44 protein-coding genes and 1 pseudogene are annotated in these 57,193 nt (G+C 73.1%); 13 read left to right on the forward strand and 32 right to left on the reverse strand.

Features of this window, described 5'->3' with window-relative positions:
* Nucleotides 1-131: 131 nt before the first annotated feature.
* The 5 genes from ACFVHO_RS09410 to ACFVHO_RS09430 form a co-directional block, all read right to left on the reverse strand.
* The gene (locus ACFVHO_RS09410) at nt 132-1,079 is read right to left on the reverse strand and encodes an ABC transporter substrate-binding protein (protein WP_385712116.1); all 948 of its coding nucleotides are present in this window, start codon (nt 1,077-1,079) and stop codon (nt 132-134) included.
* 20 nt (nt 1,080-1,099) lie between these two features.
* Nucleotides 1,100-3,067 (reverse strand): ABC transporter permease, encoded by a 1,968-nt coding sequence (locus ACFVHO_RS09415; protein WP_385711854.1) that lies wholly within the window; start codon nt 3,065-3,067, stop codon nt 1,100-1,102.
* On the reverse strand, nt 3,067-4,230 hold the full coding sequence (locus tag ACFVHO_RS09420) for a glycine betaine/L-proline ABC transporter ATP-binding protein (protein WP_385711856.1): 1,164 nt from the start codon (nt 4,228-4,230) through the stop codon (nt 3,067-3,069). Before ACFVHO_RS09420 ends, ACFVHO_RS09415 begins: the two co-directional genes overlap by 1 nt.
* Entirely contained in the window at nt 4,227-5,762 is a 1,536-nt protein-coding gene (locus ACFVHO_RS09425; RefSeq protein WP_385711857.1) for a GMC family oxidoreductase, read from the reverse strand. Before ACFVHO_RS09425 ends, ACFVHO_RS09420 begins: the two co-directional genes overlap by 4 nt.
* A gap of 64 nt (nt 5,763-5,826) precedes the next feature.
* Nucleotides 5,827-7,329: an aldehyde dehydrogenase family protein gene (locus tag ACFVHO_RS09430; protein WP_385711859.1), complete on the reverse strand. Its 1,503-nt coding sequence runs from the start codon at nt 7,327-7,329 to the stop codon at nt 5,827-5,829.
* Between the two features lie 194 nt (nt 7,330-7,523).
* Between ACFVHO_RS09430 and ACFVHO_RS09435 the strand changes: the two genes are divergently transcribed.
* Nucleotides 7,524-8,327: a hypothetical protein gene (locus ACFVHO_RS09435; protein ID WP_385711861.1), complete on the forward strand. Its 804-nt coding sequence runs from the start codon at nt 7,524-7,526 to the stop codon at nt 8,325-8,327.
* Between the two features lie 123 nt (nt 8,328-8,450).
* Here ACFVHO_RS09435 and ACFVHO_RS09440 read toward each other — a convergent pair whose 3' ends face one another.
* From ACFVHO_RS09440 to ACFVHO_RS09450, 3 genes are all read right to left on the reverse strand, one after another.
* Complete coding sequence (locus ACFVHO_RS09440) at nt 8,451-8,999, reverse strand: hypothetical protein (RefSeq protein WP_385711863.1); 549 nt, start codon at nt 8,997-8,999, stop codon at nt 8,451-8,453.
* 3 nt (nt 9,000-9,002) lie between these two features.
* A complete protein-coding gene (locus ACFVHO_RS09445; RefSeq protein WP_385711865.1) occupies nt 9,003-9,254 on the reverse strand; it encodes a helix-turn-helix transcriptional regulator in 252 nt (83 codons plus the stop codon).
* Nucleotides 9,255-9,334: 80 nt separating this feature from the next.
* Entirely contained in the window at nt 9,335-10,264 is a 930-nt protein-coding gene (locus ACFVHO_RS09450; RefSeq protein WP_385711867.1) for a LysR family transcriptional regulator, read from the reverse strand.
* A gap of 92 nt (nt 10,265-10,356) precedes the next feature.
* On the opposite strand from ACFVHO_RS09450, the gene ACFVHO_RS09455 reads away from it, so the two are divergent.
* Nucleotides 10,357-11,865 (forward strand): MFS transporter, encoded by a 1,509-nt coding sequence (locus ACFVHO_RS09455; protein ID WP_385711869.1) that lies wholly within the window; start codon nt 10,357-10,359, stop codon nt 11,863-11,865.
* Between the two features lie 51 nt (nt 11,866-11,916).
* Here ACFVHO_RS09455 and ACFVHO_RS09460 read toward each other — a convergent pair whose 3' ends face one another.
* The 5 genes from ACFVHO_RS09460 to ACFVHO_RS09480 all read right to left on the reverse strand — a co-directional run bounded on the left by ACFVHO_RS09460 (nt 11,917) and on the right by ACFVHO_RS09480 (nt 18,372).
* Nucleotides 11,917-12,714 (reverse strand): hypothetical protein, encoded by a 798-nt coding sequence (locus ACFVHO_RS09460; RefSeq protein ID WP_385711870.1) that lies wholly within the window; start codon nt 12,712-12,714, stop codon nt 11,917-11,919.
* A 50-nt stretch (nt 12,715-12,764) separates the two neighbouring features.
* Nucleotides 12,765-13,145, reverse strand: coding sequence for a hypothetical protein (locus ACFVHO_RS09465; RefSeq protein ID WP_385711872.1), 381 nt, complete (start codon nt 13,143-13,145; stop codon nt 12,765-12,767).
* A gap of 112 nt (nt 13,146-13,257) precedes the next feature.
* Nucleotides 13,258-15,366, reverse strand: a complete 2,109-nt coding sequence (locus ACFVHO_RS09470; RefSeq protein WP_385711873.1) for a hypothetical protein — start codon at nt 15,364-15,366, stop codon at nt 13,258-13,260.
* Between the two features lie 153 nt (nt 15,367-15,519).
* The gene (locus ACFVHO_RS09475) at nt 15,520-16,509 is read right to left on the reverse strand and encodes a malate dehydrogenase (RefSeq protein ID WP_385711875.1); all 990 of its coding nucleotides are present in this window, start codon (nt 16,507-16,509) and stop codon (nt 15,520-15,522) included.
* A 603-nt stretch (nt 16,510-17,112) separates the two neighbouring features.
* Nucleotides 17,113-18,372, reverse strand: a complete 1,260-nt coding sequence (locus ACFVHO_RS09480; RefSeq protein ID WP_385711877.1) for a DUF2690 domain-containing protein — start codon at nt 18,370-18,372, stop codon at nt 17,113-17,115.
* 413 nt (nt 18,373-18,785) lie between these two features.
* On the opposite strand from ACFVHO_RS09480, the gene ACFVHO_RS09485 reads away from it, so the two are divergent.
* Complete coding sequence (locus ACFVHO_RS09485) at nt 18,786-19,373, forward strand: peptidoglycan-binding protein (protein WP_385711879.1); 588 nt, start codon at nt 18,786-18,788, stop codon at nt 19,371-19,373.
* A 348-nt stretch (nt 19,374-19,721) separates the two neighbouring features.
* On the opposite strand, the pseudogene ACFVHO_RS09490 reads toward ACFVHO_RS09485, so the two are convergent.
* Nucleotides 19,722-20,051, reverse strand: a pseudogene (locus ACFVHO_RS09490) (helix-turn-helix domain-containing protein); the annotation flags it as partial.
* 453 nt (nt 20,052-20,504) lie between these two features.
* The gene (locus tag ACFVHO_RS09495) at nt 20,505-21,332 is read right to left on the reverse strand and encodes a helix-turn-helix domain-containing protein (RefSeq protein WP_385711881.1); all 828 of its coding nucleotides are present in this window, start codon (nt 21,330-21,332) and stop codon (nt 20,505-20,507) included.
* A 307-nt stretch (nt 21,333-21,639) separates the two neighbouring features.
* Between ACFVHO_RS09495 and ACFVHO_RS09500 the strand changes: the two genes are divergently transcribed.
* On the forward strand, nt 21,640-22,056 hold the full coding sequence (locus tag ACFVHO_RS09500; protein ID WP_385711883.1) for a hypothetical protein: 417 nt from the start codon (nt 21,640-21,642) through the stop codon (nt 22,054-22,056).
* Nucleotides 22,057-22,099: 43 nt separating this feature from the next.
* Here the strand turns inward: ACFVHO_RS09500 and ACFVHO_RS09505 are convergent, their stop codons facing one another.
* The 4 genes from ACFVHO_RS09505 to ACFVHO_RS09520 form a co-directional block, all read right to left on the reverse strand.
* Nucleotides 22,100-22,789 (reverse strand): response regulator, encoded by a 690-nt coding sequence (locus ACFVHO_RS09505; RefSeq protein WP_385711885.1) that lies wholly within the window; start codon nt 22,787-22,789, stop codon nt 22,100-22,102.
* Nucleotides 22,786-23,946 carry a sensor histidine kinase gene (locus ACFVHO_RS09510; protein ID WP_385711887.1) on the reverse strand — a complete coding sequence of 387 codons (1,161 nt, stop codon included), beginning with the start codon at nt 23,944-23,946 and terminating at the stop codon, nt 22,786-22,788. The genes ACFVHO_RS09505 and ACFVHO_RS09510 overlap by 4 nt, the downstream gene beginning before the upstream one ends.
* Nucleotides 23,947-24,397: 451 nt before the next feature.
* Nucleotides 24,398-25,000: a DUF3017 domain-containing protein gene (locus ACFVHO_RS09515; protein WP_385711889.1), complete on the reverse strand. Its 603-nt coding sequence runs from the start codon at nt 24,998-25,000 to the stop codon at nt 24,398-24,400.
* Between the two features lie 19 nt (nt 25,001-25,019).
* The gene (locus ACFVHO_RS09520) at nt 25,020-25,880 is read right to left on the reverse strand and encodes a bifunctional methylenetetrahydrofolate dehydrogenase/methenyltetrahydrofolate cyclohydrolase (RefSeq protein ID WP_030360718.1); all 861 of its coding nucleotides are present in this window, start codon (nt 25,878-25,880) and stop codon (nt 25,020-25,022) included.
* Nucleotides 25,881-26,126: 246 nt separating this feature from the next.
* Here ACFVHO_RS09520 and ACFVHO_RS09525 point away from each other — a divergent pair, with 246 nt between their 5' ends.
* The 3 genes from ACFVHO_RS09525 to ACFVHO_RS09535 all read left to right on the forward strand — a co-directional run bounded on the left by ACFVHO_RS09525 (nt 26,127) and on the right by ACFVHO_RS09535 (nt 29,046).
* Nucleotides 26,127-26,750 carry an RDD family protein gene (locus ACFVHO_RS09525; RefSeq protein ID WP_385711891.1) on the forward strand — a complete coding sequence of 208 codons (624 nt, stop codon included), beginning with the start codon at nt 26,127-26,129 and terminating at the stop codon, nt 26,748-26,750.
* A gap of 161 nt (nt 26,751-26,911) precedes the next feature.
* On the forward strand, nt 26,912-27,649 hold the full coding sequence (locus tag ACFVHO_RS09530) for an FHA domain-containing protein (protein WP_385711892.1): 738 nt from the start codon (nt 26,912-26,914) through the stop codon (nt 27,647-27,649).
* The gene (locus tag ACFVHO_RS09535) at nt 27,646-29,046 is read left to right on the forward strand and encodes a protein kinase (protein WP_385711894.1); all 1,401 of its coding nucleotides are present in this window, start codon (nt 27,646-27,648) and stop codon (nt 29,044-29,046) included. Before ACFVHO_RS09530 ends, ACFVHO_RS09535 begins: the two co-directional genes overlap by 4 nt.
* A gap of 24 nt (nt 29,047-29,070) precedes the next feature.
* On the opposite strand, the gene ACFVHO_RS09540 is transcribed toward ACFVHO_RS09535, so the two are convergent.
* From ACFVHO_RS09540 to purN, 3 genes are all read right to left on the reverse strand, one after another.
* A complete protein-coding gene (locus ACFVHO_RS09540) occupies nt 29,071-29,442 on the reverse strand; it encodes a hypothetical protein (protein WP_385711895.1) in 372 nt (123 codons plus the stop codon).
* 126 nt (nt 29,443-29,568) lie between these two features.
* A complete protein-coding gene (gene purH / locus ACFVHO_RS09545; protein ID WP_385711897.1) occupies nt 29,569-31,149 on the reverse strand; it encodes a bifunctional phosphoribosylaminoimidazolecarboxamide formyltransferase/IMP cyclohydrolase in 1,581 nt (526 codons plus the stop codon).
* Entirely contained in the window at nt 31,146-31,766 is a 621-nt protein-coding gene (purN, locus tag ACFVHO_RS09550; RefSeq protein ID WP_385711899.1) for a phosphoribosylglycinamide formyltransferase, read from the reverse strand. Before purN ends, purH begins: the two co-directional genes overlap by 4 nt.
* A 290-nt stretch (nt 31,767-32,056) precedes the next feature.
* On the opposite strand from purN, the gene ACFVHO_RS09555 reads away from it, so the two are divergent.
* A complete protein-coding gene (locus ACFVHO_RS09555; protein ID WP_385711901.1) occupies nt 32,057-33,061 on the forward strand; it encodes a hypothetical protein in 1,005 nt (334 codons plus the stop codon).
* 288 nt (nt 33,062-33,349) lie between these two features.
* Here the strand turns inward: ACFVHO_RS09555 and ACFVHO_RS09560 are convergent, their stop codons facing one another.
* Nucleotides 33,350-35,095: a DUF6350 family protein gene (locus tag ACFVHO_RS09560; RefSeq protein WP_385712118.1), complete on the reverse strand. Its 1,746-nt coding sequence runs from the start codon at nt 35,093-35,095 to the stop codon at nt 33,350-33,352.
* Nucleotides 35,096-35,211: 116 nt separating this feature from the next.
* On the opposite strand from ACFVHO_RS09560, the gene ACFVHO_RS09565 reads away from it, so the two are divergent.
* Nucleotides 35,212-36,498: a sigma factor-like helix-turn-helix DNA-binding protein gene (locus ACFVHO_RS09565; protein WP_385711903.1), complete on the forward strand. Its 1,287-nt coding sequence runs from the start codon at nt 35,212-35,214 to the stop codon at nt 36,496-36,498.
* 133 nt (nt 36,499-36,631) lie between these two features.
* Here ACFVHO_RS09565 and sucD read toward each other — a convergent pair whose 3' ends face one another.
* The 7 genes from sucD to ACFVHO_RS09600 all read right to left on the reverse strand — a co-directional run bounded on the left by sucD (nt 36,632) and on the right by ACFVHO_RS09600 (nt 47,132).
* A complete protein-coding gene (gene sucD / locus ACFVHO_RS09570; protein WP_385711904.1) occupies nt 36,632-37,516 on the reverse strand; it encodes a succinate--CoA ligase subunit alpha in 885 nt (294 codons plus the stop codon).
* Nucleotides 37,517-37,538: 22 nt separating this feature from the next.
* On the reverse strand, nt 37,539-38,720 hold the full coding sequence (sucC, locus tag ACFVHO_RS09575) for an ADP-forming succinate--CoA ligase subunit beta (RefSeq protein ID WP_385711905.1): 1,182 nt from the start codon (nt 38,718-38,720) through the stop codon (nt 37,539-37,541).
* A gap of 484 nt (nt 38,721-39,204) precedes the next feature.
* Nucleotides 39,205-40,497 (reverse strand): hypothetical protein, encoded by a 1,293-nt coding sequence (locus ACFVHO_RS09580; protein ID WP_385711907.1) that lies wholly within the window; start codon nt 40,495-40,497, stop codon nt 39,205-39,207.
* A 107-nt stretch (nt 40,498-40,604) separates the two neighbouring features.
* Nucleotides 40,605-41,792, reverse strand: coding sequence for a hypothetical protein (locus tag ACFVHO_RS09585; protein WP_385711909.1), 1,188 nt, complete (start codon nt 41,790-41,792; stop codon nt 40,605-40,607).
* Nucleotides 41,793-41,935: 143 nt separating this feature from the next.
* Nucleotides 41,936-43,165, reverse strand: a complete 1,230-nt coding sequence (locus tag ACFVHO_RS09590) for a VWA domain-containing protein (protein WP_385711910.1) — start codon at nt 43,163-43,165, stop codon at nt 41,936-41,938.
* Between the two features lie 14 nt (nt 43,166-43,179).
* Entirely contained in the window at nt 43,180-45,966 is a 2,787-nt protein-coding gene (locus tag ACFVHO_RS09595) for a DUF5682 family protein (RefSeq protein ID WP_385711912.1), read from the reverse strand.
* Nucleotides 45,963-47,132 carry an AAA family ATPase gene (locus ACFVHO_RS09600; RefSeq protein ID WP_385711914.1) on the reverse strand — a complete coding sequence of 390 codons (1,170 nt, stop codon included), beginning with the start codon at nt 47,130-47,132 and terminating at the stop codon, nt 45,963-45,965. The genes ACFVHO_RS09595 and ACFVHO_RS09600 overlap by 4 nt, the downstream gene beginning before the upstream one ends.
* Nucleotides 47,133-47,341: 209 nt before the next feature.
* On the opposite strand from ACFVHO_RS09600, the gene ACFVHO_RS09605 reads away from it, so the two are divergent.
* Nucleotides 47,342-48,724, forward strand: coding sequence for an SWIM zinc finger family protein (locus tag ACFVHO_RS09605; protein ID WP_385711915.1), 1,383 nt, complete (start codon nt 47,342-47,344; stop codon nt 48,722-48,724).
* Nucleotides 48,725-48,805: 81 nt separating this feature from the next.
* Nucleotides 48,806-50,488, forward strand: coding sequence for a DUF5691 domain-containing protein (locus ACFVHO_RS09610; RefSeq protein ID WP_385711916.1), 1,683 nt, complete (start codon nt 48,806-48,808; stop codon nt 50,486-50,488).
* Between the two features lie 273 nt (nt 50,489-50,761).
* Here the strand turns inward: ACFVHO_RS09610 and ACFVHO_RS09615 are convergent, their stop codons facing one another.
* Nucleotides 50,762-51,178: a cobalamin B12-binding domain-containing protein gene (locus tag ACFVHO_RS09615; RefSeq protein WP_289946803.1), complete on the reverse strand. Its 417-nt coding sequence runs from the start codon at nt 51,176-51,178 to the stop codon at nt 50,762-50,764.
* A 470-nt stretch (nt 51,179-51,648) separates the two neighbouring features.
* Between ACFVHO_RS09615 and ACFVHO_RS09620 the strand changes: the two genes are divergently transcribed.
* Nucleotides 51,649-52,500 (forward strand): esterase/lipase family protein, encoded by an 852-nt coding sequence (locus ACFVHO_RS09620; RefSeq protein ID WP_385711918.1) that lies wholly within the window; start codon nt 51,649-51,651, stop codon nt 52,498-52,500.
* 317 nt (nt 52,501-52,817) lie between these two features.
* Complete coding sequence (locus ACFVHO_RS09625; protein ID WP_385711920.1) at nt 52,818-54,500, forward strand: M23 family metallopeptidase; 1,683 nt, start codon at nt 52,818-52,820, stop codon at nt 54,498-54,500.
* Nucleotides 54,501-54,595: 95 nt separating this feature from the next.
* Here ACFVHO_RS09625 and ACFVHO_RS09630 read toward each other — a convergent pair whose 3' ends face one another.
* Nucleotides 54,596-57,169, reverse strand: a complete 2,574-nt coding sequence (locus ACFVHO_RS09630) for an ATP-dependent DNA helicase (protein WP_385711922.1) — start codon at nt 57,167-57,169, stop codon at nt 54,596-54,598.
* Nucleotides 57,170-57,193: the final 24 nt, after the last annotated feature.

The following is a 57,193-nucleotide window of genomic DNA, read 5'->3' on the forward strand; positions in this document are numbered from 1 at the left end:
GGCTAGATGGTTGCCGGGGCGGGCTGGGAATGTGCCGGTAAGTTTCAGCCCCTCCGGCGTTTGAGGAGCGGGGTCTGGGGCGGAGCCCCAGTTTCGGTGAAGGGGCGGGACTGGGGCGCCCTCCGCGAGGGCTACTTCGGGAGCCACCCCCGCCACTTCGACTCGTTCGAGTCGATCCACTTCTTGGCCGCGTCCTCGGGGGACATCTTCTGGTCGGCGATCATGAGGGAGACCTCGTTCTGGTCGGCCTCGGACCACTTGAAGTTCTTCAGGAACTGCGCCGCCTTGCCACCGTTCTTGGCGAAGTCGGCGTTGAAGTACTTCTGGAGCGGCGTGTGCGGATAGGCGCACTTGATCTTGGCGGGGTCGGCGTCGCAGCCCTCCTTGTAGGCGGGCAGCTTCACCTCCGTCATGGGGACCTTCTTGAAGAGCCACTGGGGCTTGTACCAGTAGGTCAGGAAGGGCTTCTGCTGCTTGGCGAACTGCTCGATCTGGGTGATCTGGGCCGCCTCGGAGCCCGCGAAGACGACCTTGTAGTCGAGGTCGAGGTTCTCGACGAGGGCCTTGTCGTTGGTGACGTAGGACGGGGAGCCGTCCATGAGCTGGCCCTTGCCGCCACTCTCCGGCGTCCGGAAGTCCTTCGCGTACTTGTTGAGGTTCTTCCAGTCCGTGACGTCGGGGTGCTTCTTGGCGAAGTACGTGGGGACGTACCAGCCGATGTGCCCGGTGACGCCGATGCCCCCGCCGGGGACGATCGTCTTCTTGTCCTTGATGTAGCGCTGTTCCTGGTCCGGGTGGCCCCAGTCCTCCATGATCGCGTCGACGCGGCCCTGGCTGAGGGCGTCCCAGGCGGGGATCTCGTCGATCTGGACCTTGTCGACGCGGTAGCCGAGCTCCTCCTTGAGCAGGTACTCGGCCACGGCGACGTCGGCCTGCGCGCCCACCCAGGACTGCACGGACAGCGTCACGGTCTTGGCGCCGGCCGCGTTCGCGTACGGCGACGCCTGCTTGCTCATGTCGGCCTTGCCGCAGCCGGAGAGGGCGACGAGGGCGCCGAGTCCCGCGAGGGCGGCGGTCATGCGCGTACGTACTCGCACGGTCAGGCTCCCTTCTTCGCGCGGCGTTCCGTCGGCTGCGTCACGCGGTCCAGCATCAGGCCGAGGCAGACGATGGCGACACCGCCCACCAGACCGGTCGCGAGGTCGCCGCGGGCGAGACCGGCGAGCACGTCGTAGCCGAGGCCGCCACCGCCGACCAGGCCGCCGATGACGACGACGGCGAGGACGAGGACGACGCCCTGGTTGAGGGCGAGCATCAGCGCGGGGCGGGCCAGCGGGAGCTGGACCTGGCGCAGCTGCTGCCAGCTGGTGGCGCCGAGGGACTGCGCGGACTCCATCGCGGCGGGGCTGACCTGGCGCAGGCCCTGCGTGGTGATGCGGATGACGGCGGGCAGCGCGTACACGACGGCCGCGGCGACGGCGGGGGCACGGCCCACGCCGAACAGGGCGACCACCGGGATCAGGTACACGAACTGCGGCATCGTCTGGAAGACGTCGAGGACGGGCCGGAGCAGCGCTTCGAGGCGGCGGCTGCGGGAGGCGGCGATGCCGATCGCGAAGCCCAGGACGACGGTCACCGCGACGCCCGCGAGGACCTGGGAGAGCGTGTCCAGGGAGGCGTTCCAGACGTCGAGGACGCCGATCGCCGCCATCGCGAGGACGGCGGTGAGCGCCGTCTGCCAGGTGCCGATCACCCAGGCGAGGGCCGCCACGATGAGGAGCACCGACCACCAGGGCAGCCCCTGGAGGCCGTCGCGGATCGGGTCGAGGACGTACGTGGTGAAGTGCGCGGCCCAGTCCGCCGTACCGCCGACGACGGGCACGCCCGTGTACAGGTGGTCGACCATCCAGTCCTTGGCGGTGTTCACGGGCTCGGCGATCTGCACGACCCAGCTCGTCGGCCACTCCAGGCGGTCCGCGAACCTGGCCGCGAGGGCGCAGGCCAGGGTCACGGCGGCGGCGATGGACCAGCCGCGCCAGCCGCGCAGCGGCGAGTTGTCGTCGGCGTGCGCGCCGAGGCGTTCGCCCGCCGCGCCGGTGACGCGGTCGAGGACGACGGCGAGCAGCACGATGGGGATGCCGGCGGCGAGGGCCTGGCCGACGTCGACCGTGGAGAGAGCCTGGTAGACGCGGTCACCGAGGCCGCCGGCGCCGATCACGGACGCGATGACGGCCATGGAGAGCGCCATCATGATCGTCTGGTTGAGGCCGAGGAGGAGTTCCTTTCGGGCCAGCGGCAGGCGCGCGGACAGCAGGCGCTGGCGGGCGGTCGCGCCGAGGGAGGCCACCGCCTCCATCACGCCGCCGTCGGCGCCGCGCAGCCCGAGGGCCGTCAGGCGGGCCATCGGAGGGGCCGAGTACACGACCGTCGCGAGGACGGCCGCGGGCACGCCGATGCCGAAGACGAGCACGACGGGCAGCAGGTAGGCGAAGGCCGGGAGCACCTGCATGGTGTCGAGGACCGGGCGCATCATGCGGAAGATCCGGTCGTTGAGACCGGCGGCGAGGCCGAGGAGCATGCCGAGGATCACCGACGCGAGCACGGCGACGACCATGAGCGCGAGCGTCTGCATCGTCGGCACCCACATGCCGAGCAGTCCGCAGACGGCGAACGCGGCGGTGGCCAGGGCGGCGAGCCGCAGGCCCGCCACGCGCCAGGCGATCGCGCCCGCGGCGACGGTGACGCCCGCCCAGCCCGCGGCGAGCAGCACCAGGTAGACGCCGCGCACGGACAGCACGATGGCGTTGGAGATGTGCCCGAAGAAGTAGGTGAACAGCCAGTGGCTGTCGCGGTTGTCGATGATCCAGTCGCTGGCCTTGGTGAGCGGCTCGGACACGTCGACGGTGAGCGCCTCGGGCCAGGCGCCGGAGGCCCACTTGGCGTTGAGGATCGGTACGGCGACGGCCGCGACGACGGCGAGCAGCAGGAGCTTGACGACGGCGCGGCGCCGCAGCAGGGCGCCGATCCCGGTATCTCGTACCGGAGTCGATGCGGTGGCGGTGGCCATCAGGAAGCCACCTCGCCGGTTACCTCTTTACGTATCGACGTGGCCGTCTTCGCGGACGGCCCGCCGCGCCCGGAGGCGCCCGCGGCGTCCTTGGGGGCGATGCCCGCGACGACGCCGAGCAACTGCTCGTGGTCCACGACGCCCAGGCACCGGCCGCCGTCCATCACGCGCGCCGGGAAACCGGAGCGCGCCACGGCCTCGATGGCCTCCGACACCGTCGCGTCCGGCGCGATGGCCGGGCCCTTGGTGTCCTCGTCGGCGTCGGAGTCGACGGGCCGCATCGCGCTGCGGCAGGTCATGACCTGCTCGCGCGGCACGTCCCGGACGAAGTCGCGGACGTATGCGTCGGCGGGCGAGCCGACGATCTCCTCGGGCGTGCCGAGCTGTACGACCCGGCCGTCACGCATCAGCGCGATGCGGTCGCCGAGCTTGAGGGCCTCGCTGAGGTCGTGGGTGATGAAGACCATCGTGCGGCCCTCCTCACGGTGCAGGCGGACGACCTCTTCCTGCATGTCGCGGCGGATCAGCGGGTCGAGGGCGCTGAACGGCTCGTCGAAGAGCAGGACCTCGGGGTCGGCGGCGAGGGCGCGGGCGAGGCCGACGCGCTGCTGCTGGCCGCCGGAGAGCTGGCCGGGCTTGCGCTGCTCCAGGCCTTCGAGGCCGACCTTCTCGATGACCTTCATGGCCTTCTCGCGGCGCTCGGCGCGCGCGACGCCCTGGATCTCCAGGCCGTAGGCGACGTTGTCGAGGACCGTGCGGTGCGGCAGCAGGCCGAAGTGCTGGAAGACCATGGACGCGCGGTGGCGGCGCAGTTCGCGCAGCCGGTTCTTGTCCATGGCGAGGACGTCCTCGCCGTCTATCTCGACCGACCCGGAAGTCGGCTCGATGAGCCGGGTCAGACAGCGCACGAGCGTGGACTTGCCGGAGCCCGACAGGCCCATGACGACGAAGACCTCGCCCTTCTTCACCTCGAAGGACACATCGCGCACGGCGGCGGTGCAGCCGGTGCGCTCGCGCAGCTCCGCGGGGTCGAGGCCGGTCAGCTCGTCGTTGCCCGGGATGGTGTCGGCCTTGGGGCCGAAGACCTTCCAGAGGTTGCGCACGGCGAAGACGGCGTCCGTGGCCGCGTCGGCGGCGGGGGTGACGGTCGCGGTGTCGCTCATCGGCCGTCACCTCCAAGGATCTCGGCACATTTCTCCCCGACCATGAGCACTCCGATCATCGGGTTCACGGCGGGCATCGTCGGGAAGACGGATGCGTCCGCGATACGGATTCCTTCGAGGCCCCGGATCTTCAACTCCGGGTCGACCACCGCGAGTTCATCACCGGAAGCACCCATTCGGCAGGTGCCCGCCGGGTGGTAGACGGTGTGCGCGGCCTTGCGCACGAGCTCGCCGATCTCCGCGTCGTCGGTGACCTCGGGGCCGGGGAACACCTCGCGCTTGAGCCACTTCTTGAACGGCTCGGCCTGCGCGACCTTCCGCGCCAGCTTGATGCCGTCGACGAGCGTCCGCCCGTCGTAGTCGCCCTCGTCCTCGAAGTACTTGAAGTCCAGGGCGGGCTTCACCTCGGGGTCCGCGGAGGTCAGGTAAAGACGGCCGCGGGCACGGGACTTGGGGATGTTCGGCGTCATGGAGACGCCGTGCTCGGGGCGTTCGTAGCCGAGCCGCTCCGGGTTGTCCGTGAACGGGATCTGGTAGAAGTGGAACATCAGGTCCGGGCCCTTGTGGGCCGGGTCCCGCTTCACGAAAAGACCGGCGTCCGAGTCCATCGCGGAGTTGCCGGGGATCGGCCCGTTGGTCTCCCAGACGATGACCGACTCCGGGTGGTCGATGAGGTTCTCGCCGACGCCCGGCAGGTCGTGCACGACCGGGATGCCGAGGGCCTCCAGGTCCTTCTTCGGCCCGATGCCCGACAGCATGAGCAGGCGGGGCGTGTCGACGGCCCCGGCGCAGACGAGGACCTCGCGGCGGGCGGTGAGCAGCTTCTCGGCGCCGTCCTTGGCGCGGATGTGGACGCCGCGCGCGGTCTTGCCGTCGAGCTCCAGCTTGGTGGCCCAGGTCTCCAGGAAGAGGTGGAGGTTCGGGCGGTCACCGGCCTCCATGTGGGGGTGGAGGTAGGCGACGGACGCGGAGGAGCGCTTGTTGTTCTCCGGGTGGTACGCCAGGTCGAAGAAGCCGACGCCCTCGTCGAAGGGCTTGTCGTTGAAGCCGACGACCTCCGGCACACCGAGCGCGGTCTTCGTCGCCTCGACCCAGTCGGTGGCGATCTGGTTCTGGTCCTTCTTGGCGACGCGTACGACGTTGTTGCGCAGCTTGCCGTAGTAGGGGTCCATCGCGGCGGCGTTCCAGCCGGTGGCCCCGGCCTCCTCCCACTCGTCCCAGTCGGACGGCAGCGGCTTGAAGGAGATCAGGGTGTTGTGCGAGGAGCAGCCGCCGAGGACCTTGGCGCGGCTGTGCAGGATGTGCGAGTTGCCGCGCGGCTGCTCGGTGGTGGTGTAGCCGTAGTCGAGTTCGCCGCCGAGGAGGCCGAGCCAGCGGCGCAGCGTCAGGACGTCGTCCCGGTCGATGTCGCTGGGGCCGCCCTCGATGACGGCGACGGTGACGTCCGGGTTCTCGGTGAGGCGCGAGGCGATCACGGACCCGGCGGTGCCGCCGCCGACGATGACGTAGTCGTACTCGTTCGTTTCAGCCATGGGGGAACTGCTCCTCTTCCTGCGAGGTCGTACAAGGTGCTTACGCGTAAGGAGGGGCGGGCGGCTAGCCCGCGAACCACCGGACCGGCTTCGGCGCGAGGTTCTCGTAGACGTGCTTGGCCTCGCGGTACTCGGCGAGTCCGGCCGGGCCCAGCTCGCGGCCGACGCCGCTCTTGCCGAATCCGCCCCACTCGGCCTGCGGCAGGTAGGGGTGGAAGTCGTTGATCCAGATGGTGCCGTGGCGCATCCGGCGGGCCATCCGGCGGGCGCGCCCGGAGTCGGTGGTCCACACGGCGCCCGCGAGGCCGTACTCGGTGTCGTTGGCGAGGGCGACGGCCTCGTCCTCGGTGCGGAAGGTCTCGACGGTCAGGACCGGGCCGAAGACCTCCTCGCGGACGACCTTCATCTCGCGGTGGCACTGGTCGAGCACCGTCGGCTCGTAGAAGTAGCCGGTCGCGGGCCGGGCGTCGGTGGGCTCGGGGCGCTTGCCGCCGGAGCGCAGGACGGCGCCCTCCGCGAGCGCCGAGGCGACGTACCCCTCGGTCTTCTCGCGCTGCTCCTTGGAGACCAGCGGACCGCACTCGACGCCGTCCTCGGTGCCGCGGCCGAGCTTGATCTTCTCGGCGCGGCGGGCCAGCTCGGCGACGAAGCGCTCGCGCACCGACTCCTCGATGATGAGGCGGCCACCGGCGGAGCAGACCTGCCCGCTGTGGATGAAGGCGGCGTTCAGGGCCTGGTCGACGGCCGTGTCGAAGCCCTCGTCGGTCGCGCAGGCGTCCGCGAAGACGACGTTGGGGTTCTTGCCGCCGAGCTCCAGGGCGACCTTCTTCACGCCGAGCGCCGCGGCCTGGGCGACCTTGGTGCCGGAGACGAGGCCGCCGGTGAAGGAGACCAGGTCGACGTCGGGGTGGTCGGCGAGGCGGGCGCCGACGGTGTGGCCGGGCCCCGTGACGATGTTGGCGACGCCCGCGGGCAGGCCCGCCTCGGCGAGCAGCTCGATCAGGGCGACCGTGGTGAGCGGCGTGATCTCGCTCGGCTTGATGACGAACGTGTTGCCGGCCGCGAGGGCGGGGGCGATCTTCCAGCTGGCCTGGAGCAGCGGATAGTTCCAGGGCGTGATCATCGAGCAGACGCCGATGGGCTCGTGCACGACGACGCTGTGGATGTCGTCGGACCCGGCGTCGACGACACGGCCCGCGCCCTCGCCGATCACCAGGTCGGCGAAGTAGCGGAAGGCGTCGGCGACGCAGTCGACGTCGACGCGGCCCTCTTCGAGGGTCTTGCCCGCGTCCCGGCTCTCCAGGAGGCCGATCTTCTCGCGGTCGCGCACGAGCAGGTCGGCGACGCGGCGAAGCAGCGCGGCCCGCTCGGCGACCGGCGTACCCGGCCAGGAGCCCTCGTCGAAGGCCGCGCGGGCGGCGGCGATGGCCGCGTCGGCGTCCTCGGCACCGCCCTCGGCGATGGTCGCGAACGGCTTGGCATCCGCGGGGTCGATGATCTCGCGGGTCGCGCCGGAGGCGGCGCCACGCCACTCTCCCGCCACGTGGATGGTCTGTTGTGCGGACACGTCCCTCTTGCCTTCCGTTCCTGGCAGTTTCTGCCGTTTGCCCCACCTGATCACTCGTGGTAGCCGGGAGCACCTGCCCGGACCCCGGAAAAGCATGCGCATTCGATGGCCGAAAGTGCGCTGTGTCACTGCGCGTGCGGGTACGCGGGGCGAAACGTACGCTCGAAGCACTTTCTGTCACCGGAGGTGACGCTATGAGCAAAATGCCTCGTACGCGACTGCGGACGGCAGGTGCGGCCTGCACCGCCGCGGTCCTGGCCCTCCTCGTCTCCGCGTGCTCCGACGACGACGGCGGCAGTGGCGACAAGGGCGACAGCACGGCGGACCTGAGCGCGCAGGAGATCTCCGACAAGGCGAAGCAGGAGCTGCTCGACGCCAAGTCCGTCCACCTCACCCTGACGGACAAGGGCCGCGACGTCGACAAGGACGACCCGGCCACGATGGACCTCCGGCTCGACCGCGACGGCAACTGCACGGGCACCCTCAGCTTCGGCGCGAACGGCGGCACGGCGGATCTTGTGAAGCAGGGCGACAAGGTCTGGATGAAGCCCGACGAGGCGTTCTGGAAGAGCCAGGTGCCCCGTGGGCAGGGCGCGGCGGCGGCCGAGCTGTTCAAGGACCGCTACATCCACGGCACGACGAAGGACCCCATGCTGAAGAGCCTGTCGGAGGTCTGCGACCTCAAGGATCTCCAGGAGAACGTGAGCGACGACGCGGGGTCCGACGACGACGCGAAGGACTTGAAGAAGGGCGCGGTCACGACGGTCGACGGCACCCGCGTCATCCCGCTGACCGGCAAGAACGACGACGGCAAGGACACCACGCTGTACGTCGCGGCCGAGGGCAAGCCGTATCTGGTCCGCGCCACGGAGAAGGGCGACGGAACCGACCAGACGACGACCCTCACGGACTACGACAAGCCGGTGCCGACGAAGACGCCGTCGGCGAAGGACTCGGTGGACGTGTCGAAGCTGGAGGAGGAACTGCAGGAGGTGTGAGGCGTGGGCCCGCGCGGGGGCGGGCCCGCGCGGGGCGAACTCACCCTGGGCGGACCCGCGCGGGGCGGGACGGCCGGGCCGGAGCGGGCCCGGTCCGGTCCGGCCCAGTCCGGTCCGGTCCGTTTACGCGAACTCGTCCGCGTCGGGCTCGTCCAGGTCGGGGTCGTCAAGACCCGGCTCGTCCCGCGCCGAGAGCCCGGCCACCCACAGCGGAAGCAGCCAGTGCAGCGCGAGGGCACAGACCGCCACCTGGAACACCAGCGCCTTCGCGCCCATGCCCGCGAACCCGGCGACCCCCGTCACCAGGACGGTCGCGAGCAGCACCCAGGCCATGATCTGGTGCGCCGTGGCCCGCACCCGGTCCCGCTCGGCACGCTGCCGCTCGTCGAGCACCCGGGGTCGCAGCTCGAGGAGCCCGCGGGTGGCGCTGTTGAGGATGCCGGTGGCCACGCACCACGGCAGCAGCAGACCGAGCATCGCCCACCCCGTCCAGCCGATGCCACCGACGACCGTGCCGAGCCAGGCCGCGACGAACGCCACCGTCAGGGCGACATGGGCGCCGACGACGGCGCGGCGGCGCGCGGCCGTGCTGTGCAGCGCCGCGCCCTCGTTCCGGTTCATCAGGTCGTACATCGACTGGTCGTACGCGCTCAACTTCTCCTTCTGCGCCATGACTTAACTGTCCTTCCCGTGCCCGTACACCTGATCCGTGAGCGGCTGGAACGGCTCCAGCGAGAACAGCGCCTCGACGGGCAGCCCGAAGTACCCGGCCACCTTCAGCGCCAGGTCGAGGCTCGGGTTGTACTGCCCGCGCTCGATGTAGCCGATGGTCTGGTAGTGCACGCCCACGGCTTCGGCGAGGCGCTGCCGGGACACCTTCCGCTCGGCACGCACCATCGCCAGCCTGTTGTGGACTTGCTCGCTCATGTATAAGAAGTACTACATTCCACAGCGGTTCAGCAACAGCCACCTCACGTCGGCGCTCACGTCGGCGTTCTCGTCGGCGCCTACCCCGGCGCCGAGACCAGCTCCCGGACGCACTCGCGCAGCCACGCGTGCGCCGGGTCCGCGTCGTGCCGGGGGTGCCACGCCATGCCGATCCTCAGCGGCGGCAGCTCCAGCGGGACGGGGAAGGTCACGAGGCCGAGGGGGTCCATCAGGGGGCGGGCCCAGGACATGCTCAGGCCGACCAGGTCGGTGCGCAGCAGGATGTAGAGGGCCGAGGGGTACGTGCCCACGTTGCCCACGACGCGGCGGCGCAGTCCGGCATCGGCCAGGGCGGTGTCCACCGGACCGGCCATCCGGCCCTTCCGCGAGACCGTCAGATGATCGGCGGCGGCGAACCGCCGTGCCGTCAACTCGCCCTCCAGCAAAGGGTGTCCGGGCCGCACCACGCCGACCATCGCGTCCTCGAAGAGGGGCTCGACCCGCACCTCGGGCGCGACCGTGTCGATCACGCCGACCTCCAGATCGGCGATGCCCTCGCGCAGCAGCGGCACGTCCAGATGGCTCTCGGACAGGAAGCGCAGCCGGACCCCCGGCGCCTGGTCGGCCGCGCGGGCGAACAGGGCGGGCGCGTACGCGGCGGCGAGCGCGTCGTTGCCGACGAGGGTGAGCGTGCGCGACACGGCCCGCAGGTCCTGGGCGCCGGGCCCGGCGAACACCGCCCGCGCCCGCTCCACCACCGCGCCCACCTCCGCCTGCACCGAGAGGGCGTACGGCGTCGGCACCATCTGGCGGCCCGCCCGCACCAGGACCTGATCGCCGAGCGCCTTGCGGATCCGGCCCAGCGTGCGGCTCATCGCGGGCTCCGACAGATGCAGCCGGCGGGCGGCGCCGCCCACGCTGCGCTCGTCGAGCAGCACGTCGAGGGCGAGCAGCAGGTTCAGGTCCAGCCCCGCGGTGTCGGCCGGCCGTTCCACTTGCGTCACACGCAATCATCCCTTGCAAAACTTGCACTGGAAAGCAGGTACCGGGCGAGCCTACGGTGGCCGTACATCCCACGCCACCACGCTCCCGAGGAGGAGCCATGCCCTCGCCTGCCCAAGTGCCGGTCCCGGCACCGCCGTCCGCACCAGGCCCGTCGGCGCCCGACCCGTCCGCGCCCGGCCCGTCCGCACCAGGCCCGTCGGCGGCGCCCGCTCCCCCGGCCGTCCTGAAGCGGTCGACCCTGCTCGTCCTGTGCGCCTGCGTGATGGTCGCGCAGAGCATGGTCGCCGCCATCAACCTCCTGATCCCGCAGCTCGGCTCGTCCGGACTGCACCCGTCGGCGAGCGAGATCCTGTGGACCGTCGACGCGTACGTCATCGTCTTCGCGGGCCTGCTCATCCCGGCGGGCGCGCTGGGTGACCGGTACGGCCGCAAGGGCGCCCTGCTCACCGGGCTCGGCCTGTTCGCCGCGGGCGCCACGGTCAGCGCGCTCGCCGTCTCCCCCGCCATGCTCATCGCCGGACGCGGCGTCTCCGGCGCGGGCGCGGCCCTCATCATGCCCGCGACCATGTCCATCCTGATGCGCGTGGCACCGCCCGAGCAACGGCCCCGCGCCCTGGCCTCCTGGACCCTCGCGATGGGCCTCGGCGGCTTCGCCGGGAACGCGGGCGGCGGCCTCATCGGCGAATACCTGTCCTGGCGCGCGCTGTTCTGGGTGATGGTGCCGCTCGGCGCGCTCCTCGCCCTCGCCGTGGCCCGCACCACCCCCCGCACCGACCACTCCGACGGCACCGCCGCCGCGCCGTCCCTCGACCCCGTCGGCACGCTCATCCTCACCGCGGGCCTCGTCGCCGTCCTGTTCGGCGTCATCGAAAGCCCCCTGTACGGCTGGGGCGCGCCCCGCATCCTGTGCGCCTTCGCAGCCGGGGCGCTCCTGCTCGCCGCGTTCACGGCGCACGCGCTGCGCTCCCGCGCCCCGCTGTTCGACCCGCGCGTCTTCCGCTCCGCCCGCCTCAGCGCGGCGACCCTCGGCTCGGCCGTCGCCTTCTTCGGCCTGTTCGCCCTCTTCTACGTCAACTCCCAGTACCTGCAGTACGTGAAGGGGTACGGAGCCGCGCGCGCCGGTTTCGCCATCGTGCCGCTGACCATCGGCATGGCCCTGGTGCCCCGCCTCGCGGCCCGCTGGTCCGCCTCGCCCCGCCCGGTGGTCGGCACCGGCCTCCTGCTGATCGGCGCGGGCCTGCTCGGCGTCTCCACGGCGGACGCGGGCACGCCCTACGCGGCCTACGCCTGCTGGCTGCTCGTCATCTCGGCGGGCACCGGCCTGTGCATGCCCGCCCTCACCATGGGCGTCGTCTCCTCCCTGCCCCCGCACCAGGCGGGCCTCGGCTCCGGCCTCGGCACCTCCGCCCGCGAGATCGGCGCGGCCCTCGGCGTGGCCGTCTCCGGCACGGTCCTCGCCGCCCACACCGGCACCGACCACACGGGCGGCGCCGCGGACTTCACGTCCGGCATGGCGGCGGCCCTGCGCGTGGTCGGAACAGTGGTGATCGTGGGGGCGGCCTTGGTGGCGGCGGGACTTGGGCCGCGGCGGGCTTCCGAGCGGTGACGCGCGACGGCCCGCGCCCGGCCCCGAGCCCGGGGCGGGGCGGGGCGCGGCTCAGCCCGTGCCGGGGTCCGTGCCGGGGTCCGTGCAGCGGGCGAGCGGCGGGCAGAACCACGTCAACGCCGTGGTCAGCAGCTCCCGTTCGTCCTGCCTGCCGTCCGCTTCGGCGCCGTAGGCCGTGAGGGCGTACAGCTTGCCGTCGGTCGCCTCGAAGCGGTGGTCGACGACGTGCCAGGTGCCGATGTCGGGCTCGTCGGAGATCCGGTCGGTGAGGTAGCTCAGGCGGGCGGCGGGGCCCGGGCCTCCGGTGGGGTGGGTCAGGGAGAGCTGCTTGAAACCGGCGGACTTCGGGACCACCGTGTCGTCGAGGAAGGTACGCAGCGACGCGTCCGGCGTCGGCTCGCTCACCTCGTACAGCTGGAGCCGCCGGGTGTCGTCGGGACTGCGGTAGTTGAGGATGACGACGCCGTTCAGGCCGGTGTTCCGGGAGCGGATCCAGCCGCGCGGGACGGCGAGGCGGTAGCCGTCCTGCGGGTCGACGACCTTCTCGTAGGCGGGCGGCGGGCCGCCCGTCGGGGGCGGTGGCGCGGTGTCCCCCTCGGCGGCGTCGGTGCCCGAGTCCGTGCCGGGGCCCTGCGCCGACTGCCGGTCCATCAGGTACACCGTCGGCTCCGGCTCGTCCTTCCAGCCGAGCGCCCAGGTCCCGAAGGCGAGCCCGCACGCCGCGAGGACCGCGACGACGCCGCGCCGGGCGTTGCGCTGCCGTGCCACGTCCCGCTCGTGGAGCGCCGCGATCTCCCGCTCCCGCTCCCGGCCGACCCACTCCTGCCGGTCCCTGTCGTAGATCCGCACCGCCGCCGCTCCTTCCCCACTCGTCCCCGCTCGTCCCCGCCCGTCCGCGTTCAGCCCAGGACCTGGGCGAGTGCCTGGAGGACGGCCGTCACGGCGGCGGCCGTCGCGGTGGCGGGCGCGTAGTCGGCGAGCCGGTCGCGCAGCCGGTTCAGGGGCCCGCTCCCGCTGCTGCCGTTCCTGGCGATCTCGCCCTCGACCTCGTCAAGGGCGGCCACGACCTCCTCGTCCTCGGGCGCGTGCCCGTCGTCGCCCAACTCGCGGCGCAGCGCGCGGACCGTGGTCAGGAGGCGGCCGTGGGCCTGGTCGGCGACCACCGTCGTGTGGTTGGTGGATTCGGCCTTGCCGTTGGCGCCGAAGGCCTGGGAGCCGCCGTTGATCGCGTGGATGGTGACGTGCGCTCCGCCGCCGCTCGGGGACTGGTCGTCGCTCATGGGGGGTCCTTCCGTGGGTCGTGCGGGGATGTGGTCTCGGGGTCGTGCGGGCATGTGGTCGTCGGGTCGTGCGGGGATGTGGTCGTAGGGTTCCCGGCGCCGGTGGAGGCGCTCACACGGAGGTCTTCTCCGTGTGCGTGGCCTGGCCGTGCGTGCCGGTGGCGAGGGCGCCGCCGGACATCTCCTTGATGTAGACCCCGCTGTTGTTGATCTGCGTGATGTGCTGCTCCAGGCGGTCCGTGCGGTAGCCGCCGAGGAACAGCGCGTCGCGCACGCCCTCGCCGATGCGGTCCTGGAGGGTGCGGGTGTAGCGGGCGACGTCCATCTCCTGGAACAGCGAGAGGCTGTCGGTGGCGGCGAGTTGGCGCAGGGACACCGCCGGGGCGTCGGGGGCGCGGCCGGTGTCGGGCGGCAGGATCCGGGAGGCGGTGGTGCGGAGGAGCCGGGTGAGGCGGAGCGGGAACGGGACGGCCTCCCGCGCCCGCGCCCTCTTCCCGTACGACTCCTGCACCTCGTACACCTCGTGCGCCTCGCTCGCCGCGTACGCTCCGTGCGTCCCTGCCGCCTCGGCCGCCCCTGCTGCCCCTGCTGCCCCTGCTGCCCCTTCCGGCCCCTCCGTCTCGTCGGTCGCGGGCATCGTCAGCCACAGCCGCATCGCCGTGCCGAGCGAAGGGAGCCAGCGCAGGGCCGTGATGCCGAGGGCGACGGACAGGGCGGGCGCGGCCACGCAGGCGCGCAGGGCGTCGCGCACGGGGCCGTCCGGTTCGCTCGCCACCAGCGCGTCGACGCGGCGGAACTCGGGCGCGACGGGCCCGAGTACGTGCGGCACGACCTCGAGGACGAGCATGCCGCCCTGGGTGTGCACGCGGACCAGGAGCGAGACGACGACCTGTTCGTTCCAGGCGCCGACGCGGATGCGCAGGAAGTGCCGCCGGGCCTCGCCGCCCTCGCCCGCCGCCTCGGCGATGTGCCGCTCGGCCTGGTCGTCGTCGTACACGACCGCCGTCTTCGCACCGTCGCCCGTGTACAGCTCCTCGTCCCGCCCCGGCCCCGCGGGCAGATACACGAACTCCTCGATCTCCAGCTGCCGCAGCCGGTCCCTGCTGGTGGCGGCGGCCGACTTGCGCAGCGCCCGCAGCCGGGGCCCGATCATCGCGATGACGTCCTGCGCGGTGAGCGGGCCGGGGGCACCCTGCCTGGGCACGGCGCCGTTCGGCCCGGCATCGGCGGCGGCCGCCCTGGTGTCGTCGGGCTTGAGTTCCAGGACGACCGACCAGGGCTTGCGGGGCGTACCGGCGCCGACGAAGGGGCGGTTGACGTCGTAGAGGGTGAGGGAGGCGTCCTGCTCGCGGCGGACGCAGCGCTCGATGCGGCGGTACCAGGCGGGCAGGCGCGGCTGCGGCGTCTCGGCGAAGGTCTGCCGGGCGAGCCGTCCGCGCAGCATCCGGGTGCGCAGGAACTGGTGGCGCCAGACCACGGCCGCGATGAGCAGCGGGAAGATCACGGGGTACGGCGATTCGGTGATCTGGGCGCACGCGGCGATGCCGTACGCCACCCCGCACGACCAGGCCGTGAACGTGAGCAGCCACCCGAAGCGGCGGCGCAGCCAGACCAGCGGCGCGGGCAGCGGCACCGGCTGCAGCGGCTCCCCCACGCCGGTGTCCCGGCCCGCGACGACGCGCGCGCACCACAGCAGCAGGACGACGACGGCGTACGCCATGGCCCAGCCGCCCGGCACCATGTCGCCGAGGGCCGCGCCGCCCGGCTCCGACTCGGCGGCGCCCGCCGCGTCCGTGCCGAACGGCAGCCAGGCGATGTCGCCCGCGTCGAGCCCCGAGTCGCCGCCCGAGCGGTCCGCCGCCGCGTCCCAGAGCATCACGGCGTCCGTGGCCAGGAACGCGGCCCAGACCCCGAGCAGCAGCAGCGCGGTGCGCAGTTCGTCGCGCCGGGCCCGCAGGGCGTGCGTGAGGACCGGCAGCACATCGGCGCCGAGCGGCGGTGCGACGGGGCGCTCGGCGTGCCCGACCAGTTCCTCGACGACGCGCCTGCGGAACGCGGCGTTGACGTGGGCGCCCGCGCAGAGCAGCCGGGTGGCCTCGGTGTGCGCGTAGGAGCGGCGGGGCCTGCGGCGGGAGTGGCGCGGCGGGCGGTGCCCGGGATCCTGCCGGGGCCCCGGCTCGGGCGTCTGCTCGGGCCCCTGGCGGGGCGGCTCGGCTCGCATGCCGCGAAAGTTAATGGAGCAGGTGGCGGACGTCCGGCGAATGGACAGATGTCCCCCGAAAGAAGACACGATGGCCGAAAAGCCCCCGGTGGCCGCGGATGCGCGGCTGCCGGGGGCTTTCGGTCAGGCGTGGTGCCGGATGACGCCGAGGGGTCAGATGAGGCCGAGGGCGCGGACCGCCTCGCGCTCCTCCTCGAGCTCCTTGACGGAGGCGTCGATGCGGGCGCGGGAGAAGTCGTTGATGTCCAGGCCCTGGACGATCTCGTACTTGCCGTCCTTGGTGGTGACGGGGAAGGAGGAGATGAGCCCCTCCGGAACGCCGTACGAACCGTCCGACGGGATGCCCATGGACGTCCAGTCACCGGCGGCCGTGCCGTTGACCCACGTGTGCACGTGGTCGATGGCGGCGTTGGCGGCCGAGGCGGCCGAGGACGCGCCGCGGGCCTCGATGATCGCCGCGCCGCGCTTGGCGACGGTCGGGATGAAGGTGTCGGCGAGCCAGGCCTCGTCGTTGACGACCTCGGCGGCGTTCTTGCCCGCGATCTCCGCGTGGAAGACGTCCGGGTACTGGGTCGCCGAGTGGTTGCCCCAGATGGTGAGGCGCTTGATGTCGGAGACCGGGGCGCCGGTCTTCTTCGACAGCTGCGACAGGGCGCGGTTGTGGTCCAGGCGCGTCATCGCGGTGAAGCGCTCCGCCGGTACGTCCGGGGCGGCGGCCTGGGCGATGAGGGCGTTGGTGTTGGCCGGGTTGCCGACGACGAGGACCTTGATGTCGTCCGCGGCGTGGTCGTTGATGGCCTTGCCCTGCGGCTTGAAGATGCCGCCGTTGGCCTCCAGGAGGTCGCCGCGCTCCATGCCCTTGGTGCGCGGGCGGGCGCCGACGAGGAGGGCGACGTTCGCACCGGCGAAGGCGACGTTCGGGTCGTCGCTGATCTCGATGCCGTTCAGCAGCGGGAAGGCGCAGTCGTCGAGCTCCATCGCGGTGCCCTCGGCGGCCTTCAGGGCGGGCGTGATCTCCAGGAGGCGCAGGTTGACCGGCACGTCCGGGCCGAGCAGGTGGCCGGAGGCGATGCGGAACAGCAGCGCGTAGCCGATCTGGCCGGCAGCGCCGGTGACGGTGACATTCACGGGAGTGCGGGTCATGGCGATCTCCGTAAGACAGCTGGCGGTGGGGGTCCCTGCCCCTTGTGCTGGATCCCCTGCCGACGCCCTCGTCGATCGCCTCTCGATGATCGATCTCTTGGCATCAAGAGAGATCCGGCGTCAGGTTATCGCGCCCTTGCCGTCCTGGTACGCCGGGTGGGTGTGGCCCGGCCCACAGGGCCCCGTGGGGGCGGCCGCCACCTCGGGAGAGGAGACGTGGCGGCCGCCTTGGGGGTGTGACCACTCCCGTGGGGGTACCGTGCGTCTGCCCTCCGGGGGGCGGGGCATTCCTGGTTCCCGCCGTCTTCTTTCACCCCCACCGCTCCGCGGCGGTCACTCCCCACCCTCCCCCAAGCTCTTAAAGAGCAGGGGGACCCCCATCCCGTTTCCACTGGACCGTTAGCTCCAGGTCGCCTGTGCCACTGACGCTTGTCCGGCGTCCGCAGGTCGTTCGACGCCACCAGCCAGCCGCATTCCGGCTGCCCCCAACCCTGTGGGCAGCTGGGCCGCCAGGGGCGGCACGGGTGGGCACAGCCACGGCCGACGGCGCCATGACGCCAGGGAAGGGCACCACAGAGCACGGCCGACCACGGGCCCCGAGGGCTACTTCGTGCAGGTCGTCCCGCCTGCCTTGAGCGTGGCGCAGGCCTTCGCCGCGGCCGCGTTCTTCACGGCCACCATGGGCGTGTACGCGTCGAAGTCCCCGTTCACGGTCCCGCTCTGGCGGGCGGCCGAGCCGGAGCCGGTGATCGTGACCTTGTCCCCGGGCACCGCCTGGGTGATCCGCGCCCACGCGGCCCCGCACGTCTTGCTGTACCGCACCTCGACGAGGGTCTTCGTCCCGACGGTCACCCGCGAAGTGGTCCGGGCGAACTCGCCCCCGCACCCCATGTTCTCGGGATCCTTGCCGGTGCAGTCGGCACCGCTGCACTCGACCCCGGCGGGCAGGTCCGCCGTGGAGGTCGTCGGCGCCGTGGACGGCCCCGCCTTCCCGTCGCCGTCGTCGTCACCCTTGCCGATGTCCGTGAGGAACACCGCCGCCGCGATGACGACGAGCGCCCCCACGATCCCCGCGAGGAACATCGTCAGCTTCCGCTTGCGCCGCTGCCCGTCGGGCGACTTCCCGTCGGCGCCGGGACCGGCCACGGACCCCGGCCCGCCGCCCCCGTACCCGGGGGCGACCGAGGACGTGGCGGCCACGGACCCGGGCGGCGCCGACGCCTCGTACGAACGCGACGAGGGCGTGGCCGGTGCCTGCGCCGAAGCCGAGGCGGCGCCCGAGCCGGAACCGGCGCGCGCACCGGCCGACCCGGTCGAGGGCGCGGCCGGAGCCTGCGCCCCGTACCGCACGCCCTCCGGCTCCCGCGCCACGGGCGGCACCGTCGGCGACACCCCGGCGGGCCCCGCCACACCGGTCACGGCCCCGACGCCACCGCGCGCCTTGCCGGGGCCGCCGCTCTCCTTCGGCGCCCGGGGCGACTTCGTGGACTTGGCGTCCTTGGAGCTGACCGGCGGATTCGTCGCCATCTCGCCGAGCGCGGCCCGCGCCTGCGAGATGCGAATGGCCTGCATCGTCATGTCGTGCCGCATCTCGGAGCGGCTCCAGGCGCGCTCCGCGAGCTCCCACATGGTGATGAGGTGCACCGGCGGCGTGCCGGTGACTTCGGCGAGCGCGACGATCGCGCCCTTGGGGGCGAGCAGCCGCCCGTTCAGATAGCGCTCCCACGACGTCTTGCTGTAGCCGGTCCGGTCGGACACCGCTGCGATGCTGAGACCGCTGCGGTCGACCAGCCTGCGCAGCTGGTTCGCGAACTCCCTGACCTGCGGGTCGAGCTCATCCGGTAGCGCCTTCCAACGAGGCATTGCTCCCCCTATTCCCCCCGTACGTGCCTGTACTGCCCCCGCGCGTCATGCCGCTGCCCCGGACCTCCGGCGTACCGCACGCGGTTCGCTCGCCCCGGTCCTCAACTACCCAGAGGGATGCGCGGAGCCAGGATGTCAGTTCCCTGAATGGGAGCGCACGGGAGCATATGGGACAGAGTGTGCCCCGTCGCACGCCCCCGGTCCACGGCCCAGTGTCCCACCGACGTCCCGCTCCACGATGCGGAACCCCAGCTCCCGGACCGGGACGTCCCGGAACCGTCCCGAATGCGTCGGTTGACCCTTTTCCGGGGCGCTCCGGTGCCGAAGCATCGAACACGGCACCGCTGCGCCACAGCAGCCGGACGCCGTGATCGAACCACCTGAACCACCAGTTCCGCCAGGGGGGAACCACCATGCACCACCGCACCACCGACCTCACCACCACCGGCGACAGCGCCCGCGTCCGCACCCGGCGCCCGCACCGGCTCGTCGCCGCCGCCGTCGCCGTGGCCGCGAGCGCGGGGCTCGCGCTCGCCGCCACCGCCCCGCTCGCCCAGGCCGCCGGGCCGCGCGTCGTCGACGGCGGCGGCGACGCGTACAACGACTGGGGCGACGAGGGCACACTCTCCCGCCACAGCCACGCGCACTCCAACGCCACCTGGCTGTGGCAGAGCGTCCTGTACGCGGACGGCGCCAAGTGGCGCGACGGCAACGGCGTGCGGCACGCCTTCACCAAGTCGGACATCGACGGCCACTACGGCTGGAAGACGGCGTCCGCGACCAAGTGGTGGCAGGCCCGCGAGGACCTGGAGGACGTCGACGGCATCGCCGGCAAGGAGACCTTCGGCGCGGCGGACAACTTCCTCAGCGGCCCGCACGCGAACGGCAGGGTCGACTACACCGGTTACGCGCGCCAGATCGCCTTCAAGCGGATCTCCGGCACGTACTACGTGAAGATCTACGGGCAGTGGAAGCAGGCCGCGTACGACCGCCTCGGCTGACACGGCGGTCCGCCCCGGGGGCCGTCACTCGGTGGCGGCCCCCGGGGCCACACGCGTGCCCAGCGGCTCGGAGACGCTCGCCCCGGGCTTCAGCGGCGGCCCCGGGTCCGCGCCGCCGCGCGCGCCGGTCACCTGCGTGACGATCCACAGCAGGCTCACGAGCAGCAGCGCGATCACCGCGAGCGCGGAGCAGGCGACGAGGCGCCAGGAGGGGGCGGGGCGCCGGGCGGTCGGGGACGGCGGCGGGGCACCGTACGAGGCAGCCGGGGTGGCCAGGGCGGAAGGGGCGTCCGGGGCGCACGAAGCGGCCGGGGTGCCCGGGGCGCACGAAGCGGCCGGGGCGGGCGGAGCGTCGGCCGGGGGCGGCTCGGGCGCCTCCGCTCCGGACGCCTCCCCCGCCCGCGGCCACACCTTCACCGCCAGCTCCCAACCCGCCGCCGGTCGCGCGCCGTCGACGCCCGCGACCCGGCACAGCGCGAGCACGGCCTCCCGGGGCGGGGGCTGCTGGGCGTTGAGGTAGCGCTGCCAGGAGGACTTGCTGTAGGCGGTTCTGGAGCCGAGCGCGACGAGGCTGAGCCCCGTCTGGTCCTTCAGGCGTCGCAACTGCTCGACGAGATGGCGTACTTCCGGCGGCAGTTCGTCCGGAAGCGGCTGCCAGGCGCCCGCACGCGTCCCCATGGTTGCCCCCCAGCGCGACCCGGTTTGACCGACTGACGGCGGCGGCGCCCGGTTCGGTTCCGTCCATGCCACCCCGGCTGTCCGTTTCGCCCGGTCCGACCAGGGCCGTCTCGCATCCGTAGCGGGCCCGGAACAGCGTTGCGGAATGGTCACTTCCGTGCCACAGGGGTAAGGCTTCCCTTGCTGCCGGGATGGCGCGTCCATGACGCTTAAGACGCACAGCGAGCCCAGCGCTCGCACCGCGGAACGGCGGCGCCCGTCCTCCCACGGGGGAGAGGACGGGCGCCGTCTCACGTTCACCACCTGCGCGTTCACGCGCACTCGACCGGAGCGGAGCCCCTCGCCGCCACCGCCCGCACGGGCCGGACGCACCTCGGCGGCCGTCGCCCGAAGGCCCCGAGTGCCGTCAACGGATGGCCGGATACCGCCCGGTACCGCCCACCCGGACTCCCGTCACTTCCGCAACTCGCCCCACGTCTCCGGCCTGACGATCCCGTCGTCCACCAGACCCCGCGCCCACTGGAAGCGCCGCACCGCCGCCTTCGTGCGGTCGCCGTACACGCCGTCCGTCGCACCCGCGCCGTAGCCGTGCCGCCCCAGCAGACACTGGACCTCGACCACCTCCCAGCCGCTGTCGCCCCGGTCGAGGATCGAGTCCCGGGTCCGACTGTGCCCGGCGTACCGCACCCCGCCCTCGCGGCCGTCCTCGCACCCGTACGCGCGGCCCTTCTCGTACACGTGCGCGCCCCGCACCTCGCCGTCCGCGCCCTCCCAGGCCCGGTCCGCGAGCAGGCCGCCCGTGAAGGCGGCGGCCACGGCGAGCGCCAGCGCGGCGAGGGCGGTGCGCAGGCGGACGGTGCGGGGTGCGCGTGCGGGCGTGGGTGGGGGTGCGGGCGCCTCGGATGGTGGGGGCGCCTCAGGTGGTGCGGGCGCGGGTGGTGCGGGCGGGGGCTCGGGTGGCGGGTGCGGCGCGGTGGCCGTCGCCCCGGCCGGGCGTCCCGGACCGGCACCCGCCGAGACCCGTGCCTCCTGCGCCACCTCGTGCAGCACGAGGAGTCGCGTCGGTTCCGTGCCGCACACCCGGGACAGTTGCTCGACGGCGGCGCGCGGCACCGGCTTCTTGCCGTTGAGATAGCGCTCCCAGGAGGAGCGGCTGTACGAGGTCCTGGTGGCCAGTGATGTCAGGCTGAGTCCGCTGCGGTCCTTCATCCGCCGTAACTGGACCGCCAGTCGGCGTTCCTGCTCCCCCAGCGACGCGGGCAGCTCTTTCCAACGCGGCATGTTCACTCCATACGCGTGACAAGGTCCCCCGAGGCGAATCGCCCCCTGCGCCCGGTTAGATGGCGGATGCACCAATTCCGGTTCCCCGGCGTCCGTCCCAGGCGTCCGAAAAGGCAACTCCTGGCGCGGGGGACGTCCCACAGCGGTGTCATAGAACGGCGCGTCCCCGCAGGTCGACGCGGGGGACGGCCCAACTCGTCCCACTGCCCTGGATGTTGACCGATTCGGCTCGGCAGAGTCGGTACCGCACGACGGCCGGCGCGGGCAGCTCGCACCGGCCGCCGGACCACCACCACGGGGAGTTCAGATGACCGACAGCACCACACCCACACCCACGCCCACCCACACGGAGCGCGAGCAGGACACCGGCTGGCGGGCCCCGTCCCGCCCCGGCGGCTTCACCAGGAAGGCCGCCGTCGGCATCGCGGCCACCGCCGTCCTGGGCGGCGGCCTCGCCCTGGCCCCCTCGGCGTCGGCCGCGCCCACCGCCTCGTCCTCGACGGCCCGCACCACGGACGTCTCGCCGCAGGGCACCGCCCCCGCCTGCGTCCAGCGGAGGGTCAGCGGCCGGTCCGCGACCGTGACCAACTACTGCGGCCGCACCATGCGCGTGAAGGTCGTCATCAAGTACGGCCCCGACTCGCGCTGCTTCACCCTGCCGCCCCGGAACGGGGTGCGCTTCACCTGGCTCATCGGCAGGTACGACAAGACCGTGACCTGCTGAGCCCCTCTGAAACCTGCCGAGACCCGCTGACCGGAGCGCCGGGTCAGATGCTTGAGCCGCCCGGGGTCACCAGGCCCGTCTCGTAGGCGATCACCACCGCCTGGGCCCTGGTGTCCAGGTCGAGTTTGTTCATGGTGCGGTTCAGATGCGTCTTGACCGTCGCCTCGCTGATGTAGAGGCGGTCGGCTATCTCCGCGTTGGACAGGCCCCGCGCTATCAGCTTCAGGACCTCCAGCTCGCGGCCGGTGAGCGCGGCGAGGTCCGGCGGCGGCTCGCCGGCGGGCGCCGCCCCGGAACGTACCGCGAAGGCCTCCACGAGACGGCGGGTGACGCTCGGCGCGAACAGGGCGTCCCCGCTGCCGACGGCGGCCACCGCGGCGAGCAGCCGCTCGGGCCCGGAGTCCTTGAGCAGGAACCCGGCGGCGCCCGCGCGCAGCGCCCCGTACACGTACTCGTCGAGGTCGAAGGTGGTGAGGACCAGGACGCGGGGCGGCGGCTCGGCGGCCTCGGCGAGGATGCGCTCGGTGGCCGTGATGCCGTTCATGCCGGGCATGCGGATGTCCATGAGGACCACGTCGGGGCGGGTGGCCGCCGCGAGCTCCACGGCCTCGGCGCCGTCGCCCGCCTCGCCGACGACCTCGATGCCGGGGGCGGCCCGGAGCACGCCGACGAGCCCGGCGCGGATGAGGAACTGGTCGTCCACGACGAGCACCTTGATTTGTGCTTGGTTCATTCGCTGGTGTCGTCTCCCGGCGGTGCGGCCCGTGCCGACGTCGGCAGGGTCAGTCTCACGGCGAACCCTCCCACGCTGCGCGGGCCGATGCTGATCGTTCCGCCGTAGAGCTTGGCCCGTTCGCGCATACCGATCAACCCATGTCCACCAGGGCTCCTCACTCTGTCCGGAATCACCCCCTCCCCATTGTCGGTGACGGACACCTCGATGTGGTCGCGGTGGTAGTGCAGTTCCACGGTCGCGCTGGCCTGCCGCGCGTGCTTCAGGACGTTGGTCAGGGCCTCCTGCACCACGCGGTACGCGCACAGCTCGACGCCGGGCGCGATCGGCCGCGGCGTCCCCGTGACCCGGAACTCGACGGGCACCCCGCCCGCCCTGACCCGGTCCGTCATGTCCTCGATGCGGGCGAGGCCCGGCATCGGCGCGTCCGGGACCTCGCCGTCGTCGTCCTGGGCGCGCAGCACCCGCAGCATGCGCCGCATCTCCTCCAGGGCCTCGGTGCTGGTGCCGGAGATGGTGCCGAGCGCGGTGCGCGCGGTCTTGGCGTCGGAGTCGAAGACGAACTTGGCGAGCCCCGCCTGCACGGAGATCACCGACATGTGGTGGGCGACGACGTCGTGCAGCTCCCGCGCGATCCGCCCGCGCTCCTCCACGACCGCGTGTCTGGCCCGCTCCTGCTGCTCGGCGCGGGTCTTGCGGGCGAGTTCGGCGGAGCGCCGCGCCAGGTATCCCATCCGCCACACCAGGGCGTTGATGCCGAGGGCCTGCGCCGCCACCGACGGCACGGAGGCGTGGTCGTGGCTCACCAGGCTGCCGAGCACCCAGATCGCGGAGAGCAGCGCCGCGCACACGCCGGTCGTGGGGGTCCGGCGTTGCAGGGCGACCGTGTAGAGGCACAGCATCGGCCCGAACGACGTCACGACGGGCCAGTAGCCCGCGAGGACGTACACGGTCCAGACCGCGTACGTCACGAGGCAGACGAGGAGCGGGGCCTTCGAGCGGAACGCGGTCGGCGCGATCACGAGCAGCGCGAGGGAGTAGCCCCGCAGGTCCAGGTCGTCCCACCCGACCGCCGCCGCCTCGGGGCCGATCAACGCCAGCAGAGCCACTTGCCCGAGGGCGAGCAGCACGTCGACGGTGAACGGACGGAGGCGCATCGCCGCAGCGTAGCCCGCATACCCATCGGTATACGTCCATCGTTCGCCGTACCGCAGGAGTTGTAGACGGTCCGCGCCTACGACCGAGGTCGTACGGCAACGTCAACCCGGCACGGGACGACGGGCACTCCCATCGCCGCGTAAGTTTTTCCTCAGCACCACCACCCGCGCCGCCTTGAAACGGCGCGCCGGGGGAAGGGGGCGCGGGCCTGCAAACGGGGGTTTGCACGGGGGACCGGGCCTGCGCCCCGAACGCACAACTACAGACCACTGAGGCATGCGGCTTCGTGCAGGGGCGCACGGAGGAACGGGCCCGCAGCCGACCGCACCACCCCCTGCCCCCACGGCCAACGGCCCGTACTCTCCTGGCGAGTACGGGCCGTTGGTGTGTGCCGACGGCCGCCGCCCGTGGGCACCGCCCGTAGGCAGTGCCCGTGGGCCTGTCCGCCGGCTAACTGCTGATCGTGAAGTGCAGCGTGTCGTCGAGGAACGGGATCTCCAGCCACGGATTCGGCTGCGCCATCATCGCGAGCAGCACGATCGCCAGTCCGAGACTGCCGTACGTCACCATGTCCGTGAACCGCGAGCGCACCGCCAGCATGCCGACGCCCGGCAGCCACCAGCGCATCACGGCCCCCGCGAGCAGCGCGATCCCGATCAGTATCGTGCCGACGCGGAACACGTCGAAGGCGGTCAGGAGCAGCCCGAGCCCGACCAGCGACACCACGCTGAGCAGCGGCCACTGCCGCGCGGGCGCGGGCGCGTCCCCCGACGCGGCCCGTCCGCCGCCCTCGGGCCGCGCGGTGTCCCGCGTGAACAGGGGGAACCGCCGCGACACCTTGCGGGGCTCGCCGTCGGGCCCGGGAGCGCTGACGGCACCCTTGGCGGTGGGCTGGCCGGAGGCGTCGGGGCCGCCGGACGCGGCCGGCTCACCGGACTCCGCCGACGTTTCGCCGCCCACCGTCCCGTCGGGCTCGTCGGACGCACCCGGCTCCGCGGCCGCGGCCGCGCCCTCGGACGAATCCATGGAGCCGTCCTTCGCCTCTACGTTCATGGGGTCGCCCTTCCCCCGCTCAGTCCTCGGCGGCGGCACGTTCCGCGGCCTCGACGACGTTGACGAGGAGCTGGGCACGGGTCATCGGGCCGACACCGCCCGGGTTGGGCGAGATCCATCCGGCGACCTCGGCGACGGCCGGCTCGACATCGCCGACGATCTTGCCGTTGCCGTCCCGCGAGACCCCGACGTCGAGCACGGCGGCGCCGGGCTTCACGTCCTCGGCCTTGATGAGGTGCGGCACACCGGCCGCCGCCACGATGATGTCGGCGCGCCTGAGGTGCGCGGAGAGGTCACGGGTGCCGGTGTGGCACTGCGTCACCGTCGCGTTCTCCGACTTCCGCGTGAGCAGCAGCGGCATCGGACGGCCGATGGTGACGCCGCGGCCGACGACCACGACCTCCGCGCCCTTGATCTCCACGTTGTGCTGCCGCAGCAGCCTGATGATCCCGTACGGGGTGCAGGGCAGCGGCGCGGGCTCGTTCAGGACGAGGCGGCCCAGGTTGGTGGGGTGCAGTCCGTCGGCGTCCTTGGCCGGGTCCATCAGCTCCAGGATGCGGTTCTCGTCGATGCCCTTGGGCAGCGGCAGTTGCACGATGTAGCCGGTGCACGCCGGGTCGTCGTTCAGCTCGCGCACGACGGCCTCGATCTCCTCCTGGGAGGCGGTCGCGGGCAGTTCGCGCTGGATGGAGGCGATGCCGACCTGCGCGCAGTCGCGGTGCTTGCCCGCCACGTACTTCTGGCTGCCGGGGTCGTCACCGACCAGGACAGTACCGAGGCCGGGCGTCACGCCCTTTTCCTTCAGGGCCGCCACGCGGGCGGTCAGTTCGGACTTGATCGCTGCTGCGGTGGCCTTGCCATCGAGAATCTGGGCGGTCATGACCCCATCCTCGCGGATGAGCCCGCCCGCATACCAATCCGGGGGCCACCGCCGCCGCCCCCTGTCCCCTCACGATTGCACTCGCACAACGTTCGGTGAGCTGGCTGGACAAACACGACGGGGCTGAAGAAGCATGTGGGCCACAGTGCCGCGGCCGGTGTCGGGGGGACCGACGCTCCTGTGAACGTTTCCTCCGCGCGTGCCGCACCGTCCCCGCACGCAGTCCCCGACGGAGGAATCCCCACCATGAGCAACCCCTACGGGCCGCCGCCCCAGCAGCCCCAGCCCGGCCAGGGGCCCGGTTACGGCTACCCGCAGCAGCCCCCGCAGGGCGTGCCGCCGCAGGGCGGCTACCCGGGCCAGGGCTACGCGCCCTACCCGCAGCCCGCCCCCGGCCAGTCCCCGTACGGCGCCTACCCGCAGCAGCAGCCGGGCTACGGCTACGACCCGAGCGGGTACGCACCCCGCCCGGAGCTGGCGCACTGGGGCCTGCGCGCGGGCGCGCTCCTCATCGACGGCCTGGTCTTCGGCCTCGTCTACCTCATCATCGGCATCGGTGTCGCGGTGGGCAGGGGCGGCGCCGGAATCGTCCTCATCCTCGTCGGTGTCCTCGCCATCATCGCCTTCGCGATCTACCAGCTGATCCAGGAGGGCAGGACCGGCCAGACCATCGGCAAGAAGGCCGTCGGCATCCGGCTGCTGCGCGAGCTGGACGGGCGGCCGGTCGGCGTCGGCATGGCGTTCGTCCGCAGGCTCGCCCACTTCCTGGACAGCCTGCCGATCTACATCGGCTGGCTGTGGCCGCTGTGGGACGACAAGAAGCAGACGTTCGCCGACAAGGTCTGCGGCACCGTCGTCATCAAGGGCTGACCCACACCGCACCAGCCCCGCACCGCACCACCCGGCGGGCCGCAACTCCCTTCTTCCTCAAGGGAGTTGCGGCCCGCCGCCTTATCTCCGGGGCCCCTTCTCCCTACCCTGTGCGGCGGGGAAGCACAGGGAAGCACGGGGACTTCGGGGGAGGACGACTCATGTCCGGTGACAGCGTGATCGTGGTGCCGGGGGCGGGACACGGGGAACAGGTACGGCTCGCGCCCGGGGAGCGGCTGCGGTTCGGACGGCGGGCCGGGAGCAACGACCTGGTCCTCGCGCACGAGGGGGTGTCCCGCGCCGCCGGCGAGATCACCGCGCAGGGCACCTTCTGGGTCCTGAGCAACCTCAGCGCCCGCCAGACGTACGCCGTGGAGAACCCGGAGGGCGCGGGCGAGCACATCAAGGTCGCCCCGGGGCGCCTGGACGCGCCGGTGCCGTTCGAGTTCGCCCGCGTCGTCCTGCCCGCCGCGGGCGAACTGCTGCACTTCGACGTGTGGGCGCCGCGGCACGACTACGCGACCGCGGGCCCCGGGCCCGACGGCGCCACCACCCGCCCGGCCTTCGGCCTCGACCCCACCAAACGCTACTTCGCCGTCCTCGCCGCCCTCTGCGAACCCCGCCTGCGCGGCGCCCCGCACGCCCCCGCCCCCACCGTCGACCAGCTCACCGCCCGCCTGACCCCGATCTGGCCGGGGGCGAACCGGGCGGCGGTGCAGTGGAACATCGACTACCTGGCGGTGAAGCTGCGCCTCAAACCCGCCCCCGACACGGCGGACCCGGGCCCGCGCCTGAACGGCAAGAAGGAGACCCTCGTCGGGCTCGCCCTCCGCTTCGACCTCGTGCGCGAGGACGACCTGCGCGTCCTGGCCGCCGGAGCGACGGAGGTGCCGCGGTGACCCAGGGACCCTGCGCCGTGCCGACGGGCTACCGGGTCGGATCCTGGGAGGTGCGCGAGCCCCTGGGAACCGGCGCGTTCAGCAGCGTGTACGCGGCCCGGCGCGCGCCGGACGCGGTCACGACGCCGACGGGTCCTGGCGCGGCCGCTTCCGGCGCGGACACCCCGCCGTCGCGGGCCGCGCTGAAGTTCCTGCCCACCGCCCGCACCCCCCGGGGCCTGCGGCACCTTCGCGACCTCGTCGAACGCGAGATCACCCTGCTGCGCCGACTGCGGTCCCCCCGGCTGATCCGGATGTACGAGGTGCTGACCGTCGACGACCCGGCCCGCCCCGACCTCGACGGCGCCACCGTGCTCGTGCTCGAAGAGGCCGAAGGGTCCCTCGCGGGGCTCCTGGAGCGCTCGCCGGTGCCGCGGAGCGGGCCCGCCCTGCTCGCCCAGGTCTGCGAGGGGCTGCACCAGCTGCACCGGGCGGGCTGGGTGCACGGCGACCTCAAACCGGCCAACGTGCTCGTCCTGAAGGACGGTTCCGTGCGGCTCGCGGACTTCCAGACGGCCGCCGAACTGGAGGGCACCCACGCCTACTCCGCCGCCTTCTCGACGCCCGACCACACCCCGCCCGAGCTGCTCTGGCCCGACGTCAGCGAACGCGGCACCCGCATCCGGCCCACCGCCGACCTGTGGGCCTTCGGCGTCCTCGCCCACGTCGTGCTCACCGACTCCTACCCGCTGCCCGGCGGCACCCCGGCCACCCGCAGGGACGCGGCGATCCGCTACGCGCGCGGCGCCGAGGAGCTGCGCCTGTCCCCCGCGCTGCCCGCCGAGTGGCGGGACGTCGTCGGCCGGTGTCTGGCCCGCACCCACCAGGAGCGGCCGCCCCTCGCCACGGCGGCGCTGCTGCGCCGGGTGGAACGGGCCGCGCGGGTGCCGCGGTCGCCCCGGCTGCCGGGGCTGCCCCGGCCCCGTACGCCAAGGGCCCGGCGCACCGCGTGGGTGGCCGGGGCCCTGGCGCTCTCACTCGCGGCAGCGGGCGCCGTCTACAGCAACTGGCCCGTCTCCTACGGCTACCACCGGTGTCCGGCGGGCTCCGTGTGCTTCTTCAGCGAGCGCAACGGCAACGGTGACATGTGCAGTTGGCGCGGCGACGACCCGAACTGGCTCACGGGCGACCGGACGTGCCGGTGGACCGAGGCCCGCCCGGTCAAGTCCGTCTTCAACAACGACCAGGAGTCGAAGGAGAACCACGACGTGGCGTACTGGCGGGGCACCGACTACGTCCCCACCGGCTACGACCGCGAACGCAAGACCCGCCGAACCGGCTGCACCGCGGTCAACCAACAGGGCAACCTCAAGGGCGACTACACCCCCCGCTCGCACCGCTGGATCGCCCACTGCTGACCGAACGCAGCGCTGGGCGCGGGGCTACACGTCGTACGTGTACACCCAGGCGTCGATCTTGCTGCCCGTGCCGGTCCACTTGTACTTCTCCTTGTCTCCCTTCGGGCAGGCGGCCTTGCTCCGCTTCCAGTCGCCGTTCGGCATCTTCGCCTTCACCTTGACGCACTTGCCGTCGTTCCTGGTGTCGGTGACGGTGCCCTCGATCGTGATCTTCCTCCCGGAGCAGGTCAGCTCCCAGTGCGCCTTCCCGCCGGGAACCGGCGGGTTGAAGTTCTCACCGCATCCCCCTCGGGTCCCGGTCGGCTCCGCGTGGGCGGCGGGTGAGAAGCCGACGCCCGCGCCGAGCAGTGCCACGGCCGCCGAACCGACGAGTGCCTTCTTGTAGCGAACGCGCATGTCAGACCCCCATTGAGCTGGAGGGCTCCGGGTGAGCCCCTCGTGCCACCGATGGTGGAACAAGGCGCGGGCGCCGCCCACCTCGGAAGTCCGAGGGTGCGGCGCCCGCGTCGGAGCCGTGTCCGCTCAGTGGAAGAAGTGCCGCGTCCCCGTGAAGTACATCGTCACGCCCGCCTTCTTCGCCGCCTCCACGACCAGTTCGTCGCGGACCGAACCGCCGGGCTGGACGACCGCCTTGACGCCCGCGGCGGTGAGGACCTCCAGGCCGTCCGGGAAGGGGAAGAACGCGTCGGACGCCGCGAAGGCGCCGCGGGCGCGGTCCTCGCCCGCGCGCTCGACGGCGAGCTTCGCGGAGTCGACGCGGTTGACCTGGCCCATGCCGACGCCGACGGAGGCGCCGTCCTTGGCGAGCAGGATCGCGTTGGACTTCACGGCCCGGCAGGCCCGCCAGGCGAAGGCGAGTTCGGCCAGCTCGCCCGGGGAGAGGGCGTCGCCGGTGGCGAGGGTCCAGTTGGCGGGGTTGTCGCCGTCGGCCTGGAGCCGGTCGGTGACCTGGAGCAGCGCGCCGCCGTCGATCGGCTTGACCTCGACGGGCGCGGACGGCGCCTGCGGGGCGCGCAGCACGCGGATGTTCTTCTTCTTGCTGAGGGCTTCGAGCGCGCCGTCCTCGTAGTCGGGCGCCACGATGACCTCGGTGAAGATGTCGGCGACCTGCTCGGCCATCTCCCGCGTCACCGGCCGGTTCACGGCGATGACGCCGCCGAACGCGGACAGCGGGTCGCAGGCGTGCGCCTTGCGGTGCGCCTCGGCGACGTTCCCACCGATGGCGATGCCGCACGGGTTCGCGTGCTTGATGATCGCCACGCACGGGTCGTCGTGGTCGTACGCGGCACGGCGGGCGGCGTCCGTGTCGGTGAAGTTGTTGTACGACATCTCCTTGCCGTGCAGCTGCACGGCTTCGGCGAGGCCGCCGCGACCGTCTGTGTACAGGGCCGCACCCTGGTGCGGGTTCTCGCCGTAGCGCAGCACGTTCTTGCGCGCGTGCGTCGAGCCGAGGAACTCGGGGAAGCCGGAGTCGTCCGCGGGCGCGTAGCCGTCGGCGAACCAGGACGCCACGGCGACGTCGTACGCGGCGGTGTGCTGGAACGCTTCTCCCGCGAGCCGCTTGCGCGCCGTCAGGTCGAAGCCGCCGTCGCGGACCGCGGTGAGCACGGCGTCGTACCGCGCGGGGCTGGTGACGACCGCGACGGAGGGGTGGTTCTTGGCGGCGGCGCGGACCATCGAGGGGCCGCCGATGTCGATCTGCTCCACGCACTCGTCGGGCGTCGCGCCGGAGGCGACGGTCTCCTTGAACGGGTAGAGGTTCACGACGACGAGCTGGAAGGGCTCCACGTCGAGCTCGGCGAGCTGCCGCCGGTGGTCCTCCAGGCGCAGGTCGGCGAGGATGCCGGCGTGCACGCGCGGGTGCAGCGTCTTGACCCGGCCGTCCAGGCACTCGGGGAAGCCGGTGAGCTCCTCGACCTTGGTGACCGGCACGCCCGCGGCGGCGATCCGCGCGGCGGTGGAGCCGGTCGAGACGAGCTCGACGCCCCCTTCGTGGAGCCCGCGCGCGAGGTCTTCCAGGCCGGTCTTGTCGTAGACGCTGATGAGTGCGCGCCTGATCGGGGCTTTCGTACCTTCGGCGGTGGCCGTACCTTCGGCGGTCACGGGATAACTACCTTTCGTCCCTCAATCGAGAAGCCGTCGCGGGCCAGGCGCCCCACGACGTCGACGAGCAGTCCTCGCTCGACTTCCTTGATGCGCTCGTGCAGCGCGCTCTCGTCGTCCTCGGCCCTGATGTCCACCACGCCCTGCGCGATGATCGGGCCGGTGTCGACGCCGTCGTCGACGAAGTGGACGGTGCAGCCGGTGACCTTCGCGCCGTACGCGAGTGCGTCGCGCACGCCGTGGGCCCCCGGAAAACTGGGCAGCAGGGCAGGGTGCGTGTTCACCGTGCGCCCGCCGAACCGGGCCAAGAATTCCTTCCCGACGATCTTCATGAACCCGGCCGAGATCACCAGGTCCGGCTCGTACGCCGCGGTGGCCTCGGCCAGCGCGCGGTCCCATTCGTCACGGGACGCGTAGTCCCTCACCCGGCACACGAACGTCGGCAGGCCCGCGCGCTCGGCGCGGTCCAGGCCCGCGATTCCGGTCCGGTCGGCGCCGACGGCCACGATCTCGGCGCCGTAGGCGTCGGCCCCGTGCTCCGCGACGGCGTCGAGCAGTGCCTGCAGATTCGTACCTGATCCGGAGACCAGCACGACGAGGCGCTTGGCCTTGGCCACGGCGGGGCCCTTTCTCGGGAGTGCTCTTTGTACGGTCGTACGAAGGCTTCGCACTCCCCGATACGGGGAACCCTACGAAGCGGCCGACCGTCAGCAACGATACCGGCACACCGGGCGGCCCCTCACGGGACGGGGGCGCGGCCGGAAGGTAGCGTCTGTGGGGGCAGACGCCTGAACAGTCAGTAGCCAAGCTCCATCGCCGAGTTGCCCGGCTCCGCCGGGCCGCCGGGTTCCACAAGACGAGTCTCTGCCCAGGGGCCGAGCTCTACCAAGGGGAAGACGCACACCTGATGCCGGACCGCAGCCTCCGCCTCCCACCGTCCTTCGCGTACGGCCCGCCCCTCGCGGACGGCCCGTCCTCCGCGGCTGGCGCGTCCGGCTCGACACGCGGGGGGCGGGACGGGTCGACACTGCTGCGGGACGGGGGCGGGCAGCCCTCGTCGCCGCCTCGGGGGTCCGAGGGGGCGGGCGGGGCGAGCGGGTCCGGTGCGTCCGGGGGCTCCGGCGGGTCCGGGGGCTCCGGCGGTTCTGGCAGCTCGGGCGGCTCCGGTGGCTCCGGCAGCTCCGGCGGCGGCTCCTCCGAGGACAATCCGTTCGCGCCGCCGCCCGAGGGCGCGCCCGAGCAGCCGTGGCAGCCGCGGCGGCCCGCGGGCGGGTCGGGCGGCGACGGCCCTGGTGGCTCCGGTGGCTCCGGCGGCGACTCGCCGTGGGGCAGTCAGTGGAGCGACCAGCAGCCCGGCCGGTCGTCCGGCGGCGGCTTCGGCGAGCGTCCCGGCAGCCAGGGCCCCGAGGGTTCCGGTTCGGGCTCGGGCGGGCAGGGCGGCGGCATGCGCTGGGACCCGACGGACCCGGCCCAGCGCCGCGCCCGCTACGCCCTCCTGTCCGGCATGTGGGCCTTCTTCTTCGCGCTCTTCGGCTGGCGGTACGTGGCGCTGCTGCTCGGCGCCCTCGGTCTCCACTGGGCCATCAGCGCCCTGCGGGCCAAGCCGAAGCTGCCGGACCCGACGGCTCCGGCGCAGGTCGCCGCGGGAGCGCAGGGCGGGACCGGGGGGAACGGCGCGAACGGCGGCTCGCGGCCCGCGCGGGCCGGGGGACGGCCGCAGACCACGGCGGCGATCAGCGGTCTGGTGACGGCCTCGCTGGCGCTGGCCATGGTGCTCGCCACGTTCGCCGCGCAGCTGATCTACCGAGACTACTACACGTGCCGTGACGACGCCCTGACGAACCAGTCCCGGCAGGACTGCGAGGACCTGCTGCCCAAGCAGTTGCGTCCGCTCCTGACGGATCGGGACTGAGGCGCCTCTCCCTGCCTGCACACGGCGGGTGCGAACGGCCCTCCCACGACTGCGCGGGAGGGCCGTTCGGTTGAGGTGCGGCAACGGCGAAGGGCCCCTCACTCGTGGAGTGAGGGGCCCTTCGTCACTGGAGCGCCCGGCAGGCCTTGCACCTACATTTCCCATCGGATGATGGGCGTCTTTCCTTGGACCACAGACGCGCGACTCCCGTGCTGTGCACCGAAGTTACACCAAGATCGTACACGAATTCCGGAGTGCTGATCAACGTCTGTCCGGGGTCCGATGCGGCTATGTGTCGCGGCCCGGGTCGGGGAGGAAGTCGTAGGGCTCGAAGGTCGGGGGTGGGGGTGGGGGTGGGGGTGGGGGTGCGGGTGCGGCGGAGGGCGGGGGTGCGGCGGAGGGCGGGGGTGGTGCGGGGAGAGGGTCGGGGGTGGCCGGTGGGGTCGTGTCGGGGGCGGGTTCGGTGGGGGGTACGGAGTCGGCGTGGGGCGCGGCGTCGGTCGTGAACACCGCGTGGGTGGTGGGCCCGGTCTCGGTCGTGAGCACCGCGTCGGTGGCGGGCATCGCGTCCGCCTCCGGCACCGTCTCCGTACGGTCGGCCACCGCCACGCCCGTCGCCTCCCCCTCAGCGGTCTTCCGCCCACGCCCGCGCCACAGCCCCGCCGCCCAACGCCCGATCCCCCGCCTCCGCTTGCCCTCCGCCTTCTCCTCCACCCGCACCCGCTCCGCCTCGACCACCCGCACCCGCTCCGCCTCGACGGCCGCCGCCGCCCGCGACCTGGCCCGCAGCCGCCACCACCGCACCCCCAGCGCCACCGGCACCCCCACGAGCCCCGTCCACGCCACCGCCGCCAGGCCCGTGAGCCACCACACCGGGCCGAACTCGGCCAGGACCCCGACCCCCAGCGGCCCCCCGGCCAGCCCCGCGAGCACCGCGCTCGCGGCGCCGCACAGCACCGCCGCCGTTCCGGCACCCGCCGCCGTCCGCCCCGCCGACCAGGCGGACTCCCCGGCCGTCGCCGCCCGCGCCGCGAACCACCCGAGCACGCATCCGGCCGCCACCGGCACCGCGCCCACCGTCCAGGTCAGCGGTGAGCCGGGACCGGCCTCGGGTACGGCCGCGAGCAGCGGGAACGGGGGCAGCATCGGGGCGGCCGCCGCGTCGAGGGGCGCCACGGCCGTGCCCGTCCCGAGGACGAACCCGGGCCCGAGCCCGTACGCCGCCCCCCACACCGCGGCGTTCGGCACCAGCGCCAACGCAAGCAGGAGCACCGCGAACCGCCCCGACCAGACCGTGGTGACCGTCAGGAACGACTCCCGCACCGGGCCGCCGTGCAGCACCACCGCGACCCCGACGAGCAGCGCTCCCCCGCCCACCAGGACCGCCGTCGCCGCGACGGCCGCCCGGCCCGCGCCGAGCACGCGTTCGCGTACGCAGAGACGACGTACCGCTCCGGGCACCGGCAGCGCGTCCGCCGCGCGTCGCACCGAATCCGGCAGCGGCCCCGACGGCCGTCCGTGCGCCGTCCACACGCCGAACCCGGCCGCCGCCACGGCGAGCAGCGGCACGTGTGCCGCCGCGCTCGGCCAGGAGGGGCGCAGCTCGCCGCCCGCCGCGTACACGGCGGCCGCCGTCGCCACCAGCAGATAGCCGCCGACCACACCCGCCCACGCGGTGCGTACGCCAAGGGCCCGCTCGTCCGGGTCCGCCGCGTCCCGCGCCGCGCGGTGCACCAGCCAGGCGGGCAGGGCGAGCAGCAGCAGCGGGGTGAGACCCACTGGCGCGGGCATCCCGGACAGGGTCTCGGTGCGGACCAGTTCCGTGCCGTGCGCGAGGAGCCACAGGGCGGCCGCCACGTGCAGCGCACCGCCCGGCCCGCTGTCCGGGTACGGCGAGCTGATCCACAGGCCCATCACCAGGACCGCGAACGCGCCGAGCCCGAGCCCCGCGGCGATCGCCCCACCCACGACGCAGGTGCCGAGGCCGGGCGCCGCCTGCTTCCGGTAGAGCGTGAGAGAACCAGAGTCGGTCATGTCGGTCACGCGGCCATGCTCCCAACGACACGCGCTTTCATCGCGTAACGGGCGAATGCCGGATGTGTCGCTCAAGATACGTTTATGTACTTTTTCGTGCGATGGATCGGCTAGCCATGTCCCAGAGCCCTGCCGTCCCGCTGCCGGCCCCCAAGGAACGCCGCAGACTGCGCGAGGCGAAGTCGCTGACCCAGGCCGAGGTCGCCGCGCACATCGGCGTCAGCCGGGAGACCGTCCGCGCGTGGGAATCGGGACGCACGCATCCGCGGGGGCAACGACGGGTGGCTTACGCCCGCTTCCTGGAGGGGTTGGTGGAGGAGCGGGGGGTGGGGGTGTCGGCGGCAGAGGTGGCGTCGGCCGAGGTGTCGTCGGCGGAGGGCGGGGAGTCGGCTCGGGGTCGGGGTCGGCCTGAGGTTCAGCCCGAGGCGCAGGAACGGCCGGAGGCACAGGCGCGGTCCAGCGCGCCGACCCTGGCGCAGGTGCAGGCGGAGGCCGAGGCGCGGGCGGAGGAACGGGCACGGGCACGGGAGCTGGCCGAGGCGCGGGTCGAGGCGGAGGCGGAGGCTCGGGCGGCGACGGCCGCGGCGGACTCGCCCGACGAGCCCCCGACCGCCGAAGCCGCCTTCGACGCCCTCTGCGCCCGCACCGCCCCCGCCCTCGTACGGCAGACCTACGCCCTCACCGGCCGCCGGGCGCTCGCCCAGGAGTCCGTGGAGCGCGCCTTCCAACTGGCCTGGCAACGCTGGCCCGAGGTGGCCGTCGACCGGGACCCGGCGGGCTGGGTGCGGGCGGCGGCGCACGAGTACGCGCTGTCCCCGTGGCACCGGTTCCGCCCGGCGCACCGCGGTCCGGACGTACCGCCCGCCGAGGAATCGCACCGCGCCCTGCTCGCCGCGCTCCTGAACCTGCCGCCGACGCAGCGCCGCACGCTCCTGCTCTACGACGGCGTGGGGCTCGGCCTGCCCGAGACCGCGGCCGAGACGGAGGCCAGCACACCGGCCGCCGCGAGCCGTCTGCTGCACGCGCGCGAGGCCGTCGCGGAGCACCTGCGCACCGCCGACGAGCCGCCCGAGGCACTGCACGAGCACCTCGGCGCGCTCGGCGGCACCGAACGCCTGGTGGTGCCGCGCCCGGCCCGCGTCCGGATCGGCAGCGAGCGCCGGGCCCGCCTCTGGACCCGCGCGGCCATCGCCTTCACGGCCCTGATCATCGGCGCCACGGCCCTCACCGTCCGCACGGCCCCCACCCGCTACGAGCCCCCGCAGTCCCCCGGCCGAGCCATCAGCGGCGTCCCCCCGAGAATGGGCCCGGAACCCCTGTCCTACGAGGACGAAGTCCTCCGCGAAAAACTCCGCAAGGAACCCACCCGAGGCCCGGCCCGCCTGATCCCCACAGCCGAGTAGCGCCTCCCCGGCGCCGGGCAACACGATGTCCCGCGCCGGGCAACAGCGCATCAAGACCCACCCCACCCGGGGCAACGAAAGCGGGCCCGCACCCCGGCGTGGGGCGCGGGCCCGCTTTCAGCGAGCGGAAGCGTCAGCCGGCCAGGATGGCCCGCGCCAGCTTCGCCGTCTCGGTGGGCGTCTTGCCGACCTTCACCCCGGCGGCCTCAAGGGCCTCCTTCTTGGCGGCAGCCGTGCCGGAGGACCCGGAGACGATGGCACCGGCGTGGCCCATCGTCTTGCCCTCGGGCGCGGTGAAGCCCGCGACGTACCCGACGACGGGCTTCGTCACGTTGGCCTTGATGAAGTCCGCGGCACGCTCCTCCGCGTCACCACCGATCTCACCGATCATCACGATCAGGTCGGTCTCGGGGTCGGCCTCGAACGCGGCGAGCGCGTCGATGTGCGTCGTACCGATGACGGGGTCACCGCCGATGCCGACGGCCGAGGAGAAGCCGATGTCACGCAGCTCGTACATCATCTGGTACGTCAGCGTGCCGGACTTCGAGACCAGGCCGATGCGGCCCGGCTTGGTGATGTCGCCCGGGATGATGCCGGCGTTGGACTGGCCGGGCGTGATGAGCCCCGGGCAGTTCGGGCCGATGATCCGGGTCTTGTCGCCCTTCGACTTCGCGTACGCGTAGAACGCGGCGGAGTCGTGCACGGCGATGCCCTCGGTGATGACGACCGCGAGCGGAATCTCCGCGTCGATGGCCTCGACGACGGCGGCCTTGGAGAAGGCCGGCGGCACGAAGAGGACGGACACGTTGGCGCCCGTCTTCTCCATCGCCTCGGCGACGGTCCCGAAGACCGGGATCTCGGTGCCGTCGATGTCGACCGACTGACCCGCCTTACGGGGGTTCACGCCGCCGACGATGTTCGTGCCGTCGGCGAGCATGAGCTTGGTGTGCTTCATGCCCGTGGCACCGGTCATGCCCTGGACGATGACCTTGCTGTCCTTGTTGAGGAAGATAGCCATGGTGGTCTGAGTCCCTCGTCCCTTACTTCGCAGCCGCAGCGAGCTCGGCGGCCTTGTCGGCCGCGCCGTCCATGGTGTCCACGCGCTGGACCAGCGGGTGGTTGGCGTCGCTCAGGATCTTGCGACCCAGCTCCGCGTTGTTGCCGTCGAGGCGCACGACCAGCGGCTTGGTGACGTCCTCGCCCTTGGACTTGAGGAGCTCGAGCGCCTGCACGATGCCGTTGGCGACCTCGTCGCAGGCGGTGATGCCGCCGAAGACGTTGACGAAGACGGACTTGACGTCCGGGTCGCCGAGGATGATCTCCAGGCCGTTGGCCATGACCTCGGCGGAGGCGCCGCCACCGATGTCGAGGAAGTTCGCGGGCTTCACGTTGCCGTGGCTCTCACCGGCGTACGCGACGACGTCCAGGGTGCTCATGACGAGACCCGCGCCGTTGCCGATGATGCCGACCTCGCCGTCGAGCTTGACGTAGTTGAGGTTCTTGGCCTTGGCGGCAGCCTCGAGCGGGTTGGCTGCGTCCTTGTCCTCGAGAGCCTCGTGGTCGGGCTGGCGGAAGTCGGCGTTCTCGTCGAGCGAGACCTTGCCGTCCAGGGCCAGGATGCGGCCGTCCGTGGTCTTCACCAGCGGGTTCACCTCGACGAGGAGCGCGTCCTCGGCGACGAAGGTGTCCCACAGGGTCACCATCGCCTCGGCGACGCCCTCGGCCACGTCGGCCGGGAACTTCGCCTGGGCCACGATCTCGCGGGCCTTCTCGATGGTCACGCCCTCGACGGCGTTGACCGGGACCTTCGCGAGGGCCTCGGGGGTCTTCTCCGCGACCTCCTCGATGTCCATGCCGCCCTGCACCGACGCCATGGCGAGGAAGGTGCGGTTGGTGCGGTCCAGGAGGTACGAGACGTAGTACTCCGCCTCGATCTCCGGGGACAGCTCGGCGATCATCACCTTGTGGACCGTGTGGCCCTTGATGTCCATCCCGAGGATGTCCGTCGCGCGAGCGACGGCCTCGTCCGGGTCGGCGGCCAGCTTCACGCCGCCGGCCTTGCCTCGGCCACCGACCTTCACCTGCGCCTTGACAACCGACTTGCCGCCAAGCCGCTCGGTGGCCTCGCGCGCCGCCTCAGGCGTGTCGATGACTTCACCGGCCAGCACCGGTACACCGTGCTTGGCGAAGAGGTCCCTCGCCTGGTACTCGAACAGGTCCACGCGCGTCCGTCCCTTTTCAGTGATCTCGCGCCGCCGTGCAGCGGCTTCAGTCTCTGCGTGCTCTGCGTGGGCGTGCCGCGAAGGGCAACGTGACTGCGCTGTCACAAGGGAGGCGTAGCCGAAAGTCCGGTACGCGGCATGTCCGTCTCGCAGGTTATCGCCGTGGGACCTGCGTCCCTAAATCGCAGATCACATTTGCGCGGTGATGACGGTCACAGATCGCGTCCGCCGGGCGTGTCGGACGGCCCCGGCACGCGCCGTTTCCGGGCGTGCCGGGGCCTGCGGGGCGGTCGCGCGGCTCGGGTCGTGAGGGGTGCGCGGGCCCCGGGGCTCGGCGTTTGCTGTTGTGATCAGTCGCGGTACGCCGGTCGGCGGTGCGCCGGTCGGCTGACGCGCGGCTTCGGCTCAGCCGCCGTGCCGCCTCGTGGGGTCACGAGGCGGATCAGCCGTCGCGCGGGCTTCAGCCGTCGCGCGGGCTGCGGAGTCAGCCGTTGTACGTCGACTGGTACGCCGCGTCGTACACGGGCAGGCCCGTCGCGCCGCCGCCCGGCAGGTAGTCCGGGGTGACCGAGCCCGTCACGCCCCGGGCGCCGGTGAGGGCGTTGCCCGCGAGCGAGCCCGCGTCGGCGCCGACCGTGCCGGTCAGGTCCCGGGCGAGCGGCTGCACGTCGGCGACCACCCCGCCCGCGAACGGGCCCACATCGCCGACGGCACCCCGCGCGAGCCCGTCGGCGCTGCCGCCGACACCGCCCACGACCGGGCTGACCTGCTCGGTCACCGACTGCACGAGCGGCTGCACCGACCCGACCACACCACCGGCGAACGGCCGCACGTCGTCGGCCACGACCGTCTGCGCGAGCGGCGGCACGTCGGCGACGACACCGCCCGCGAACGGCTGCACGTCCCCGAGCACGCCCTGCGCCAGGTAGCTCGCGTCCCCGACGGCGCCGAGCGCGACCGGGACCACGCCGTCGACGGCCGTCCCCGCCACCGGCGGCAGCACGGAGTCCGAGACACCGTCGACGGTCGGTCCCGCGGCGGTGAGGGTGGATCCGGCGAGGTCCTGGGCGTGCTGAGCGGTGCGGCCCGCGTCGATGGTGCCGAGGGTGCCGATGCTGCCGTCGAGGGCGTCGGCACCGTGGATGCTTCCGATGCCCTCGACGCCCTTGATGCCGTCGAGCTGCGGGGCGAACGCGGAGAGGGGGCCGAAGAGGTAGTCGATCTCCCCGGTGCCGGGGGCGTCGAGGTCGGCGACCTTGCCCCGCGCGGCGTCGGCCACCTCGTCCTGGACGTTCAGCTTGTCCTGGACGTTGACCTTCTCCTTGACCTGGTCCCGCACGCCGGAGACGCCGACCTGGTCGTCCACGCCGGAGACGGTGCCGCGCACGTCGGAGACCTTGCCCTGCACTCCCGAGACGGTGCCCTGCACACCGGACACCCTGTCCTGAACGCCCGACACCTTGCCCTGCACGCCCGAGACCGTGCCGCGCACGCCGGACACCTTGTCCTGCGTGTCGGTCACCGCGCCCCGGACGTCCCGCACCACAGGGGCCTTCTTCTGCACGTCCTGCACGTCCCGCACGTCCTGCACGTCCGGCACGTCCTTCTGGACGTCGCCGACCTCACCCTCGACGTCGGCGACGGCGTCGGACGCCTGGTCGGGCACGGCGACAGAGTGCGCGGGCAGTTCGTCCGCGCTGGCGACGGCCGAGCCGAGCGCCCACGCACCGGTGACACCGGCGGCTATGACAATGGAACGGCGAATGTTCTTGTTCATGCGTCGTCGGATCCTTCGCATTCGTTCTGGCTGTGGAACCGGTCCTCCGACCGGCGGGCAGACCCATGCCGCCCCCGCGCGGCAGGTCGAGCGGGGAACGGGCCGCCCTAGCCAGGGAATTCGAGGATGTCCCGGTGCCTGTCGCGCACCGGCGCCGCACCGGCCGCCGCACCCGGTCCGGCCGCGAGCCGGACCTCACCGCGGCCACCGGGACCGACCGCGCCCGCATCGGCGTGACGCTGCGAACTCCCGTCACCCGCCGACTGCCCACTCACACAGCCACCCGGCCGCCCGGGCAGCGGAGCCTTCTCCGACCCACCGGTCCCGTGCTCGCCGAACGCCGCACCGACGCCGTCCCGCACCTCGCCGCCTCGACGACCGCCGGAGTCCTCGCCGTACGGCGACGTCCAACTGCCGCAGGGGTACGAGGAGTCGAGGCACGGCCCGTACGCCGCGGCGCCCCGGTCCGCGTCAGCGCTGTCCCGGCCGCCATCGTGCCCGGAGCGTGCGTCGCCACTGGCTCCGCGCCCGCCTTCACCGCCGGAGGGACCGGGCCCGGTTGCCCCGCCTCCGTCGTCCCCGCCACGCCCGGCGCCGCCTCCGGCACCCGGCCGCAACGTCTCGGGCAGCACGCGCTGCGACTCCGCAAGCCAACGCTGCGGCTCGGCCAACACACGCTGCGGCGCGGCCAGCACGCGCTGTGGCTCGGCCAGCAGCACCTTGGCCTTCGGCACCAACCCGCCCGCGTCGACCAGCGCCTGGCGCGACTCGGGCAACGCCCGCTTCGGGGCGGGCAACGCCTGCGTCGGCTCGGGCGACGTCTGCCTTGGCTCAGGCAACGCCTGCCTTGGCTCGGGCAGCACCCGCTTCGGCTGGGGCAGCACACGGCGCGACTCGGACAGCACCCGCTCCGGCTCGGACAACATCCGGCGCGACTCCGGCGGCACCTGGGTCGGCGCAGCCAACGCACGCGTCGGCGAAGACAACGCACGGGTCGAATCGGACAACGCCCTGGCGGGCGCCCCCTCTTGCGCACCCCGCGCCGCCTCGTCGACGACATCCCGCGCGGGGCGCACCGCGGGCTCCACGACGGGCCGCGTCACCCCCCGCACCGCGTCCGCCGCGTTCGCCGGGCCCGCCGCGCCGCCGCTCTCCGCCGCCCGCGCCCGCTCCCCGCACACGAGGCCGATGACGACAAGTCCCGCGAGCAGCACCAGGACCCGCAGCGCCCGCCGCCCGACGACCGCGCGCACGAGGCGCGCCGCCGTACCGGGGTGAACGACTGCGGAGACCAAGACGACGACAACCTTCCGTACGAGACCCGGGTGAGACCCGCTCGGCGACCCACGGGACGGGCACGCGCACGCGGAATCTCTCGCTCCGCGCGGGCGGGGCGTCGATACTCGCACGACAGTCCGCCCGTCGCGCAAGCCCCCTGTTACCGATGCGTATGCATGTCCGGTATGGGCAGTGGCCTCTTCTCGATCGCGGCGGCCATCACGTCCGGGAAGAGGTCGGGCGTACAGGCGAACGCGGGCGCGTCGAGCGCGGCCAGGGCCGCCGCGTGCTCGCGGTCGTACGCCGGTGCCCCTTCGTCGGACAGCGCGAGCAGCGTCACGAACTGCACCCCGGACGCCTTCATCGCCGCGACCCGCTTCAGCATCTCGTTGCGGATGCCGCCTTCGTAGAGGTCGGAGATGAGGACGACCACGGTCTCCGCGGGCCGGGTGATCTGCGACTGGCAGTACGCGAGCGCCCTGTTGATGTCGGTGCCGCCGCCGAGCTGCGTACCGAACAGCACGTCCACGGGGTCGTCCAGCTGGTCCGTCAGGTCCACGATGTTCGTGTCGAACACGACGAGCCGCGTACTGATCGACCGCATCGACGCGAGCACCGCCCCGAACACGGAGGCGTAGACGACGGACGCCGCCATCGAACCGGACTGGTCGATGCAGAGGATGACGTCCTTCTTCACCGACTGCGCGGCCCGCCCGTACCCGATGAGCCGCTCGGGGACCACCGTCCTGTACTCGGGCAGGTAGTTCTTGAGGTTGGCCGCGATGGTGCGGTTCCAGTCGATGTCGTGGTGGCGCGGCCTGCTGACGCGGGCGCTCCGGTCGAGGGCGCCGGTGAGGGTGGCCCGGGTGCGGGTCGCGAGCTTCTTCTCCAGGTCGTCGACCACCTTCCGCACGACGGTCCGCGCGGTCTCCTTCGTGGTCTCGGGCATGGCCTTGTTCAGGGAGAGCAGCGTGCCCACGAGATGCACGTCCGCCTCGACGGCCGCCAGCATCTCGGGCTCCAGGAGCAGCGCGGACAGGCCGAGCCGGTCGATCGCGTCGCGCTGCATGACCTGCACGACGGACGAGGGGAAGTACGTCCTGATGTCCCCGAGCCACCGCGCGACCGACGGCGCCGACGCCCCGAGCCCCGCCGAACGCCCCTCCCCCCGCTGCTTCTTGCCCCCGCCTCCGTAGAGCGCGGTCAACGCCCCGTCCATGGCGGCGTCCCGCCCGGCCAGCTCACACCCCAACCCCTCCCCCGCGTCCCCACCGAGCACGAGCCGCCACCGCCGCAACCGCTCATCCCCAGCGGCCCCCTCCACGCCCCCGACCACCGAATCCACGCCCCTGTCCACGTCCACACCCCCGACCACCGAATCCACACCCATGCCCACGTCCCCCATCACGCCACCCCCATCAACGAGTTCCCACGCACCCCGGCACCACGACCAGCAGCACCACCCCGCCCGGAGGCATCACCCTTTCCCCGCCCGCTGCTCCCCGGCCCTCCACTCCGCCCCGCCTCCGGCGGCCCCTCACCGAGCCCCAACAGCAGCCCCACCACCGGTAGCACCGCATCAGCGCGCACCGGGTCCAGCTCCACGGCGAATCCGGACGCGCCCTCGGCGAGCGGCACCGCCGCGCCGGAGTGCCCGGGCCCTCGCCGCACCAGCTCGCCCAGCGTGCGGCGCACACCCGACTCGTACGCCCCGAACGTGCGCCGCAGCAACGGCAGTACGTCGACGAAGGCGTCCCCCGAGACCCCGGCGAGCCACTGGTCGACGAGCCCGAGCAACCGCTCGTCGTGCACGAGCAGCAGCCCGCCCCCGGCGCCGCCCCCGAGGAACCCCTCGATCCACGCGGCGGCCTCACCCGGCTCGGTCCCGGGCGACAGCGCAAGCCCCACGAACCGCGCGGCCTCCCCCTCGGCCAACACCCCGTCATCCATCAGCAGGCGAGCACACCGCCCCCGCACGCCCCCAGCGACCCGCTCCCCTCCCACAAGCCCCCGCAGAACCCCCTGCCACCGCCCCCGAACCCCACCAGCACCAGCACCAGCACCAGCTGAACCATCCACGCCTGCCGCCTCAACCGCACTGGCAGTCCCAGCTGTTGCGGCTGTGCCCACGGCGCCGGGCACTGCTTCGTCCGACCCCGGCCCACCTGGACCCCCGACGTGGACAGCCGCCTCATGGCCGCCCGGGCCCCCCGCGTGCACGGCCGCCTCCGGCCCACCCAGGCCACCTGAGCCCCCCGACCGGCCCAGACCGCCCCCAGGAGCGAACTCCCCCAGAAGCCCCACCGCCAGGTGCACCGCGTCCACATGCCCCCGCATGGCCTCCGCCGCGTCCGCATCGAGCCCCACGCACGCCGGCGGCAACCCCACGAACACCCGCTCGGCAAGCCCGAGCGCCACCTCCCCCAGCGCCCCGGTCCCCGTACCCCGCACGTCCCCGTACCGCAGCGACCGCACGAGCGCGGGCAGCGCCTGCGCCAGATGCCCGACGTCGGCGTCGAGCGCGGCCCGGTCGGCGAGCACCCGCATCACGACGGGCAACGCCTCCGGCAGGTCGGCGAGGAGGCACCGCTCGGCCAGCGAGGTCACGTCGGCCAGCACCCCCGCGCCCACCGCGTCGGCCTCCGCCTTGGCGGTGGCGGCGCCCACCACGGTGGTGCCCCACACCCCGGCCTCGGCGACCCGCACCGACAGCTCGGGCTCCCACCGCAGCCGCCAGCTCTCCCGGAACGTCCCCGTGCTCCCGCGCGACTCGACCGGCTCGCCCCAACCGACACCGAGCAGCCGCAGCCGGTGCAGCAGGCGGCTGCGTGCCGCGTCGGTGTCCTTGCGGAGGTCGAGCTCCAACTCCCGTTCCAGCGCCTCCGGCTTGAGCCGGAGCCTGCGCTGGAGCCGGGTGAGGTCACGCTGGAGCGGCACAGCGGGCGCCGCGTCCGGCACCTCGCCGAGGACGTCGCCGACGACCAGCCGGTCGTGCACCAGCGCGAGCGGCACGTCCGAGCCCTCGCACATCACGGCCCGCACGGCGTCCATCGTCTCGGTGAGCCCGGGCAGCGGCCGCCCCCGCATCACGGCGAGCGTCCCGGCAAGCCGCACCGCCTCGATGATGTGCGCGGACGACACGAGCCGGTCCTCGTCCCTGAGCAGCCCGGCGACCTTGGTCAGCCAGCGCTCTACGGGCCGGTCGGGCGCGCCGAACAGATGCCCGTACCAGCCGGGCGAGTCGATGCCCGCCCCGTACCCGCTGTACCGGGACAGCCGCCGGTGCGTCCACGGCACCCACGTCATGTCGACCTTGACCTTGGGCAGCCCCTTGAGCAGCGCCCGGTCGGCGGCCACGGAGGCCTTCTGGCGGAGCGCGGGAACGTGCCAGGCCCCGCAGACCACGGCGACGTGCTCGGCCCCGAACTCCCGCTGCGCCGCCCGGACCTGGAGCCGCATGTACGCCTCGCGCAGCAGGCCCCGGTCGTGCCCGCCGCTGCCGTACGTCTCGCGCAGCGCCTCCATGGCCTCGCCGAGCACCTCGAACGGCGCGAACACGTCACCGCCGCCCGCGCGGTGCTCGACGACGTCCTCCCACCAGCGCTCCGGGTCGTCGTACCCGGCGGTCCCGGCGAGCACGGCCAGCGGGTCGACACGCACGGCCTCGCCGGTCGCTTCGGCCTCGCCGGTGCCGTCGGTCCCGCCGTTCCCCCCGGTCCCGTCGGTCGCCTCATCGGGCCGATCCGCCGCGCCCTCCCCCCTTTCCCCTTCTCCCGGTCCGTCCCCGCCCCGGTCCTCGTCCCCCTCGCCGCGCGCCAGCGAATGCGCGGCCGGCAGGTCCATGAAGCGCACCGGCACCCCACGCCGCACCGCCCACTGGATCGCCACCCACTCCGGCGAGAACTCGGCGAGCGGCCAGAAAGCCGAGCGGCCCGGCTCGTCCACGACGTGCGCCAGCAGCGCGACGGGCGGGCGCATGTCGGCCTCGGCGGCAAGCGCCACCAGGCCGTCGGCCTCCGGCGGCCCCTCGACGAGGAGCACGTGGGGCAGGGCCGCTTCGAGCGCGCTCCGCACGGCCCGTGCGGATCCCGGCCCGTGGTGCCGCACGCCGAGCAGCAGCGGCCCGCCCGCACCCTTCGTTTGCGCGGTGGCCCCGCCCCCGGCCGCCGTACGCCCCTGGGCGGCCGTCATGCGCTCACCTCGCGGCAGGCGCGGTAGAAGTCCTTCCACCCGTCGCGCTCGCGCACGACCGCTTCCAGATACTCCTGCCAGATCACGCGGTCCGCCGCGGGGTCCCGCACGACGGCGCCGAGGATGCCCGCGGCGACGTCACCGGGGCGCAGCACGCCGTCCCCGAAGTGTGCGGCGAGAGCCAGGCCGTTGGTGACCACGGAGATCGCCTCGGCCGTGGACAGCGTCCCGCTGGGCGACTTCAGCTTCGTACGCCCGTCCGTGGTGATTCCGTCGCGCAGCTCGCGGAAGACCGTGACGACGCGGCGGATCTCGTCGATGCCGTCCGGCCCGGCCGGCAGGTCGAGGGAGCGGCCGATCTGGTCGACGCGGCGGGAGACGATGTCGACCTCGGCGTCGGCGCTCTCGGGCAGCGGCAGGACCACGGTGTTGAAGCGGCGGCGCAGCGCGCTGGAGAGGTCGTTGACGCCGCGGTCGCGGTCGTTGGCGGTGGCGATCAGGTTGAAGCCGCGTACGGCCTGGACCTCCTGGCCCAGTTCCGGGATCGGCAGGGTCTTCTCCGAAAGGATCGTGATCAGCGTGTCCTGCACGTCCGCCGGGATCCGGGTCAACTCCTCGACGCGGGCCGTCATGCCCTCCGACATGGCCCGCATCACGGGGCTCGGCACCAGCGCCTCGCGGCTCGGGCCGTGCGCGAGCAGCCGCGCGTAGTTCCACCCGTACCGGATGGCCTCCTCGGGAGTGCCCGCCGTGCCCTGGACAAGGAGCGTCGAATCGCCGCTGACCGCCGCGGCCAGGTGCTCGGACACCCATGTCTTGGCGGTGCCGGGGACGCCGAGGAGCAGCAGGGCGCGGTCGGTGGCGAGCGTGGTGACGGCGACCTCGACAATGCGGCGCGGCCCCACGTACTTCGGTGTGATCACGGTGCCGTCGGGCAGCGTGCCGCCCAGCAGGTACGTCGCCACGGCCCACGGCGAGAGCAGCCAGCGGGCGGGGCGCGGCCGGTCGTCCTGCTCGGCGAGCGCGGCGAGTTCGGCGGCGAAGGCGTCCTCCGCGTGCGGCCGCAGGGCCTGCCCGGCCGCCGCGTCCGCCTCTTCCGCCGGTCCCTCCCCCGCCGCCCCGGCGGACGTGGTGGCCGACCCGGCCGACTCCACGGAAACAGACATGTGATCCCCCTCCAGATCCTGCGTGCGTCAGTGACGCGGCGCGTGCGTCCGGGCAGCGGAAACCAGCAACGACGGTGCTGCGCCGACGGCTTGGCCGCGATGTGTCCCACCGTGCACCACGCCACTGACAATCGCCGTCGCGACATCTCTGACCTGCACGGACGATGAGGCCAAGGTCGAATGTCAGTGCTGGGACCTACCTTCGACTCATGACTCAGCAGGGGGTGCGCTGGACGGCGGACCAGGTGCTGGCACTGGCACCTGACGTGTCGTCACAGAAGGCGGGAAGCAGGCTCGGCATCGCCGGGCCGTGGTCGCGGGCGGGAAGTACCGGCGAGGGGGCCGTGTGGGGACTGTGCAAGGGCAGCGGCAGCAAGCCGTACCAGACGGTGATAGACACGGCGGACGTGGCGGGCCCGGCGTACAAGTGCAGTTGCCCGAGCCGCAAGTTCCCGTGCAAGCACGCGCTCGGCCTGCTGCTGCTCTGGGCCGGGGACCGGGGTGGCGGGCAGGCCGTGCCGGACGGCGAGCAGCCGCCGGACTGGGCGCGCGAGTGGCTGGACACACGCCGCGAGAAAGCGGCGGCGAAGCGGAGTTCACCCGCGGCCGGACCCGGCGCCGGAGCCTCGGCCCCCGCTGATCCGGAGGCCGCGCGCAAACGCGCGGAGCGCAGGGCGGAGCGGGTCACGGCGGGGGCCACGGAGCTGGAGCGCCGCCTCTTCGACCTGCTGCGCGGCGGCATGGCCGCGGCCGAGCAGGCGGGGTACGGCCTGTGGGAGGAGACCGCGGCCCGCATGGTCGACGCCCAGGCCCCCGGCCTGGCGGCGCGGGTGCGGGAGTTGGGTGCCGTACCGGCCTCGGGGCCCGGCTGGCCCGCCCGCCTTCTGGAGGAATGCGCCCTGCTGCACCTGCTCACGTCGGGCTGGCTGCGCCGCGACGCACTGCCCGAGGCTCTGGCGGCCACGGTCCGCTCCCGCACGGGCCTGCCCGCCCCCGCGCGGGGTGAGCCATTGCGGGACACCTGGCAGGTCCTCGCGCAGTACGACACGGCGGACAGCAAGCTGACCACGCGCCGCATATGGCTGCACGGCGAGCGCTCCGGACACACCGCCCTGCTCCTGTCGTACGGAGCGGCGGGCCGCGCGCCCTCCCTGGCCCTGCCGGTCGGCCTGGCCCTGGACGCCGAGCTGGTCCCGCACGCGGCGGACCCGGCGTCCCGGCAGCTCCGCGCCGACCTGGGCGAGCAGTTCACGGCACCGGCCCCCACCACGGGCCACCCGCCCGGCATGTCGCCCACCGAGGCGACCGCGCGGTACGGCGACGCGCTGCGCGACGACCCCTGGCTCGACACCTGGCCGGTCACCCTCGACCGGGTCGTACCGGTCCCGAGCGGCCCGGACTGGCAACTGGCCGACGCCGACAGCGAGACGGCCCTGCCGATCGCGCCCTCCGCCGTGTCCCGGGCCGGACTGTGGCGCCTGGTGTCCCTCTCCGGAGGCGCCCCGCTCACGGTCTTCGGCGAATGCGGCCACCGGGGCTTCACCCCGCTGGCGGCGTGGCCGCACGCGGGGGCGGAGACCGTACAGCTGTGACGCGTGACGAAAGAGCTGCAGCAGATGAAGAAGCTGGAGCAGCTGAAGACGAGGACTGAAGTAAAGGAAAGGAGGGGGGAGATGACCCCATCCACCGCACGCGCATCCACTGCACACGCATCCACCACTCATGCGTCCCACGCGCACGCATCGCCCGCACACGCGGAAGCAGCCGGGCGGCACGCCCGCACGCCCTGGGAGGAGCTGGTCACGGCGGCGCTCCTGGGCACGGACCGGCGCACCCCGCCGCTCGTCGCCCCCGGCAAGGAGGCCCCGGCGGCCCTCCTGGACGCGGCCGCCGTACAGACCGTGCGGCGCCGGGCGGGCCTGCGCCCCGCCCCCGCGGCCGAGCGCCCCGCGCCCGCGCCCGCGGACCCCCGCCCGGTCGTCCCCGCGGCGGCCCGGCGCAGGCTCGCGACGCTGCTCGCCGACCACCCGAGCGCGAGCGGCGGCCGCCGCGGCACCGCGCCCGACCTGATGGAGCTGCTGCCCCAGTGGCTGGCCCTCGCCCGGGAGCGGGGCTTCACGGCACCCCCGGAGCTGCTGCCCGCCCTCCTGAACGCGGCCCGCGGCCGCACCGACCTGCGCCCCCAGGCCCTGGCCTTCGCGGGCCCGCGCGCCCAGTGGCTGGCCCGGTTCAACGCAGACTGGAAGTTCGCGCTGCGCGCGGCCCCGGGCAGCGCGCCGCAGACCGGCCCGCAGGACGGGCCGGACATCCAACGGCGCTGGCAGGAGGGCCTGTTCGCGGAGCGCGTCGCCCTCCTCGCCGCTCTGCGCGCGCACGCCCCGGACGACGCCCGTGATCTCCTTGCGGGCACGTGGGCGACGGAGCGCGCCGAGGACCGGCTGATGTTCCTCGACTCCCTGCGCACGGGGCTGCGCGCGGCCGACGAGCCGTTCCTGGAGCAGGCGCTCGGCGACCGCAGCCGCAACGTCCGCTCCACGGCGGCCGAGTTGCTGTCCGCGCTGCCGGGCTCGGCGCTCGCCGCCCGCATGGCCGACCGCGCCGCCTCCTGCGTGGCCTTGGACCGCACGGCGGGCCGACCCGAGCTGACCGTCGAGGCACCGCACGAGTGCGACGCGGGCATGGAGCGGGACGGCGTCGCACCGAAGCCGCCCGCCGGACGGGGCGAACGCTCCTGGTGGCTCGGCCAGTTGGTGGAGGCCGCGCCCCTGGCGACCTGGCAGCGCCGCCTCGGCGACCGCGCGCCGGCCGACATCGTGGCGCTCCCCGTGGCCGACGGCTGGCGCGGCGAGCTGCACGCGGCCTGGTGCCGGGCCGCCGTGCGCCAGCGGGACACCGGTTGGTCGCGGGCGCTGCTCGGCGCCCCGTCGTCGCCCGACGCGGCCGGACCCGGCGCGGTGTCCCTGGCGGAGCGCGCCAAGCTCCTCACCACGCTGCCCGCGGCCGAGCGGGCCGAGTGGGTCGCCGGGTTCATCGACGCGCACGGCCTGTCGGAGGCGTTCCAGCTGCTCGGCGTGTGCGCGGTGCCGTGGGCGCCCGCCCTCGGCCGCGCGGTGGTGGACGCGCTGAACATCGCCCGGGACGCGGGCAGCTACCCATGGAGCTTCAGCGGGGTGATGGGCCTCGCGGAGCGCTGCCTGGACCCGGCGGAGGCGGTACGCCTGGAGGCGCTGACGGCGACACCGGACGAGCCAGAGGACGCGTCACCGGGGGCCGGCGGCTACTGGTCGGAGGCGTTCCAGCGCCTCGTCAGCACGCTGCGCCTGCGCGCGGCGATGCGCGAGGAACTGGACGGTTGAGGCGTGGGGCCGGGCGAGGGCCGCGTGGCGCGGGGGAGCGCACGGAACAGCCACCCCGGCCCCACGACCGCACCAGCCGCACCAGCCGCACCAGCCGCACCAGCCGCACCAGCCGCACCAGCCGCACCAGCCGCACCAGCCGCACCAGCGTCAACGCCTCCGCGGTGCCCGAAGTCCCGTCCCCGGGACAAACAGCGGCGGACCCCGGTGCCCACGACACCGACGCCCGCCCCGAACCGCGAGAACCGCAAGAACCGCGAAAACCGCAGAGGCCTACGCCCCGGTCGGCTGCCGCACGTTCTCCCGCACCCACTCCACGATGGCCGTGGTCGTGGCCCCGGGCGTGAAGATCTCCGCGACGCCCTTCTCCTTCAGGGGCGGAATGTCCTCCTCGGGGATGATCCCGCCGCCGAAGACCTTGATGTCCTCCGCGTCGCGCTCCTTGAGGAGCTCGATGACCCGGGCGAAGAGGGTGTTGTGCGCGCCGGACAGGATGGAGAGGCCGATCGCGTCGGCGTCCTCCTGGATCGCCGTGTCGACGACCTGCTCGGGCGTCTGGTGCAGGCCGGTGTAGATGACCTCCATGCCGGCGTCGCGCAGCGCCCGCGCGATCACCTTGGCCCCCCGATCGTGGCCGTCGAGCCCCGGCTTGGCGACCACCACGCGGATCGGACCGGCTGCCACACCCATCACTGCCTCCATGTACAGAAAGCCGTCTGCCAGAAAGCCGCCTGCGGAATCCCGCCCGCACGGAAACCCGGCTGTCCCGGCTCGGACACCCCGCGCCGCACCGGCCGGGTAGGTGAACGAACGTTATCTCCAGCATCGCGCAGCCCGCAGTTTCGTGGTGGAGAGCGAGGGGGAAATCACACGGTGGGACACGTTCGCTGCGCGCCGCTCCCGTGTTCACCCGGCACATGGGCCGGATCCGCCCGGTCACCCGGGCCGCATCCCACCCGGCGCCCGGGCCGCGACGGGAGCCGCGCGAGGGGAGCCGCCGCGAGGCCACCGCACCACCGCGCCGTCAGCCGCACGGCACGGTGGTGTCGGCGCTTCGCCAAGGAGTGCGCCGCGACGGGGACGGCACGACCGCTCCCGGCTTCCCACGAGGAGTACACGGGGGACAGAGCTGCCTCCCGTGTGCCGACCGGGAGGTCACCATGACGATCACGAGGGTCCAGCCCTTTCGCCACTGCAGCACCCTGCTGCCCGCCAGCCTCGCGGGCCTGCCGCTCGCGCTTCTGAAGGCGACCGCGCTCGAGCTCGTGATCCTCGCCGGACACCTCCTGCTGTATCCATCGGGCATCACCCAGGAACGCCGGACGGCACCACCGCCGCCACCGGACGCGCCCCGGCTGCCCGCGAACGACAAGCCACCGGTGCTGCTCCTGCACGGCTTCATCGACAACCGCTCCGTGTTCGTACTGCTGCGCCGCAACCTCGCCCAGCACGGCAGGCAGCACCTGGAGTCCCTCAACTACTCGCCGCTGACCTGCGACATCCGTACGGCGGCCGAGTTGCTCGGCCGCCACATAGAGGAGATATGCGAGCGCACGGGCCATGACCGCGTGGACGTCGTCGGCCACAGCCTCGGCGGCCTCATCGCCCGCTACTACGCACAGCGCCTGGGCGGCGACGCCTGCGTCCGCACCCTCGTCACCCTGGGCACCCCGCACTCGGGCACCCGGGTGGCGCCGCTCGCGGACGCGCACCCGATCGTGCGCCAGATGCGGCCGGGCTCGGACGTGGTGGCGGAGCTGCGGGAGCCCGCGCCGGGCTGTCGTACGCAGTTCGTGAGCTTCTGGAGCGAGCTGGACCAGATCATGGACCCCGTCGAGACGGCCTGCGTCGACCATCCGGACCTGATCGCGCAGAACGTCCGCGTCTCCGGGATCGGTCATCTCGCCCTGCCGGTGCACCCCGCCGTGGCGACGGCCATCCGTCAGGCCCTCGACCTCGCGGCGCCGGGCATGAGTTCCGCCGGGTCGGCCGACGGCCTCACGGTGGCCTGACCTCCGGCCGCGAAACCCGACCGTCGACCCCGACCACCGCCCCGGTCCGATCCCGGCTCGATTCCGGTTCGCCATAGCCGGACGACCGGCTCCGGATTCCGGTTCCGCGACACCCGATCCGGACCCGAACCCACCCCTCGCACTCGAACGAACCTCGAACACAGAGCCAAAGCTGTGCCCGCAGACCGCCGAAAGGCGGCCGAATGCCCGTTTCCGCCGAACGGGAAACCTGGCGAAGATTGTCGCGCCCACGTACCGCCGGGTACAGTCGCGGCACTGCTCTGCCAGCCCATGCTGTCGAGGCGAAAGAGAAGTTGGTGAACGACCGTCACCCGTCGGAGACCCCCGCTCCGGCCCCGGCACCCGACGCCGACTACGCGCCCTATGGGTCCTACGACCAGCAGAGCGCGCAGCACGTCGGCTACATCGGGTACGACGGCTATTCCACCGGCTCCTTCTCCACCACCGGTTTCAACGCCCCTGGCAGCTATGACGCAACGGGCAGCTTCGACACTTCCGGTTCCGGTTTCGCCGTGCCCGGCGCGGGCTTCGCGACCGACCCGCTCTTCGGCGATCTGCCCGGCGGCCACGACACCGGCCAGTGGTCCACGACCGGCACGCAGCAGACCCTGACGTACGACGCGTACGCCGCCCAGCCCGGACACGACACCGGCACCCACGACACCACGGCCGCCTGGGGCGCCGGGTTCCAGCCGCTGTCGGACATCCCCTCGCAGCCGGGCCCCGACTCCGGCGCCACCTGGGACGCCGGCGCCTGGAACGAGGCCCCGGCGACCGGCCAGTGGGCCACACAGGTCTTCGACACCGGCGCGTACGACGCCACCGCCTGGAACTCGGGCGGCCACGACGCGTACGACACCCCGCAGCACGACGCCTACGAACCCGCGCACCAGCACGACGCGTACGGCGTCCCACAGGAGCACGACGTCTACGAAGCGCGTGACACGGCCTACGACCCGCAGGATGGTTACGCCGCCCCGGATCCGTACGAGACTCCGGCGGCCCTGAGCCCCGACGCGTACGGCACCGGCGAGACGGCGTACGACAGCGACGACGCCACGCACACGTTCCTGCCCGACGAGGCCCCCGACGACCGGCTCGGCGGCGTCGAACCGGTCAGCGATCACGCCGGGCACGACGACCGGGCCGACGACGAGCGCGCCGACCTCGGCGACTACGCGCCGGTGGACCGCCCCGAGCGCTCCCGTTCCGCCCGGTCGGCCGCGCCCCGCGGCGGCCGGTCCCGCTCGCGCCGCTCCCCCGCCAAGCGCTCCGCGCTGTTCACCGTCGCCGTGCCGTCGGCCTGCGTGATGGGTGTCGCCGGTGTGGCCGCGGCCTCCGTCAGCGGTCTCGGCGGGGGCGATGACGGCAAGGACACCCAGGCGTCCGCACCGGACCCGGCGACCGTGAAGCCGTCCACCGCCAACAACAAGCTCGACACGCAGTTGGCGAACCTCTCCGCGGACGCGGGCGACTTCGCGGACCGCGCGAGCCGCACGCAGGAACGCATCGACCTCAAGGCCCAGAAGGTGGCCGCGCACAAGCAGGCCGTCGCGGAGGCCGCGCGCAAGGAACGGCTGCGGCCGAAGTTCTCGCTGCCGGTCGCGCAGCGCGGCCTGAGCGCCTACTACGGCCAGGCGGGCGTCAACTGGATGTCCGCGCACTCCGGGATCGACTTCCCGGTGGCGTACGGCACGGAGGTCAAGGCCGCCACCGACGGCACGGTCTCCACGAAGTACAACAGCGCCTACGGCAACATGGCGATCGTGACCGCCAAGGACGGCACGGAGACGTGGTACTGCCACCTCTCCACGCACAAGATCGCGAGCGGCCCCGTGAAGGCGGGCGAGACCATCGCCTTCTCCGGTAACTCCGGCAACTCCACCGGCCCGCATCTGCACTTCGAGGTCCGCCCGGGCGGCGGCTCGGCGATAGACCCGCTGTCGTGGCTGCGCAGCCACGGGCTCGACCCGACATAACCCCTCGAAGGGCGACGCAACCCCCGAAGGGTGCAACTCCAGCCCCCGTCGCTGGAGTTGCACCTAAAGAGTGTCCCTCTTACTCCGGGTGAGGGCTACAGCTTTTCCACCGGCGCGTACCTCAGCAGCAGCCGCTTCGGCTTCTCCGCGCCGAAGTCGACCGTCGCCTCGGCGTTCGCCCCGGTGCCCTTCACGCCGACCACCGTGCCGAGTCCGAACTGGTCGTGCGTGACGCGGTCGCCGATGGCGAGCGACACCACCGGCTTCTCCGACGCGCGGCGGGTGGCGAAGCCCTGCGCGCCGCCCGCGCGGGAGCGCGACGACGACAGCGAGGCGGCGACCCCGGCCGCGGGTCCGGACGACGCGGGCGCGCCGACGGATCCCGTCCGCTTCCAGTCCAGATGGGTCTCGGGGATCTCCTCCAGGAAGCGCGACGGCGGGTTGTACGACGGCTGGCCCCAGGCGCTGCGCAGGGAGGACCGGGTCAGATAAAGCCGCTCCCGCGCGCGCGTGATGCCCACGTACGCGAGACGCCGCTCCTCCTCCAGCTCCTTGACCTGGCCGAGGGCGCGCATGTGCGGGAACACGCCGTCCTCCATGCCAGTCAGGAACACGACGGGGAACTCGAGGCCCTTGGCGGTGTGCAGCGTCATGAGCGTGATGACTCCGGAGCCGTCGTCCTCCTCGTCGGGGATCTGGTCGGAGTCGGCGACCAGGGCGACGCGCTCCAGGAAGTCCGAGAGGGACCCGGCGGGAGCGGCACCCTCAGGGGCCTCCGCGGCGGTCTCCGCGCCCTCCGGGGCCTCTGCCGCAGCCTCGGCGCCCCCCGGGGCCTCCGTGGCGGTCTGCGCGCCCTCGGCCGCGGCGCTCGCCCCCTCGGCGGTGTTGTTGTCCTGCTCGAACTCCAGGGCCACGGCGGCCAGTTCCTGGAGGTTCTCAATGCGCGTCTCGTCCTGCGGGTCGGTGGAGGACTGCAGCTCGGCGAGATAGCCCGTCCGCTCGAGGACCGCCTCCAGGACGACGGCGGGGCCCGCGCCGGACTCGACGACGGTGCGCAGCTCCTCCATGAGCGTGTTGAAGCGCCGTACGGCGTTCGTGGAGCGGGGCGCCATGCCGTACGCCTCGTCGACGCGGCGCAGCGCCTGCGGGAAGGAGATCTTCTCGCGCTGCGCGAGGGCGTCGATCATCGCTTCGGCGCGGTCGCCGATGCCGCGCTTCGGCACGTTCAGGATGCGGCGCAGCGGGACGCCGTCCTCGGGGTTGGCGAGGACCCTCAAGTACGCGAGGACGTCGCGGACTTCCTTGCGCTCGTAGAACCGCACGCCGCCGACGACCTTGTAGGGCAGGCCGACGCGGATGAAGATCTCTTCGAAGACACGGGACTGGGCGTTCGTGCGGTAGAAGATCGCCACGTCGCCGGCCTTGGCGTCGCCCGCGTCGGTGAGGCGGTCGATCTCGTCGGCGACGAACTGGGCCTCGTCGTGCTCGGTGTCCGCCACGTACCCGGTGATGCGGGCGCCCGCGCCCGCGTTGGTCCACAGGTTCTTGGGGCGGCGGCTCTCGTTGCGCTCGATGACGGCGTTGGCGGCGGTGAGGATCGTCTGCGTGGAGCGGTAGTTCTGCTCCAGGAGGATCGTGGTCGCGTCCGAGTAGTCCTCCTCGAACTGGAGGATGTTGCGGATCGTGGCGCCGCGGAAGGCGTAGATGGACTGGTCGGCGTCACCGACGACGCACAGCTCGCCGGGCTCCTCGCCCTCCCCGGAGGGGCCCACCAGCTCGCGCACGAGGGCGTACTGGGCGTGGTTGGTGTCCTGGTACTCGTCCACCATCACGTGGCGGAAGCGGCGGCGGTAGTGCTCGGCGACGTCCGGGAAGGCGCGCAGCAGGTTCACCGTCGTCATGATCAGGTCGTCGAAGTCGAGGGCGTTGGCCTCGCGGAGCCGCGACTGGTACATCGCGTACGCCTGGGCGAGGGTCTTCTCGAAGCCGTCAGCCGCCTGGGCGGAGAAGTCCTCCTCGTCGATCAGCTCGTTCTTCAGGTTCGAGATCTTGGCGCTGAAGGACTTCGGCGGGAACTTCTTCGGGTCGAGGTCCAGGTCCCGGCAGACCAGGGCCATCAGACGCTTGGAGTCCGCGGCGTCGTAGATCGAGAACGAGGACGTGAAGCCCAGCTTCTTGTACTCCCGGCGCAGGATGCGCACGCACGCGCTGTGGAACGTCGACACCCACATCGCACCCGCGCGCGGGCCGACGAGCTGCTCGACGCGCTCCTTCATCTCGCCCGCGGCCTTGTTCGTGAACGTGATCGCGAGGATCTGGCCCGGGTGCGCGCCGCGCTCCGCGAGGAGGTACGCGATGCGGTGGGTGAGCACCCGCGTCTTGCCGGAGCCGGCGCCCGCGACGATGAGCAGCGGGGAGCCCGCGTGCACGACGGCCGCGCGCTGGTTCTCGTTCAGGCCGTCGAGCAGCGCCGCCGGGTCGATCGCGGGGCGGGGGGCACCGTCCCGGTAGTACGCGTCCCGGGGTGCGGGCGCGTCGAACCTCCCTTGGAACAAGTCGTCCGGAATGGGCTCCGGAGCGCTGTCCTCGGGCGGCGGCGGGGGTTCCTCGTCGTGGCCCTGCGAGGGCTTGAGGTCCGCCAGGAAGCTGTCGTCAAAGAGGCTGCTCATCGCCTCCCGAGTCTAGGCGGCCCC

This window comes from Streptomyces sp. NPDC127108, from assembly GCF_042677545.1.
Taxonomy (GTDB): Bacteria; Actinomycetota; Actinomycetes; order Streptomycetales; family Streptomycetaceae; genus Streptomyces.

Excerpts from the sequence above, each read along its gene's own strand:
- ACFVHO_RS09475 (WP_385711875.1), bottom strand. The coding sequence starts at position 16,509 with ATGACCCGCACTCCCGTGAATGTCACCGTCACCGGCGCTGCCGGCCAG.
- ACFVHO_RS09615 (WP_289946803.1), bottom strand. The coding sequence starts at position 51,178 with ATGGGTGTGGCAGCCGGTCCGATCCGCGTGGTGGTCGCCAAGCCGGGG.
- ACFVHO_RS09500 (WP_385711883.1), top strand. The coding sequence starts at position 21,640 with ATGACCGACAGCACCACACCCACACCCACGCCCACCCACACGGAGCGC.
- ACFVHO_RS09480 (WP_385711877.1), bottom strand. The coding sequence starts at position 18,372 with ATGCCTCGTTGGAAGGCGCTACCGGATGAGCTCGACCCGCAGGTCAGG.
- ACFVHO_RS09595 (WP_385711912.1), bottom strand. The coding sequence starts at position 45,966 with ATGACGGCCGCCCAGGGGCGTACGGCGGCCGGGGGCGGGGCCACCGCG.
- ACFVHO_RS09470 (WP_385711873.1), bottom strand. The coding sequence starts at position 15,366 with ATGCGAGCCGAGCCGCCCCGCCAGGGGCCCGAGCAGACGCCCGAGCCG.
- ACFVHO_RS09590 (WP_385711910.1), bottom strand. The coding sequence starts at position 43,165 with ATGGGTGTGGATTCGGTGGTCGGGGGTGTGGACGTGGACAGGGGCGTG.
- ACFVHO_RS09495 (WP_385711881.1), bottom strand. The coding sequence starts at position 21,332 with ATGCCGCGTTGGAAAGAGCTGCCCGCGTCGCTGGGGGAGCAGGAACGC.
- ACFVHO_RS09565 (WP_385711903.1), top strand. The coding sequence starts at position 35,212 with ATGTCCCAGAGCCCTGCCGTCCCGCTGCCGGCCCCCAAGGAACGCCGC.
- sucD (WP_385711904.1), bottom strand. The coding sequence starts at position 37,516 with ATGGCTATCTTCCTCAACAAGGACAGCAAGGTCATCGTCCAGGGCATG.
- ACFVHO_RS09420 (WP_385711856.1), bottom strand. The coding sequence starts at position 4,230 with ATGAGCGACACCGCGACCGTCACCCCCGCCGCCGACGCGGCCACGGAC.
- ACFVHO_RS09445 (WP_385711865.1), bottom strand. The coding sequence starts at position 9,254 with ATGAGCGAGCAAGTCCACAACAGGCTGGCGATGGTGCGTGCCGAGCGG.
- ACFVHO_RS09435 (WP_385711861.1), top strand. The coding sequence starts at position 7,524 with ATGAGCAAAATGCCTCGTACGCGACTGCGGACGGCAGGTGCGGCCTGC.
- ACFVHO_RS09560 (WP_385712118.1), bottom strand. The coding sequence starts at position 35,095 with ATGACCGACTCTGGTTCTCTCACGCTCTACCGGAAGCAGGCGGCGCCC.
- ACFVHO_RS09415 (WP_385711854.1), bottom strand. The coding sequence starts at position 3,067 with ATGGCCACCGCCACCGCATCGACTCCGGTACGAGATACCGGGATCGGC.
- ACFVHO_RS09520 (WP_030360718.1), bottom strand. The coding sequence starts at position 25,880 with ATGACCGCCCAGATTCTCGATGGCAAGGCCACCGCAGCAGCGATCAAG.
- ACFVHO_RS09555 (WP_385711901.1), top strand. The coding sequence starts at position 32,057 with ATGCCGGACCGCAGCCTCCGCCTCCCACCGTCCTTCGCGTACGGCCCG.
- ACFVHO_RS09525 (WP_385711891.1), top strand. The coding sequence starts at position 26,127 with ATGAGCAACCCCTACGGGCCGCCGCCCCAGCAGCCCCAGCCCGGCCAG.
- ACFVHO_RS09505 (WP_385711885.1), bottom strand. The coding sequence starts at position 22,789 with ATGAACCAAGCACAAATCAAGGTGCTCGTCGTGGACGACCAGTTCCTC.
- ACFVHO_RS09440 (WP_385711863.1), bottom strand. The coding sequence starts at position 8,999 with ATGGCGCAGAAGGAGAAGTTGAGCGCGTACGACCAGTCGATGTACGAC.
- ACFVHO_RS09610 (WP_385711916.1), top strand. The coding sequence starts at position 48,806 with ATGACCCCATCCACCGCACGCGCATCCACTGCACACGCATCCACCACT.
- ACFVHO_RS09530 (WP_385711892.1), top strand. The coding sequence starts at position 26,912 with ATGTCCGGTGACAGCGTGATCGTGGTGCCGGGGGCGGGACACGGGGAA.
- ACFVHO_RS09600 (WP_385711914.1), bottom strand. The coding sequence starts at position 47,132 with ATGTCTGTTTCCGTGGAGTCGGCCGGGTCGGCCACCACGTCCGCCGGG.
- ACFVHO_RS09515 (WP_385711889.1), bottom strand. The coding sequence starts at position 25,000 with ATGAACGTAGAGGCGAAGGACGGCTCCATGGATTCGTCCGAGGGCGCG.
- ACFVHO_RS09605 (WP_385711915.1), top strand. The coding sequence starts at position 47,342 with ATGACTCAGCAGGGGGTGCGCTGGACGGCGGACCAGGTGCTGGCACTG.
- ACFVHO_RS09630 (WP_385711922.1), bottom strand. The coding sequence starts at position 57,169 with ATGAGCAGCCTCTTTGACGACAGCTTCCTGGCGGACCTCAAGCCCTCG.
- ACFVHO_RS09425 (WP_385711857.1), bottom strand. The coding sequence starts at position 5,762 with ATGGCTGAAACGAACGAGTACGACTACGTCATCGTCGGCGGCGGCACC.
- ACFVHO_RS09540 (WP_385711895.1), bottom strand. The coding sequence starts at position 29,442 with ATGCGCGTTCGCTACAAGAAGGCACTCGTCGGTTCGGCGGCCGTGGCA.
- ACFVHO_RS09580 (WP_385711907.1), bottom strand. The coding sequence starts at position 40,497 with ATGAACAAGAACATTCGCCGTTCCATTGTCATAGCCGCCGGTGTCACC.
- ACFVHO_RS09455 (WP_385711869.1), top strand. The coding sequence starts at position 10,357 with ATGCCCTCGCCTGCCCAAGTGCCGGTCCCGGCACCGCCGTCCGCACCA.
- ACFVHO_RS09410 (WP_385712116.1), bottom strand. The coding sequence starts at position 1,079 with ATGACCGCCGCCCTCGCGGGACTCGGCGCCCTCGTCGCCCTCTCCGGC.
- ACFVHO_RS09465 (WP_385711872.1), bottom strand. The coding sequence starts at position 13,145 with ATGAGCGACGACCAGTCCCCGAGCGGCGGCGGAGCGCACGTCACCATC.
- ACFVHO_RS09485 (WP_385711879.1), top strand. The coding sequence starts at position 18,786 with ATGCACCACCGCACCACCGACCTCACCACCACCGGCGACAGCGCCCGC.
- ACFVHO_RS09620 (WP_385711918.1), top strand. The coding sequence starts at position 51,649 with ATGACGATCACGAGGGTCCAGCCCTTTCGCCACTGCAGCACCCTGCTG.
- ACFVHO_RS09510 (WP_385711887.1), bottom strand. The coding sequence starts at position 23,946 with ATGCGCCTCCGTCCGTTCACCGTCGACGTGCTGCTCGCCCTCGGGCAA.